Genomic DNA, 57,671 nt, shown 5'->3' with positions numbered 1-57,671 from the left:
CGGCAGCTACGGCGCGATGATCCACCCGGTCGCCGCCTGCGCCACGGCCGCGGTGTCGGTCGAGGAGGGTGTGGACAAGATCCGCCTCGGCAAGGCGCTGTTCGCGGTGGCCGGCGGATTCGACGACCTCGGCATCGAGGGCATCGTCGGATTCGGTGACATGTCCGCCACCGCGGAGTCGGCCAAGATGGCCGCCCGCGGGATCGACGAGCGCCGCTACTCGCGGGCCAACGACCGTCGGCGCGGAGGCTTCGTCGAGTCCCAGGGCGGCGGCACGATCCTGCTCGCCCGCGGTGACGTGGCCGCGCAGATGGGCCTGCCGGTCCTCGGTGTGGTCGCCTGGGCGCAGAGCTTCGGTGACGGTGTGCACACCTCGATTCCGGCCCCGGGCCTCGGTGCCCTGGGTGCGGCCCGCGGTGCCACCGACTCGCCGCTGGCCTGCGCGCTGAGCGCACTGGGTGTGGGCGCCGACGACGTGGCGGTGGTGTCCAAGCACGACACCTCCACCCGCGCCAACGATCCCAACGAGTCCGAGCTGCACGAGCGGCTGGCCGGTGCGATCGGTCGCGGTGACGGTGCCCCGCTGTTCGTGGTGTCGCAGAAGTCGCTGACCGGACACGCCAAGGGCGGTGCGGCGGCCTTCCAGCTGATCGGGCTGTGCCAGGTGCTGCGCGACGGCGTCATCCCGCCGAACCGCAGCCTGGACTGCGTCGACGAGAAGATGCGCGAGTACCCGCACCTGGTGTGGCCGCGCGAGACCCTGCGGATGGGGGAGCGGTTCCCGCTCAAGGCCGGTCTGCTGACCAGCCTCGGCTTCGGGCATGTGTCCGGGCTGATCGCGGTGGTCCATCCGGAGGCGTTCATCGCCAGCCTGCCCGAGGCCCAGCGCGAGGTCTACCGCACCGCGGCCGCCGAGCGTGAGCGCAACGGCAACCAGCGCCTGCTGGAGGCCATGTGCGGTGGCGAGGCCGCCTACCGTCGTCCGGCGAACCGCCGCTTCGACGAGGCCCTCGACGAGCACGACGCCGAGGCCGGCCTGCTGCTCGACCCGTCGGCACGGCTGTCGGCGACCGACGCCTACGCCACCCCGGGATACGCGGGCTGACCATGGCAGTGCTGGGAATCGGGATCGACATCGTGTCCGTCCCGGAGTTCGCCGAGCAACTCACCCAGCCGGGTACGACGTTCGCCGACCGTTTCACGGTCGGCGAGCGTCGGGACTCGGCGGCGGGCACCGGCGACGACGCGCGGCATCTGGCCGCGCGGTGGGCGGCCAAGGAAGCCGTGATCAAGGCGTGGTCGGTGAGCCGATTCGCGCGGACCCCGCTGTTGCCGTTGATCCGGCACAGCGACATCGAGGTGGTCACCGACAACTGGGGCCGACCGGCCGTCCGGCTGGCCGGCGAGATCGCCGAGCACCTCCGGGACACCCGCGTGCACGTCTCGCTGACGCATGACGGCCCCAGCGCCGCGGCCGTGGCGATCCTCGAGGAGTGATGCGGCCTGCGGGAGGCGTCCGCCGGTTCAGGCCGAGGCCTCCTCCAGGAGGAGATAGCCGGCGAGCATCCGCTTGAGTTCGGCGACGGTCTCGTCGTGGTCGTGGCCGTCCTGCACCGAGAAACTCAGCAACGAGTAGGCGGTGTGCACCAGGACCTGCGACATCATGTCGCGCCGGTCGCGCTGCGACGGGGTCAGCGGTGCGATCAGGCGTGAGACCTGTTGCGCCAGAACGAGTTCGTTCTCCGAAGCGGTGGCCCGGGTGGCTGGGGTGGACTGCACCGCCAGCCACACCGCGCGCCGTGACGGATCGTCTCGCCACAGGGCGGCGAGATGGTCGAGGAACTTCTCGAGCAGCGCCGGCCACTCCAGCGACGGCACCTCGGTGGCGAACTCGGTGAGCTCCTCGCGCACGGCGACGGTGTCCTGGCGGTCGAGCTCGCACACGATCACGTACTTGTTGGCGAAGTACTGGTAGAGCGTGCCGATCGGCACCTCGGCGCGTGCGGCGATCTCCTCACAGGTGAGGGATTCGAATCCGACGTCGATCAGCAGTTCCCGCGCCGACGACAACATCGCCGAGAACTTGCGTTTGCTGCGTTCCTGCGTCGGTCGTTTACGGGGGACCAGGGGCTGGGGGGTCATGTGACTGGCGGGCTCATCCGGTGGGAAGGGTGCGCGGTCGGGGATCAGACCGACAGGTCACGACGCAGTTTGGCGACGTGCCCGGTGGCGCGGACGTTGTACTGGGCCTCGGCGACGGTGCCGTCCTCGGCCACCAGGAACGTCGAGCGGATCACGCCGGTGACGACCTTGCCGTACAGCTTCTTCTCGCCGAACGCACCCCACTCGGTGAGCACCGTCTTCTCCGGGTCGCTCAGCAGCGGGAAGGTCAGGCCCTCCTTCTCGATGAACTTCTCGAGTTTGGCGGGTTTGTCCGGTGAGATCCCGACCACCGCGATCCCGGCGTCGTTCAGCTCGGCCAGGTTGTCGCGGAAGTCGCAGGCCTGCTTGGTGCATCCCGGGGTCGACGCGGCGGGATAGAAGTAGACGATCACCTTCTGTCCGGCGTAGTCGGACAGGGAGACCGGGTTGCCATGGGCGTCCGGCAGGGTGAACGCCGGGGCGCGGTCGCCCACCTCGAGACGCTGAGTACCTGACATGACGCTCAGGCTAGCCCATCGGAGACCACGTACGGTTGCGGCGATGGCGTAGCCTTGTGATGCATTTCGCTGTGCTGTGCCTCGAGCCGGGTGTCTTCGCCCGGCCCTTGGTGTGTCGGGCGGATGTGACAGGGCGTCTCGCCAACCTTTTCATCTCTCTGGGAGGACCACGTGGCCGGGGATACCGACCGTATCGAGCAGGACATCGCGAAGGCCCGCGAAGACCTGGCCAACACGCTCGACGAGCTGGCTGCGCGCGCCAATCCGCAGCGGCTGGCCGACGACGCCAAGGCCACCGCGCTGGCGACACTCAACAAGCCGCCGGTCAAGTACACCCTGGTCGGTGTCGGGGCGGTCGTCGCGCTCCTCGTCATCCGCAGGATCATGGCGTGATCCCCGCGCGGGGCCATCGTGCCCGAAACGCGCTCCTCCTACTCACCGTCGGCGCCGCTGTGACCGTTATGCCAGGTTGCACGGCGTCGTCGTCGTATCCGGACACGGTGGGTGACGTGCCGGCGCTGAGTTCTCTGGGGCAACCGACGATCGATGTGACCGGGTGGGGCAACCGTCCGGTCCGCGACGATGCGGTGGGTGTGATGCCCGGTGCGCCGCTGACGGTGACCGCTCACGAGGGCGGCCTGACGTCGGTGACCGTCACCGGGCCCGACGGTCCGGTCGCGGGCTCGATGTCGTCCGACGGCTCCACGTGGACCGCCACCGACGGACTCGACTTCGGCACGCACTACACGCTGACCGCCGCGGCCGACGGTGTGCAGGGGACCGGCGCACGCAAACTCGGGTTCTCCACGGCCTCGGCGGATTCGACGGCGAGTGCGACCAGCGTCACCGACGACGGCGAGACCGTCGGCGTCGGGCAGCCGGTGATGATCAACTTCGATCAGCCGATCACCGACAAGAAGAACGCGCAGCAGGCGATCACCGTCACCACCGATCCGCCGGTGCAGGGGGCGTTCTACTGGGTCAACGACTCGATGGTGCGGTGGCGTCCGGAACACTTCTGGAAGCCCGGCACCAAGGTGAGTGTGAAGGTGAACACAAAAGGCATCGACCTCGGTGACGGCGTGTACGGCGACAACACACTGAACACGCACTTCACGGTGGGTCGCAGCTTTGTCGCGGCCGCCGACGACAAGACCCACATGATCACCATCACAGTCAACGGCAAGGTGGTGAAGACCATGCCGACCTCGATGGGCAAGGACTCGACCCCCACCAACAACGGCACCTACATCGTGGCCGAGCGGGAGCCGAGTGTGATCATGGACTCATCGACCTATGGTGTCCCGGTGAATTCGGCCGGCGGCTATCGCGAGGTGGTCTATGACGCCACCCGGATCTCCTACAGCGGCATCTATGTGCACTCCGCGCCCTGGTCACTGGGTGATCAGGGGGTCGACGACGTCAGCAACGGCTGCCTCAACGTGAGCCCGGAGAACGCCGAATGGTTCCTCCAGCACGCCAAGCGTGGCGACATCGTCACCGTCGAGAACGCCGTCGGACCCACCTTGCCGGGGGATGACGGACTCGGTGACTGGAACGTCCCGTGGTCGGTCTGGTCGAAGGGCAACGCCTGAGCCAACACCGCGGATTGCGCCCAAAACCCGTCCTGACCAGGCGATTTCATATCTCGGCAAACTGTCATGTAATGTTCTCTTCGGCTCAAGGAGCGGAACGCGGAGCCAAGGCCAAGCGCCATTAGCTCAATTGGCAGAGCAGCTGACTCTTAATCAGCGGGTTCGGGGTTCGAGTCCCTGATGGCGCACCGACGGGAAACCCCCGCCACCGGAAATCACCGGCGGCGGGGGTTTTCTCGTACTCGGGTACCGGTGTCCGTCGGATCGGTGTCGGGTGACGGCATCGGGGTGACGGCAACGGAGTGGGGGAGCCGGGCGGCGCGACGGCTCCGGTGGATCGATCCTCGTCTCGGCCTTGCGAACTCGCCGGAGTTCTCGACCCGTGCGCGACGACGCCGCGCGGGACGGCTGAGACCCGGGCGGTCCCGCGTTCGGACCCGCACCGACCATCGAAGGGCGGCCGGTCCGACGTCGCCGCCTCCGGCGGCGGTACCGGGCAGACCGAAGCAGACAGACCGAAACGGGCATCACCGGCGCGCGCAGTGGCGTAAACGGTCGCGGCTGACAAGGATGGACAACCATGGGAGCTCTCGACAAGGCAGGGTCAACACCGCCACCACCGCCGCCGCCATCGTCGTCGCCGGCGAAGGTCCAGACCGGCTGGCCGTCGTGGGCCAAGAAGACGGTCTGGACGGTCATCCTCATCGCGGTGGTCGTCGCGGCCTACTTCATCCTGGCCGCGTTCCTGCCGCGATGGTGGGCGCAGCGGGTGGGCAACATGGCCGCCGAGAGCATGGGGCAGGGGATTCTCACCGGCCTCGGATTCGGTCTGGTGTGCACCCTGGTGACGCTGCTGTTCCTGTTCCTGGCGTTCGGTGCCCGACGCTGGTCGCGGCGCAAGTTCTTCGTCCCGGCGTTCCTGATCCTGGCCATCGTCGTGTCGATCCCCAACCTGCTGACCCTGGGGATCGTGCTCGGCGCGGGTAACGGGGCGCACGCCGGTGAACGGATTCTCGATGTCCAGGCGCCCGGATTCCGCGGGGCGACGCTGATCGGCGTGATCATCGGTGCGGTGGTCTTCGCGGCCATCACGCTCGTCGGATTCCAGATGCGTCGCCGGCCCGCGAAGGGGGCCGATGCGCCCGCCCCGGCCACCGGAGGCCCGACCGACACCCCGACGCCGCACTAGACATCGCCCGGTATGTCGGACTGGTTCTGCGAAATCTCCTGGTAGCATCGTCGGCAGGCATGGACGCCCCGCTGTGCACGGGGCGTTCATTCATGTCGGCTCACGTCATCTCATCCGCGCCGGACCCCCGGCGCGGACCCCGGATGTCATGCGGCCGACCGACTCGGGCATTCCCGAGTTCTCGTACACTCTGGGTGCGAGGCAGCAGGTCAGTTGTGGGCCAGACAGTGGTGGCCCCGTGAGGTTTTGGAGTGACATGGGGAGCAATCGGACTCGGCATCGGTCTCGGTCGATGGTGTTGGTCGTCGGGGTCTTGATGGCCGTCGTCGCCCTGGTCACCTCCTGCTCGCAGGAAGCCTCCTATTCCAGCGACGTCTCGAGCTCGGTGCTCTTCGACGATCTGCTCAAGCCGGGCCTGACCATCACCGAATGGGGCGAGAAGCCGCTCGTCGACGACGCCGTCGGCGTGCAGCCGGGCGCCCCGATCACGGTGAACGCCAGCGAGGGTGCGCTGACCAACGTCCGTATCAACAAGGCCGACGGATCGCAGCTGACCGGCACCATGTCCGACGACGGTGCCAGCTGGACCAGCGCCGAGGCGCTCGGTTACAACCGCTCCTACACCCTGACCGCCGACGCGGTCGGTGTCGGCGGCGCCAGCACCAAGAAGGTCAGCTTCACCACCCGAGCCCCCAACAGCCTCACCCAGGCCTACCTCACGCCCAGCAACGGTGAGACCGTCGGCGTCGGGCAGCCCGTGGCGGTGAAGTTCGACGAGTCGATCCCCGATCGCAAGGCCGCCCAGCAGGCCATCAAGATCACCACCAACCCGCCCACCGAGGGTGCCTTCTACTGGATCAGCGACTCCGAGGTGCGGTGGCGCCCCAAGGAGTACTGGAAGCCGGGCACCACCGTCAGCGTCGCGGTGAACACCTACGGCATCGACCTCGGTGACGGCCTGTTCGGACAGGAGAACGTCAAGTCGACGTTCAAGGTGGGTCGCTCGATGATCATCACCGCCGACGACAAGACCAAGCAGGTCTCGTTCGTGCAGAACGGCAAGACCATCCGCACCATGCCGACCTCGATGGGCAAGGACTCCACGCCCACCGACAACGGCGTGTACCTGGTGTCGGACAAGCACGACAACATCATCATGGACTCGTCCACCTACGGTGTTCCGGTCGGTTCGGCCGACGGATATCGCACCCCGGTCGACTATGCGACCCGCATGTCCTACAGCGGAATCTTCTTCCACTCGGCCCCGTGGTCGGTGTGGGCGCAGGGCAACACCAACACCAGCCACGGATGTCTGAACCTGAGCCCGGAGAACGCGTTGTGGGTCATGAACAACACGCTGCGCGGTGACCCGGTGGTCGTGAAGAACACCGTCGGCGGGGAACTGCCGGGCACCGACGGCCTCGGTGACTGGAACATCCCGTGGGAGAAGTGGTCCAAGGGCAACGCCTGATCACCGACGCCGCCGACACAGACGACGCAGGGGCGCGACCGGAGAATTCCGGTCGCGCCCCTGCGTCGTCTGTGTCGGGGTGGGAACGACTATTTCTTCTTCTTGGCGTCCTTGATGATCGCCGCCACCTCGTCGGCGTCGATCTTCTTCGCGACCAGCTTGCCGCTCTTGGCCTTACGGACCGAGTAGGTGTCTTTTTTCTTACCGGGGGCGACGTGGAGACCGACCTTCTCGGCGGCCTTGTTCAGTTCCTCGAGCATGGACCGAGAGAGTAGGTGACGAAGGTGAACACCGACGAATCGTCTGCGTGTCGTGGTGACCGGTCTCGCAGGATTGCGCTCGGGTGACCGGGGCGGGCACCCGCCGACAGGCGAGTCCGTGGTCTGTCCGCCACCACATCCCGGCACCGACACCGCACGGGGCGGACATAGCGCACGTCGCCGCCGACACCGGGAACCCGGTCAGGTGAGCGTCTGGGGGAGCAGCTCGCGGTAGGTGACGACGAGGGGTGCGTGGTCGGAGAGGCGTTCATCCGGTGCGGCCTCTTTGTCGACGGTGACGTCGACGGCCAGGCGTGCGAGACCGGGGGTGGCGAGCTGATGGTCGACGCGCCAACCCACGTCCTTGGTGAACGACTGTCCGGCCCAGCTCCACCACGTCAGGGGACCGGGGCGCTCGCCGTGGGTCTGCCGGACCACGTCGACGAGCCTGCGGCTGCCCAGCACGGTGTCGAACCACTCGCGGTGCTCGGGGAGGAATCCGTCCATCTTCTGTGCCGGCCGCCAGTTGGTGACGTCGTGCCGGGTGTGTGCGACGTTGAGGTCGCCGACCAGCAGGAACTCGCGGCCCGCCCGGGCCGCGGCGAGGCGATTGCGATTGACCTCCCGGGTGAAGGCATCCAGGAAGCGTCGTTTGCGTTCGTATCTGGCGCCCCCGTCGGGCGCCTCCCGCATCGATCCGGGCCGTTGCAGGTGCGCGGGTAGGCCGCCCTTCGGCAGATACAGGGAGGCCACCGTGAGCGGCCGGTCGGCCAGATCGGCCTCGATGTAGCGCCCGTGCGCGGCGAACTCGCCGAGGCCGCGGGCCCGAGGCGGATGACTCACCCAGGTGCGCACGGCGACCGGCGGCCGTCGCGTGAGCAGCGCCACGCCGTTGCGGCCGGGCACCGAGCCGACGTCCACCGCGGCCGAGTACCCGTCGAACTCGCCGACCTCGGTGGCCGGACACCGCAGTTCCTGCAGCGCCACCACGTCGGGGCCCCGCGTGGCCAGCCACTCGTCGAAGCCACGACGCCGCGCCGCCCGGATGCCGTTGACGTTGAACGACGCGACCGTGAACGAGCCGGTGCCGGATCGGTCTGGGGCAGTCATGTCCGATACTGTGCCGCATCGTCGCGCAGATGGTTCCAGGGGGCCGGAGCGCGCCCTGGAACGCTCTGGAACGCGCTCGAACGCCGCCGTATCGACTCGGGCGCCCGCGAACCCGGATACGTGTCCCGCGGCCGCTGACGGCCCGCTGAGCGGTCGGTGGTCGCGGGAGTGGGTCGCGGGGGGTGGGTCGCGGGGATGGGGCGGTGGCCCCGGCACACGGACTCGTGTCGCCGTGACTCGTCATCGGGTCTCGCCGGGCCGGATCGACGGCGATCCGGTGCGGGATGCGGGGGAAGTGATCGCCTCGGCGAACAGGTGCCGAAACCCGAAGTGGGAGGCCCCGTTCGGGGCCTCCCACTTGTTCGGGGTGAGTGACGGGACTCGAACCCGCGACAGCCAGGATCACAACCTGGTGCTCTACCAACTGAACTACACTCACCATCGGCATCTGGGGCCCGGGGTTTTCACCGGGTTCCAGAGCCAGGAACATACTCTAGCGAATGGATGACATAAAACGCCAATCGCCTCTCTACCAGCGGTTTCAGGCCGGTCCGAGGTCGGTGGTGATCTGGGTCAGCGCATCGGCGTCGGGTCCGGGGGCCGGGACGAACGCCGCGGCCCGGTAGTACTTGAGTTCCCGGATGGACTCCCGGATGTCGGCGAGCGCCCGGTGGGCGAGTCCCTTCTCCGGCTGTCCGAAGTAGATCTTGGGGTACCAGCGCCGGCACAGCTCCTTGATCGAGCTGACGTCGACCATGCGGTAGTGCAGGAAGGCGTCGAGCTCGGGCATGTCCCGGCTGATGAACCCGCGGTCGGTGGCGATGGAGTTGCCCGCCAACGGCACCGTCCCGGCACTCGGGATGTGCTTGCGCAGATAGTCCAGCACCAGCTTCTGCGCCTCGTCGAGGGTCACCGTGGAGCGTCGGACCTCCTCGGTGAGCCCGGAGTTCGCATGCATCTTCTGCACCACGTCGGGCATCGCGGCCAGCGCATCGTCGTCGGCATGGATGACGACGTCGACACCCTCGCCGAGGATGTTGAGCTCACTGTCGGTCACCAACGCCGCGATCTCGATCAATTTGTCCGACTCCAGGCGGAGTCCGGTCATCTCACAGTCGATCCACACCAGTTTGTCCTGCACCCGTCAACTCTAGCCAACCGCAGGTCCCACCCCCGGCGAAGTCGGGCGGCTATCGTGATCGGGTGCATTCGTGACCGGGCGGCGCCCGCCGGTCACATACCGGCCACCCCACCCGACGGAAGGAACCGCCGCAGTGACCGATCCCGCTCAGGCGGCCGCGACGATCGCGGCCGGTTATGCCTTCTCCTCGACCGCGCTCGAACTCGGCTCGGTGTCGGTGGACGGCCAGGTCAGTGCCGATGCGCGGGTGCGGATTCCGCTGTCGATGATGAACCGGCACGGGCTGGTCGCCGGGGCCACCGGCACCGGCAAGACCAAGACCCTGCAGCTGATCGCCGAACAGCTCTCCGCCAACGGCGTGCCGGTGATCATGGCCGACATCAAGGGCGATCTGTCCGGGCTGAGCAATCCCGGTGAGTCCAACGACAAGATCACCGAACGTGCCGGGCAGACCGGCGACGACTGGCAGCCCACCGCCCACCCGGTGGAGTTCGTCTCGCTCGGTGATTCCGGGATCGGCGTACCGATCCGCGCCACGATCACCTCGTTCGGGCCGATCCTGCTGGCAAAGGTGCTCGGACTCAACGAGACCCAGGAGTCGGTGCTCGGCCTGATCTTCCACTGGGCCGACCAGCGCGGTCTGCCGCTGCTCGACCTCAAGGACCTGCGGGCGGTGATCGCCTACCTGACCGGTGACGAGGGCAAACCCGAACTCAAGGCGATCGGCGGGGTCTCCACCCAGACCGCCGGGGTGATCCTGCGGGCGCTGACCAACCTGGCCGCCGACGGCGGTGACACCTTCTTCGGTGAGCCGGAGATCGAGCCGACCGATCTGCTGCGCCTCGCCGCCGACGGCCGCGGCGTGATCACCCTGTTCGAACTCGGCGCGCAGGCCACCCGCCCGGCCCTGTTCTCCACGTTCCTGATGTGGATCCTGGCCGACCTGTTCGAGTTCCTGCCCGAGGTCGGCGACCTCGACAAGCCCAAGCTGGTGTTCATCTTCGACGAGTCGCATCTGCTGTTCGCCGACGCGTCCAAGGCGTTCAAAGAGCAGGTGGTGCAGACCGTCAAGCTCATCCGGTCCAAGGGCGTCGGCGTGTTCTTCTGCTCACAGCTGCCCACCGACATCCCCAACGACGTGCTCTCCCAGCTGGGTTCACGGATTCAGCACGCATTGCGCGCCTTCACCCCCGACGACCAGAAGGCCCTGGCCAAGACGGTCAAGACCTATCCGGTCTCCGATGTGTACAAGCTCGACCAGACACTCACCGCGCTCGGTACCGGCGAGGCGGTGGTGACGGTGCTCTCGGAGAGGGGTGCGCCCACACCGGTGGCGTGGACGGTGATCCGCCCGCCGCGGTCGTCGATGCAGGCGGTCGGGGCCGAGGGCATCACCGCCGCGGCCACGGCGAGCCCGCTCTATGCCGAGTACGGCCAGTCGATCGACCGGGAATCGGCCTACGAGAAGCTCGCCGCCAAGACCCTTGCACCGGGGGAGTCGCCCGACGCACCGGCGCCCGTTCCGGCCCCGACCCCGGCCCCGACTCCGAAGTCTGCACCGGCCCCGAAGCCGGTGCCGGAGGAGCCGGGCATCCTGACCGAGGTGCTCACCAGCAAGCCGATGCAGAACTTCCTGAAGTCGGCGGCAACCGCCGCGGGCCGTGAGTTCAGCCGCGCGATCTTCGGTACCGGCCGGCGCCGGCGCTGAGGTGCCGACGCTGAGGCGTCGGCGCCCGCCGGGGCGGACAGCCCGGGCGGGCGGGTGCCCGGCTACTGCTCGCCGTCGCCGAGCTTGCGGTAGAAGGTGCCGACGATGGGGGCGACCACCGCGCGCGGACTGTAGCCGCCGGCCACCGACATCGCCTTCGACAACGTGCCTGGCACCACACGCATCTTGTTGTGCTCCAACGCATCCAGGCTCATCTCGGCGACCTTGTCGCTGGAGTGCCAGAGGAAGTCGGGGACGAGCTTGTCGACGATCGAGGCCTCCTCGGCCGACGGCGTGTGCGTGCGCACCGGCCCCGGCGCGAGCAGTGTGACGTGCACGCCCTGCCCCGACACCTCGCCGCGCAGTGACTCGCTGAAGGTGTTCACGAACGCCTTGCTCGCCGCGTAGGTGGCGTTGTTGGGGATCGGCATATTGCCCGCCGCCGATCCCACCATCAGGATGCCGCCGGCGCGCCGGGCCACCATCTGTGGCAGCACGGCCAGGGTGAGGTCGTGAACGGCGTTGACGTTCAACAGGACCTGGGCGCGCTCGTAGTCGGCGTCGAGCTCGGCGACCGGGCCGAAGGTGGCGATGCCGGCGTTGTTGGCCAGGATCGAGATCTCGCGTCCGGCGAGTTCGGCGGCGAGAACCGCCACCGCCGTCGGGTCCGCGAGGTCGGTGGGCCGTACCTCGACGACGACATGCAGCTCGGTGCGCAGCTCCTCGGCGAGTTCCTCGAGGATCTCGCCGCGGCGGGCGACCAGGATGAGGGAATGGCCGCGGCGGGCGAGGGTCCGGGCCAGGGCCATACCGATCCCGGAGGAGGCTCCGGTGACGACGGCGCGGGCGGAGGCGGACGGTGCGGGGACTGCCATGCCGCTCATCGTAATCAGCAGTCCCCGCCGGTGATCGATCCGCGTCCCGGTGTCACCGTCTCCGGTGCCACCGGGACGCCGTGGGATCAGGCGCCGTGGGATCAGACGCGGTGGGATCAGGCACCGTGGGGATCAGGCGCCGTGGGGATCAGATCCCCGCGGCGACCTCGGTGCCCTGCCGGATGGCGCGCTTGGCGTCGAGTTCGGCCGCGAGGTCGGCGCCGCCGATCACATGCGTGGTGATCCCGGCCAGGGTGAGCGGGTCGACGAGTTCACGGACCGACTCCTGTCCGGCGCACAGCACGACGTTGTCGACCTCGAGGATGCGGGTCTCGGTGACGGTGCCGTCGGCGTCGTGGAAGCTCAGATGCAGCCCCCGATCGTCGATCCGATCGTAGGTTGCGCCCGAGATCTGTTCCACGCCTTTCATCTTCATCTGTGCGCGGTGCACCCAGCCGGTGGTCTTGCCGAGTGTCTTACCCTGCTTCCCGGGCTTGCGCTGCACCAGATACACCTGCCGGATCGCCGGCAGCGGTCGTGGTCGGGTGACGAAGCCGGGTGTCTCCGGGTCCTCGGTGACACCCCATTCCTGTTCCCATTCCTTGAGATTGAGCGTCGGTGACTCGTCGGTGGTGAGGAACTCGCTGACGTCGAAGCCGATGCCGCCCGCGCCGATCACCGCGACCCGCTTGCCGATCTCGCGGCGGCCGAGCACGGCGTCGGCGTAGGACATCACCATCGGATGGTCCACCCCGGGGATGTTCGGGACGCGCGGGGTGACACCGGTGGCGACGACGACGTCGTCGAACTTCCCGGCGACAATGTCGTCGGCACTCACCCGGGTGTCGAGGTGGACGGTGACGCCGAGTACCTCGAGGCGGCGGGTGAAGTAGCGGATGGTCTCGGCGAACTCCTCTTTGCCCGGGATCCGGGAGGCGATCGAGAACTGGCCGCCGATGCTGCTGCCACCCTCGTAGAGGTCCACCCGGTGGCCGCGCTCGGCGGCCGAGACCGCCGCCGACAACCCGGCCGGTCCGGCGCCGATCACCGCGACCCGCTTGGCCCTGCGGGTGGGGCCGAGGATCAGTGTGGTCTCGCGTCCGGCACGCGGATTCACCAGGCACGACACGTGTTTGCCGACGAAGGCGTGATCGAGGCACGCCTGGTTGCATCCGATGCAGGTGTTGATCTCGTCCGCGCGACCCTCCTGCGCCTTGTTCGCCAGGTGCGGGTCGGCCAGGAACGGGCGGGCCATCTGGATCGCGTCGACCCGTCCGCGGTTGAGGATCTCCTCGGCGAGTTCGGGGGTGTTGATCCGGTTGGCCGCGATCAGGGGGATCGAGACCTCGTCGCGCAGGCGTTCGGTGAACTTCACGAAGGCCGCGCGCGGGACCGAGGTGACGATGGTCGGGACTTGCGCCTCATGCCATCCGATGTCGGTGTTGATCGCGTCGACGCCGAGCGCCTCGGCCTTGCGGGCCATCAGTGCGATCTCGTCCCACGTCTGGCCGTTGCGGACCAGATCGGCGATGGACTGGCGCAGGATCACCGGGAAGTCGCGTGGCACCTGCCGGCGGATCTCGGTGATCACCTCCACCAGGAAACGCTGCCGGTTCTCGGTGGAGCCGCCCCACTTGTCGGTGCGGTCGTTGGTGTGCGGGCACAGGAACTGGTTGATCAGGTAGCCCTCGCCACCCATGATCTCGATCGCGTCGTAGCCGGCCTCGCGGGCGAGCTTGGCGGACTGTCCGAACGAGGTGATCACGTGCCGGATGATCGGCTCGGTCATCCGCAGGTGTTTGAACGGGTGGATCGGTGACGGTTCCTTGCCCGGCGCCACCTTGAACGGCGTGTAGCCGTATCGGCCGGCGTGGATCAGCTGCATCGCGATCTTGCCGCCCTCCTTGTGGACGGCCTTGGTGATGCGCTTGTGGCGCATCATGTCGACGACGTTGGTCATCTTGCCGCCGAAGGCCATCAGCAGGCCGGTGCGGCTGGTGCCGAAGCCGCCGGTGATGATCAGGCCCGCACCGCCGCGGGCGCGTTCGGCGAAGTAGGCGGCGAGTTTGTCGGTGTCCCAGATCCGGTCCTCGAGTCCGGTGTGCATGGAGCCCATCACGATCCGGTTCCGGATGGTCATGCCACCGATGTCGAGGGGATCGAACAGATGGGGGTAGTAGGCGTTGCGCTCGGTCGACGGGGCTGTCATCGAGTCACCTCTCTGTGTGGAACGTCGCGTGCGGACGTCGGAATCTGTGGGAGTTCAGGAGTTCTCGTCGAGTTCTCGCTGGAGTGCGGTGAGCACCTCGTCGCACCAGTCGATGAATCCCTCCTCGATCCGGACGCCGCCACGCAGCACCAGGTACTGGTGCAGGCGTCGGCCGGTCAGCCGGTCGGGATCGGGATAGTCGTCCTTCTCGAATCCCCGGTACAGGTCGAGGCGGGCGACGTGGAGGTCGCGGTGGCGGTGCAGCTCGGTGATCACCTCGGGGAGGTCCTCGATCTGGGCGGCCCGGATCTTCAGGCCGAGATCGTCGCGCAGCTTCTGGATCGGGGTCGGGGTGGCGACCCAGTCCCGCAGCGCTTCCCGCCCGGCGTCGGACAGGGTGTAGACCTTCTTGTCCGGTCGGCCCTCCTGCACCACGGGCTCATAGCTGACGAGGCCGTCGGCGTGGAGTTTGCGCAGCGTCCGATAGATCTGCTGATGGGTCGCCGACCAGAAATGGCCGATCGACCGGTCGAATTGACGACCGAGTTCGTAGCCGGTGCCCGGTCGTTCGGACAACGACACCATGATCGCGTGTTCGAGTGCCACGCCTCAGACGCTAGCAGTGCAACAACGCACTATGCAATGGTGACACTATGCGCGTAGGTGCATAGGGCTGGGCTCGGCGGCGTCCTGCCCGATGATCGCGGGGGCGTCGAGGTCCTCCGGGAGGATCCACCGGGGCTGCTCCTGCAGGTGCCCGGCGTGGAGCTCGATGATGCGGTCGGCGATGTCGGCGACCCGCTGGTCGTGGGTGATCAGCAGCGTGGTGCGACCCGAGGCGATACGCCGCAGCGGTTCGAGGATGCGGGAGACGGTCCGGTCGTCGAGTCCCGAGGTGGGCTCGTCGAGGATGAGTACCGGCGTGTCGCGGATCATGGCACGCGCCATCGCGATCCGCTGACGCTGCCCGCCCGACAGGGTCAGGCCGCCGTCATGCAGTTCGGTGTCGTAGCCGTCGGGCAGTGCCCGGATGAACTCGTCGGCATCGGTGGCCTGGGCGGCACGGATGATGGCCGCGCGGTCGGCGTCGGGCCGGCCGTAGGCGATGTTGTCGGCGACGGTCGCGCCCTTGATCACCGGCGACTGGGGCAGCAGGGTGACCTGGTCGCGGATGGCATGACCGGTCAGGGTGTCGTAGTCGCGGTCGCCGAGGGTGATCGAGCCGGAATCGGGGTGCTCGAAGCGGCACAGCAGCGACGCCAGGCTCGTCTTGCCGGTACCGCTGGGCCCGACGAGGGCGGTGATCTGGCCGGGCGACAGTGTCAGGTCGACGTCGTCGAGGACGGGGAGGGCGTCGCGGCGCAGCGATACCGACCGCAGCACGACCGGTACCCCGTAGGTGGTGTCCGACGCCGCGGGGCCGACCGCGGGCGAAGCGGCGGCGCCGGCATCGGGTCGGGCGGTGGCATCAGGTCGGGTGGCGGCATCGAGTGCACGCGCCGCGTCGGAGTCGTGCTCGGTGGGTTGCAGGTCGAGTACCTCGGCCACGCGTTCGGCGCTGACCACCGCGGAGGCGACGGCGAGGCGGACGTCGGCGATCTCCTGCATCTTGGGGTACAGCATGCCGAGATAGCCGGTCAGGGAGAGTAGCTGGCCGATGCTGAGACTGCCCTGGCGGACCTGCCAGACACCGGCGACGGCGATCGCCAGGGTCACCACCACCTGGCCGAACCCCATCACGGCGCCGAATCCGGCCTCCACACGGGTCTGTGCCATCCGGGCATCGCGCCAGGCCGTGCCATGGCGGTGCAGCCGCGCGTGCTCGCGGGACTGCTGGTTGTAGGCGACGGCGGTCTCGTGGCCGACCAGTGCGGTCTCCACGGCGTCGGCGATGTCGCTGTTGGCGCCGCGCTCGTCGCGGGTGGCGGCCACCTGCCTGCGCGCGAAGATCGACGAGACCGACCACAACAGCGGTACCGCGGCCAGGGCGACCAGCGCCACCTGCCAGCTCATCAGGAGGGCGGCGATGACCAGCCCGACGGTGTTGAGGATGGCGATACTCAACTGCATCACCCCGGACCCGACGAGGTATTCGACGGCCTCGAGGTCGCTGGAGTGGCGGCTGACCAGGTTGCCCAGCCCCAGCCGACGGTGCAGGACCGGATGCAGCCGCTGGACGTGCGCGAACAGGCGGTCCCGGAGGCGGAGGACGACCCCCTCGGAGACCCCCACCGAGATGATCTGACCGTAGTAGTCGGCGACGGTGGAGACGGCGGTGATACCCAGCCAGATGCCCGCCAGCTGTGCGAAGGACGCGATGCTGTCGGAGTTGAGTGCCCCGTCGATGACGTCGGCGAGGACGAAGACCGCATAGATCTCACAGATCGCGGCGACGGCGAACAGGAATCCGGCGAAGGTGAAGCGCCGGCCCATCCCGTGCAGGGCGGGGGCGAAACGTCGGAGGGCGGTCATCGTCGTCATCGGGCAACTCCACGGGTGTGTTCAGAACGCGACCGGACCCGGTGCGACGAAGGGCGCCACACCGGGCCTGCCGGTCCGTACCCGGTCAGAGACGCACAGGGCGATGCGATGTGACCGGAGGAAAGAAGGGAATCTAACGGGTGTGGCTCACTGCCAGACCCAGATCCAGCGGAAGGTCCGCCAGTCCCACACGCGGACACGACGACGGCGACGCGGCTGCTGCTGATTCTGCGGGCGATTCTGCGGGCGCTGCTGCTGGGGCTGGCGCTGCGGTCCAGGCATTGTCTACTCCTTGTCGATGGACACGCCGGCATCGATGCCGACACGGAAGAAACTATGACCGTCACCTTCGGCTGAGCTGCTCCCTTCCTGTATGCCCCCTGTCAACCGAAAACTGATGAGTGCCTGTTTATTTCACGTGAGACAGGTGTCAGTCGGCGTGGTCTTTACACATGTGTGACCAGCGGCGTGCAACGGGGTTTGTGCGCGCCGGACCGGCCCGTCGCGCACACTGTTTCGCATGACAAACGGCGATGACCGCGGGTTGCGGATGCTGAGTTGGACCAAGGTGGACGACGGGGTGGTGATCGCACCGGGGGAGCGGCTCAGCTGGCCGCGCACCATCGGGATCGGCCTGCAGCATGTGGTCGCGATGTTCGGCGCCACCTTCCTGGTCCCGGTGCTCACCGGGTTCCCGCCGTCGACGACGCTGTTCTTCTCCGGTATCGGCACCGTCCTGTTCCTGCTGATCACCCGTAACCGGCTGCCGAGCTACCTCGGCTCGAGTTTCGCGATCATCGCCCCGGTGACCGCCGCGGTGGCCTCGCACGGACATTCGTCGGCACTCGGCGGCATCGTGGTGGTCGGCGCACTGCTCGTCGTCATCGGTGTGATCGTGAACTTCGTTGGTACACAGTGGATCGAGGTGACGATGCCGCCGATCGTCACCGGCACCATCGTCGCGCTGATCGGTCTCAACCTGGCGCCGGCGGCGAAGAACAACTTCGAGCAGGGCGCCGTCACCGCGACCGTCACCCTGGTGCTGCTGCTGGCCTCGATCGCATTCTTCCGGGGGCTGCTCGGACGTCTGGCGATCTTCCTCAGCGTGGTGCTCGGCTACCTGTTCGCCTTCGTCCGCGGTGAGGTCGACACCTCCGGGATCGAGTCGGCGGGCTGGATCGGGTTGCCGGACTTCACCACTCCCACCTTCTCGTTGTCGGTGATCCCCACCTTCCTGCCGGTGGTGCTCGTCCTGCTGGTCGAGAACATCGGGCACGTCAAGTCGGTGAGCATGATGACCGGCGCCGACTACGACAACCGGATCGGCCGTGCGCTGGCCGCCGACGGCCTGGCCACCGTGCTCGCCGGCAGCGGCGGCGGATCGGCGACGACCACCTACGCCGAGAACATCGGTGTGATGGCCGCGACCAAGGTGTACTCGACGGCCGCCTACTGGGTGGCCGGTGCCGCCGCGATCATCCTGGGTCTGTGCCCCAAGGTCGGTGCGGTGATCGCGGCGATCCCGGCCGGTGTGCTCGGCGGCGTGACCACCGCGCTCTACGGTCTGGTCGGCATCATCGGCATCCACATCTGGGTCACCAACCGGGTGGACTTCGGCAAACCCATCAACCAGTTCACCGCCGCCATCCCGCTGGTGCTCGGCATCGCCGATTTCACCTGGACGATCGGCGGACTCAGCTTCGGCGGTATCGCGATCGGTGCGATCGCCGCGCTGGTGATCTATCACAGCCTGCGGCTGATCGGCGGATGGCGCGGGACCGCCGGCGTCAGGGAGTGAACGGGACGTCCTCCGGTGAGGTCGGGTCACTGCCCGACCGTCCCGGTGGCCCGGGAATCAGCGGCCGGGGAATCAGCGGTTCGAGAATCGATCTCGGAGTCGGGAGTTCGGGTGTGGGGCGTTCCGGGATCGGCGGTGCCGGGTTGGGTGGGGTGTCGGGATGGTTGCCTCTGATGATCTCCACGGTGTTGCGGAACGGCGTCGACTCCGGGTCGTCCCAATAGGCGCCGTGTCCGTTCGGCCCGGTGATCGGTCGAGTGCCGTCGCCCCAGGTACCCATGTCCAGGTGCACCACGCCCGGCACCTCGTCGGGGTCGGCTCCGTGGGGTCCGAACGGGACGCCCTGGAGATACTCCATGAAGTCGCCGGGCGCGGTGAACGAGTAACGCCGGACGTTCTCGGCGGGGTTGTGCCACGGACCGTCGAGGACACCGGTGCCCGCCGACGACGCATAGATCACGTTGTCGGCGCGCAGCCCGAGTTGCTCGGCGGTCCCGAGTACCGAGCCGCCGTAGGAGTGCCCGATGTAGGTGGTGGTGGCGCCGGGGGCCACCGCGTCGAGTTCGGCGTCGAGGGCCTGCCCGAACGACTTCAGCCGCGGTGCCATGTCGGCGGCGAAATGCGGGTCGACCGCACTCTCGTCGACCGCGTCGGCGAGATGACCGGGCAGTCCGGCGATCCCAGGACCGAGCCCGGCGAACAGGCGGGGGATGCTCTGCAACGGTTCGGTGCGCACGATCTCCTGGGGCAGATCGCCGTCCAGATAGGTGAAGACCGGGCCGTCGGTGCGTTTGGCCAGGTTCCAGGCGACCGTCCGGTTGCTTCCGCCGACCGAGTCGAGGTTGGTGCCGGTGCCGGGTATGAACACCGCGGCATTGCGGGTACCGCGACCGAGCGGGCCGACCATCTCGATGGAACGGCCCAGGCGGGTGTTGTCGAAGGCGATGATCATGCGTTCGGCCTGCATGTCGTCGGGATCGGCCTGGCCGATCGGTGAGTCGTGCGCGGCGGCGGCGGTGGTGTTCTTCTGGCCCAACATGTCGCGAAGGGTGCGGGCCCGCGGGGAATCGTCGCCGTTGACGCGGATCTCGGCGGCGAGTGCATTGCGGACATTGATCTCGTTGGCGATGCCCCGCTGCTCGAACGGGACGCCGTCGAGGTTCCCGAGGACCCGCGGGTCGGCCTGGACGAGGCGGCGCATGTCGGTGGGGGACAGACGCTCGAGCAGTGTGCGGCGCTCCTCGATCGTCATCGCCTGCAGCCGCCGCACCGCCTCGTCGGCATCCACCGTCCCCATCCCCGGGATGGTCACCGGGGGTTGGCCGTCGATCATCGCCGCCAGATCCGCACGCAGGTCGTCGAGCCGGGCGCCGTAGGTCTCGTCGGTGTCGTCGATGAACGTCAGCGCACGGTCGATGGCCGCCGCGATCGTCGCGGCCTCCCGGGCCCGTGAGGCGGAACGATGTGAGACCTGGCCGGTGTCGGTCACGGTGAAACCGGCACCGATCGCGGCATCGACCTCGCGGAGCGCCACCGCCCGGGCATGACTCAGGTCCGTGCCGGCGTCCTTGGCCTCGTCGGCGACCTGTTGCAGCACATTGCGGACCTCCTCGACGTGGTCGGTCTCCTGCCGGACACGGTAGGACGCGGCATCCTTGGTCATCCCGTGCCAGTGCGACGGGATCTGGGTGGCGACGGCGACGGTCGTCGCCGCGAGATCGAGGACACCGGCACCCTGCTGGGCCGACTCGCCGGCCCCGGTGATGCCGTCCGGATTCCACGACCGCAGTTGGGAGATGGTCGGCCGCATCAGCGATCGGTCATCAGGTCGAAGACATGGGCCACCGAGGCGTCCTGCGTCTCACTGGTGGCACTGAACGCCTCGAGCGCCACCGCCATCGAGATGAGCCGGTCGGAGATCGACTCGGTGGCCGCGAGTGCGGGTTTGCCGGTGGCACGCAATGCGGTGATCACCCGGCTGCCCTCGCCGTCGACGGTCAGGGCGTCGAATCCGATCCCGCCGACGGCGTTCCCCTGCGACCGCCAGGTGTCCGACAGTGCGGAGATCTGGTCTGGATCCACCCCGAACCGGTTCGAGTCCGATCCGAACAGCCGGGACAGCGGGTTGAACAGCGATGACGGCGGGGTGGGGGACACGGCGGACTCCTCGGTCGCAGGGATGCTACGAAGGATTGGACGCAGCGGACCCCGCCGCGGTTCCATCCGATCCGGTTTCTTGTAGATAGGGGTTCCGCCCGGGGACGTTTCCCGCCCGGTTACGGTTGCGCCCGACCGGGTCCGCCCAGGCGGGGGTTCCTGACGCTCGATCTCCACCGACACGAGATTCCACGCCTTCGTGACTCCACCTGGACGGCCCCACCGGGCCGGCCGTAGGACCTACTTGGCCGTCGGCATGACGTACTCGGCGAGTGCGGAGCCCGCCTGGGGCCACCGGACGGTGGCGGTCTTGTAGCGGGTGTAGAAACGGACACCTTCGTGGCCGTGGATGTGGTGGTCGCCGAACAGGGAGCGCTTCCAGCCGCCGAAGGAATGGAACGCCATCGGGACCGGGATCGGCACGTTGACGCCGACCATCCCGGCGCGGACCTCGGAGACGAAGGTCTGGGCGGCGCGGCCGTCGGAGGTGAACAGCGCCGCGCCGTTGCCGAACTCGTGGGAGTTGACCAGATCCAGTGCCTCGGCGAAGGTGTCGGCCCGGACCATGCTCAGGACCGGTCCGAAGATCTCCTCCCGATAGATCCGCATGTCGGGTGTCACGTGATCGAACAGCGACGCGCCCAGGAAGAACCCGGTCGACGACTTCCCGTGTCGTCCGTCCACCACGAGTTCGGCGCCCTCGGCGACCCCGGTGTCGATGTAGCCGATCACCCGGTCGCGGTGCGCGTCGGTGACCAGCGGACCCATCTCGATGCCGGGTTCGGTGCCCGGACCCACGCGCAGTTCGGCGATCCGCTCGGTCAGGCGGTCGCGGATCGCCTGCGCCACCTGGTCGCCCACGGGCACCACCACCGAGATCGCCATGCAGCGTTCACCGGCCGAGCCGTAGGCCGAACCCATCAGTGCACTCACCACGTTGTCGATGTCGGCGTCGGGCAGCACCACCAGGTGGTTCTTCGCCCCGCCGAGCGCCTGGACGCGTTTGCCCGCCTCGGTCGCGGTGCGGTGGACGTGCTCGGCGACCGGCGTGGACCCGACGAAGCTGACCGCCTCGACACGCGGGTCGGTGATCAGGGTGTCCACCACCTCGCCGCCACCGTGGACGACGTTGAACGCGCCGTCGGGCAGACCGGACTCGGAGAGCATCGCGGCCATCTCCATCGCCAGGGTCGGCACCTTCTCCGACGGCTTGAGTACAAAGGTGTTCCCGCAGGCCAGTGCGATCGGTGCCATCCACAGCGGGACCATGGCCGGGAAATTGAAGGGCACGATACCCACCACCACGCCCAGCGGCTTGCGCATCGACATGCCGTCGACGCCGGTGCCGATGCTCTCGGTGACCTCTCCCTTCAGCAGATCGGCTATGCCGCAGGAGAACTCGATCACCTCGATCCCGCGCTGCAGCTCACCCTTAGCATCGTCGATCACCTTGCCGTGCTCGTCGCAGATGATGGCGGCCAACCGGTCGATGTCGGCGAGCATCTTGTCGCGGAAGGCGAACATGACCCGCGCGCGGATGTGTGCCGGGGTCGCCGACCAGGTGGGGAATGCCGCGGCGGCACTGGCGAGGGCGGCCTCGGCGTCGGTGCGGGAACCGGCCGGAACGCGCTTGGTGACCTCGCCGGTGGCCGGGCAGTAGACATCGGTGGTCGGGGTGTCGGGGGTGGCGGTGACCGGACCGCCGTTGATCCAGTGGTCGACGGTGGCGGTCAGTACGGACGATGACATGGGGTTTCGGCCCTTCTGCTTGATCTGCGGATGTTGTGTCGGAATGAGGGTGGTGTTTGCGGGGTGGGTTGCGGAGGTCACCGCTCGACCATCAGGTTCTGACTGCGGCGAGGCACTTTTCACGGTGGTCGAGCCGACGAGGAGCGTAGCGACGAGGCGTGTCGAGGCCTTCGCACCCGGATTCGGCGACGTGAGCACTGTTTGTCCTGTGGAGGTGGTGCTGTTCTCTGGGTAGGTGGCGGAGGTCTCGACTCGGGTCCTCGCGATGCTCGGTCCCGGCTCGACCATCAAGTTCTGGGCTTGGTGATCGAGGCCTTCGCACCCGGATTCGGCGACGTGAGCACGGGGTTTGGTCTGTGGGTGGGTTGCGGAGGTCTCGACCATCAAACCGTGTGTGCGATGAGAAGTGTTGTGCTGCAGCTGTTTATGCTGGTCGAGCCGATGAGGAGCGTAGCGACGAGGCGTGTCGAGGCCTCCGCACCCGAATTCGGCGACGTGACCACGGGATTCGACGCCCCCGCAGGCCGAGGGGAGTTCCCGTCGGCCGGTGGCGAGGCGCCGACCTCAGAAGATGCTGCGGTAGATCGCGGCGATCTCGTCGGCGGTGGGTACCACGGGATTGTTCTGCGGCGAGCCCGAGGCGAGGGCCTGTTCGGCCATCGTCGGCAGGAGTCCTGCCCACTGGTCGGGGTCGATCGACAGGTCGTGCGGCGCGGGCACCTCGAGGTCGTGGTTGAGCTGACGAAGCTCCGCGACGAACAGCGCTGCGGCGGCCTCGTCGGAATGAGCGTCGTCGGCCACACCGTAGGCGCGGGCGCAATCGGCGTACCGGGCGGTGGCCGCGCCGACAGAGAACTCGGTGACCGCCGGGAAGAGCATGGCATTGGACATGCCGTGACTGATGTGGAAATGCGCGCCGAGCGGTCGGCTCATGCCATGCACCAGTGCCACACTGGAATTGGAGAATGCGATACCGGCCTGGGTGGCCGCGAGCATCATGTGCTCTCGGGCCTGGTCGTCCGCGCCGTCGGCGAAGGCGCGCCGCAGGTACCGGCCGATCGTCGAGATCGCGGTGAGCGCAAAGGAATCGCTGAACGGATTGGCCTTGCGGCTGACGTAGGCCTCCACCGCGTGGGTCAGGGCGTCGATACCGGTGTCGGCGGTCAGCCGCGGTGGCATGGACGAGGTCAACGTGTGGTCGACGATGGCCGCGGTGGGCAGGAACGCTATACCCGGGCACAGCATCTTCTCGCCGGTCTCCGAATCGGTGATGACGGTGAAACGCGTCGCCTCCGAACCGCTGCCCGCGGTGGTCGGGATGGCGATGATCGGCAGCAGCGGCTCGTCGGTGAGCGTGGGCGCCTTGAACTCGCGCATCGGGCGGTCGGTGGTCGCCAGCAGGGCCACCGCCTTGGCCGTGTCCATGGAACTTCCCCCGCCGAAGCCGATCACGGCGTCGCACCCCTCGGTCCGGACCAGGTCTGCGGCCGGCTTCAGCGAATCGGTGGTGGGATCGGGGACCACGTCACCGAACACCGCGAACTCGATCCCGGCCGCGCGGAGTCCCTCACCGATCCGGGTGACCGCACCGGTGGAGACGAGGTAGTCGTCGGTGACGATCAGCGGGCGTCGACACCCCATGTCGGCGAGGACGGCGGGGAGGTCGGCGAGGGCGTCGGCGCCGATCCGCAGGATTCGGGGCAGGGCGATGAGAGTGGACATCTGGTGGGCCTTTGTTCGGATGTCGTTGCCGGATATCCCTGTTCGGTCATCCGGTTCGGAAGGTGGGTCGGTATCGACTCTGCGTCACCGTCCGGTGTCCGGCAATGCCCAGATGCACACAGTCGTGTGCACGGCTGCACGGCCGGCGGTGCAGGGCATAGCGGGTTCGGCAGCGGGTGGCAGGAGGTGGGCGACGGTGGGGCCGACCAGCCGACCGCGGGCCCGGCGCTAGACGATGATCCCGTACTCCTTGATGTGGTGGTACAGCGTGCTGCGACTGATGCCCAGATAGTCCGCGGCGTGAGCCTTGTTGCCGTGGGAGATCTCCATCGCCCGCATGATCGCATCGCAGCTGGCCTGCTGCCACGGTGTCAGCGTCTTGACCGTCGACTTCATCCGCAGCTCGATGGGCAGATCGGCCACGTCGATCACCGTGCCGCGAGACCGCGACAGTGCGCGCAACACCGACGCCAACTCCCGGTGATTGCCCGGCCACGAATACGATTCGAGTACCCGTGTGGCCTGCGGGGTGAAGCGATATCGCACGCCCGGTCCGGCCAGCTCGTCCAGGGTGGCGAGCAGTTCCGAGCGTTGATCGCGCAGCGCCGGCAGGTCCAGCCGATTCTCGAACAGGTGCAGGAGCCGGGTGGCGCAGGCATCCTCGGGATCGGGAATCCCGGTGCCGGCCAGGACGCGGTGACGCCCCGAGACCAGGATCTCCTCGACGATGCCCAGCGGGCCCGTCGGCAGCCGGTCGAGATCGTCGATGGTGAGGAGCTGATCGCCGGGCTGCTCGGCGAAGGCCCGTAGCCTGCGTTCGGCCTCGTCCTCGTCCAGGGTGCGGCCGTCGATCGCGCAGCGCGTGAGCTCGCCGGCGGCGTCGGCGAGCGCGGTGGTGCGGCCACTGCCGGATTCGCCGACGATCACCCCCGACCCCGAGCCGCCGGGAAAGTCCTCGATCCACTGCCGCACCCGGCTCCAGCTGCGCAAACGTTCGGCGGTGCGGGGGACCATCGGCCGTTGCCGGGTGTGCACCCGCGCGAGCACACCGTCGGAGTTCTCCACCGGCCCCAGCTCCACCCGTGCCGGATGTCCGCTGCCCAGCGTGACCTCGACGGTCGTCGACGTCCGCAGGTTGTCGGCGAGCTGCTGCAACAACGCGACATCGGTGGACGACAGCAGCCGCGCGGCGGCCGAGCTCTGCAACACCACCGAACGCGAGATCGCCACCACGATCGCGGCCGGATGCCGGGCCGCCTCCTCGAAGGCCCGGATCACCGAGCGGGTGCGGTTGCCGACGCTCTGACGGATGTTGCGTTCGATCTCGATGATCGCCGAGTCGACGAACGGTCGCATCAACGCCGACTCGGCGCCGGCATCGCTCATGATGTCGAGCACGCCCAGAAGGCGTTTGGTGACCGGATCGAAGATCGGCCGCCCGTAACAGCTGTAGTCGTGCAGACCCTCCACGTAGTGGTCGCGGCCGCGGACGAACAGCGGTTTGCGGGTCTCGAACGGGGTGGCCAGGGCATTGGTGCCGGTGGTGTCCTCCCGCCACACCGCACCCGGGGTGGCACCGATGCGCTCCACCACCGTGTCGATCGGCCGACATCCGTTGACGGTGGTCAGCATCTCGGCCTGCGCGCCGACGAGCATCACCGAGTACCGCTCGCCGTCGATCTCGTCGCGCACCCGATCCAGGACCGGTGCGGCCGCACGGAAGAGGCGGCTCTCGGTGTCCACCCCGCCTGCGGTGGGTGGATCCATCGGTTTGGACGGGTCCAGACCCGCTTGCCGGGAGCGAGTCCAGGAGGCCTGCAGGACACGGCTCGACCGGCTCGCGGACATCATCGCGACCGTCGCTGTGAAGTTGTCGATCATCGTCACGGACCTCTCGTCATCACTTGCCGCGGGCGATCTCTCGACGGACGCGAGATGCGTCGCACGAACCTCCCCGAATGTGCTCGAAGCCACCCGCGGTGCGAACCACCGTAGCCGACGCGGCGCGACGTTCGCCCCCGATCGGCGGGTGTCCAGATCTCGAACAGATAGCTGTGACGCAGATCGCAAGACTGAAATCCGTCGATCCCCCCGGCCCGCAACGCAGTCGATCGGAGCCCGCGGCTCGACATCACACCCGACCTTTCCCAGTGCCGTCGGCACTCGCTTCGAGAGGAACTCGATGACCTCACTTCTCACCCCGACTCCCCGGTTGGGATTCGACCCGGCGACCAAGCGGTTCGGCCAGTTGATCGAGGGCCGGCTGGTCGACGGCGCGACCCGGGTCGCGGTGGTGGATCCCGGTACCGCCGAACAGATCGCCGAGGCTCCCGCCGCCTCGTCCGAGCAGCTCGACCTCGCCGTCGCCGCGGCCCGCCGCGCCCTGCCGGCCTGGTCGGCACTCGACGTCGGCGAGCGCGGCAGGGTGCTGCACGCGGTGGCCGACGTCCTCGCCGCGCACCACGAGGAACTCGCCCAGCTCACCACCCTGGAACAGGGCAAGCCGATCACCCAGGCACGCGACGACGTGAGCTGGTCGATCGACTTCACCCGGTACTTCGCCGACTACCGCCTGGAGACCGAGGTGCTGCGCGACGACGACGCCAACCGCGTCGAACTGCGCCGCCGGCCGGTCGGTGTGGTGGGTGCGATCACGCCGTGGAACTTCCCGCTCTTCCAGGCCCTCTACAAGCTCGCACCGGCACTGGTCGTCGGCAACACCATGGTGCTCAAGCCGTCGCCCACCACGCCGCTGGCGACCCTGTACTTCGGTGAGCTGATCCGCGACGTGATCCCGGCCGGGGTGTTCAACATCGTCGGTGACGGCGGCGATCTGGGGCGCCGACTCACCGCACATCCGGGCGTCGACAAGGTCTCGTTCACCGGGTCCACGGTCACCGGACGTCACGTGATGGCGGCCTGTGCGCCCACCCTCAAGCGTCTGACGCTGGAACTCGGCGGCAACGACGCGGCCGTGGTGCTCGCCGACGCCGACGTCGAGAAGACCGCAGAAGGACTGTGCACCTGGGCCTATTCGAATGCGGGCCAGGTCTGCGTGTCGATCAAGCGGATCTACGTCCCGTCGTCGATGCACGAGGCCATGGTCGAGGCGCTGTCCCGGCGGATCGCGGCGCTGACCGTCGGACACGGGTTGGACGAACAGACCCAGGTGGGACCGGTGCAGAACAAGGTCCAGTACGACAAGGCGCGCGAGCACCTGACCGTGGCCCGCCGGGACGGCCGGATCGTCGCCGGTGGTGATGCGCTCGACCGTCCGGGCTACTACATCGCCCCGACGCTGGTCTGCGACATCGACGAGAGCAGCCCGCTGGTCGCCGAGGAGACCTTCGCCCCGATCCGCTCGGTGCTGCGCTACGACGACCTCGACGACGCGATCGCCCGCGCCAACGCGACCCCGTACGGGCTCGGTGCATCGGTGTGGGGCACCGACATCGAGAACGCGATGGACGTGGCCGGCCGCCTCGAGGCCGGCACCACCTGGATCAACCACCACTTCCAGCTGACCCCCGACGTCCCGTTCGGCGGGATCAAGCAGTCGGGGCTGGGCGCGGAGTTCGGCCGCACCGGCGTCGAGGAGTTCACCGACGTCCACGTGGTCAACCTCAAGCACACCTGATGTGGCCGGCCGGTCACCGACAGCGCACGTGTCGGTGAAATGACCGGTGGCGCAGCAGAGTTCATCGTTCGAACCATCTCATTCACCCCCGATATCCGCCGTCCGGCGGAATCGAGAACACCGGAGGAAACCGCAATGAAGACCCAAGCAGCAGTCGTCGTCGAACCGGGCAAGCCGATCGAGATCGAGGAACTCACCCTCGACAAGCCCGGTCCCAACGAGGTTCTCATCCAGTACCTCTACGGCGGGCTGTGCCATTCCGACGTCCACATCTCCATCGGCGACACCATCGCGCGACTGCCGATGGTCCTCGGCCACGAGGGTGCGGGCATCATCCAGGAGGTCGGCCCGGGCGTGACGCGCGTCAAGCCCGGCGATCACGTCATCTGTTCGTTCACGCCCACATGTGGGCGCTGCAAGTACTGTGCCACCGGCCGCCAGTCGGTGTGCGACATGAACGCCGCGATGCTCGAAGGGCACCTGGCGGGCCCGCGATGGCCGATCAGCGGACCGCGCGGGCAGTACGGCGCGATGTGCACGCTGGGCACCTTCAGCCAGTACAACGTGATCAACGAGTACTCCGTCGTGGTGGTCGACGACGACATCCCGCTCGACAAGGCGGTCCTGGTCGGCTGTGGTGTGCCCACCGGATGGGGATCGGCGGTGTATGCCGCCGACACCAAGCCCGGTGACATGGTGGTCATCTTCGGTATCGGCGGCATCGGCATCAACGCGGTGCAGGGCGCCAAGCACGCCGGCGCCGAGCACATCATCGTGATCGATCCGCTGCAGAACAAGCGGGACAAGGCGATCGAGCTCGGCGCGACTCTGGCGTTCGACAATGCCGCCGAGGCCAAGGCCGCGATCGACGACCTCACCAACGGGCAGGGGGCCGACTCGGCGATCATCACCACCGACCTGATCACCGCCGAGCAGGTCAGTGACGGCTTCTCGATGATCGGCCGCGGCGGGATCATGGTGCTGACCGCGCTGAACCGGATCGACGAGATCACCGTCAAACTGCCGAGCACCGAGATGAGCTACTTCCGCAAGACCATCAAGGGCTCGCTGTTCGGCGACTGCAATCCGACCTATGACATTCCCAACCTGGTCCGGATGTATGCCGACGGCAAGCTCAAGCTCGACGAGCTGATCACCAGGGAATACAGCCTCGAACAGGTCAACGAGGGATACGACGACCTGTTGGCCGGCAAGAACATTCGCGGTGTGATCAAGCACCAGCACTGATCCACCCCCGCTCGACATCTACTGCGCGGCGGCGACAACCCGGTGGTTCCGGGACTTGTCGTCGCCGCGTATCCCATTCTTTCCCAACCGAATACGACGCAAAGGACTTTCCATGACGCTCACCGTGAGCGAGTTGGTCGGCGCCGCCGGTGGTGGCGCACTGGGGGCGGCGCTGGGTGCGCTCGCCGCGTTCTCCCTGATGGGGGTGATCGTCGTGGTCGCCACCGGGTTGGCCACCGTCGGCCCCGACACCCCGCTGGTGGGGGGCCTGGCCTTCGGGCCGGTGTTCGGCCCGCATGTGCTGTTCGCCGGCGGTGCGGCCGCCGCGGCGTATGCCGCCTACATCCGTGCCCACGACTCCGGCCGCGACATCGCCCAGCCGCTGATCTCCTACAACCGCATGTCCATCCTCGCGGTGGGCGCGGCATTCGGTGTCCTCGGCCAGATCCTGGCGCGTGCGCTCGCCGAGATCCCGAAGGTGCACACCGCCGTCGGCGCCGAGGTCCAGGTGATCGACGCGCTCGCGATCAGCGTCGTCCTCACCGCGCTGGTGGCCGCCGCGCTCTGGGCGCGGACGCCGAACTCCGAACGCATGCCGTGGGTTCCGTGGCAGCACGATGCCACCGCCGTGATCACCATCGGGCTGATGGGCGGTGCGGTCGCCGGATCGGTGTACCTGGCGTTCCCGGCGGATGCACGGGCGATGGCGCCACTGTTCCTCTACGGCATGTCGGCGGTGACCCTGCTGGCCCTGGTGTTCGGCAAGGCGGTGCCGGTGACCCACCACATCACCCTGCCCGCCGGTCTGGCCGCCGGGATCATCGCCGCCCACACCGACCATGCGATCTGGATTCTGGTGGCCGCGGTCGTGGCGGGGCTGGTGTCGGCGGTCGTCGCCGAGGGCTGGGCCCGGCTGGTGCTGGAACGCTGCCGGATGCATCTGGATCCGCCGGCGGTGGCGATTGCGATCATGGCGCCGCTGCTGGCGCTGGTCCAGCTCGGGGCCGGCTGATGAGCCCCGACCGGCCGCTGCACGCCACGGTGAGCGCCGACGACCTGCTGATCCTGCTGGCGGTGGCCCGCAGCGGCACCGTCACCGGTGCGGCGTCGCGGCTGGGCGTCGACCACTCCACGGTCAGCAGACATGTGGCCCGCATGGAGAAACGGGTCGGCCGGCGGCTGTTCGACCGGTCCATGAGCGGTTGGCAGCTCACCGAGACCGGACGCCGGCTCCGACGGATCGGGGAGCGAATCCAACACGATCTCGACGAGGCCGAACGCGCCGTCGCCCGGGACGACGAGGACAGCATCCGCGGTCCGGTCCGGCTGCTCACCCCGGACGCATTCGGCACCTACCTGGCGCCGCGGGCCCTCGCCCCGGCCCTCGCCCGGCACCGGTCCCTGCGTATCGAGTTGCTGACCTCCACGCGACATGTGGACCTGCGTGCCGGCGAGTACGACATCGCGGTGTCGCTGGAACCCCCACCGTCACGGGCCGTCGTCGCCACCCGGCTGTGCACCTACTCGCTGGCGCTGTTCGCCTCGGCCGACTACCTCGCCGATCACGCCCCGATCACATCCGTCGACGACCTGCGCGATCACCCGGTGGTCTACTACCTCGACGAATGCCTCGACATCGCCCCGCTACGGGTGCTCGACGACCTGATTCCCGGGGTGTGTGCCTCGGTGCAGTCCAACAGTGTGGGCGCGCAGATCCAGGCAGTGCTCGCCGGTCACGGCGTCGGTCTGCTGCCCGCCTATGCCACCGCCTTCCACGACGGCCTGGTCCCGGTACTGCCAGCCGAGGTGGACGTGGGCGGCCGGTACTGGGTGGTGGTGCCGTCGGCCGTGCGGCGCGCCCCACACATCAGGGCCGTCGTCGATGCGTTGACGAGCCGGCTCGCCGGTCACCTCGAACCCACAACCGTCTGTAACCCCGCCCCGACAACCCAAGGAAGCCCGAGAACCGATGTCCTCCTCTGACACCCTCACCCTGACCGTCGACGACGACGGCGTGGCCCAGCTGACCCTGAACCGGCCGGCCGCACTCAACGCCCTGAACACGACGATGATGACCGAGTTCTCCGCAGCGCTGCGTCAGGTCACCGACAGCGGTGCCCGGGTACTGGTCCTCACCGGTGCCGGCCGCGCCTTTGCCGCCGGCGCCGACATCGCCGAGATGCGCGACCGCACCTTCGGCGACATGACGGACTCGAATCATCTTGCGGCGTGGGAAGAACTGGCCGACCTGCGTATCCCCACCATCGGTGCGGTCAACGGGTTCGCGCTCGGCGGCGGATGCGAGATCGCGATGATGTGCGACATCCTGATCGCCGGTGCGGGCGCGTCCTTCGGCCAGCCGGAGATCGGTCTGGGAATCATCCCGGGTATCGGTGGCACGCAACGGCTCACGCGACTGGTCGGCAAGGCCCAGGCGATGGACCTGATCCTGACCGGCCGCCGGGTGGATGCCGCCGAGGCACTCCGCATCGGTCTGGTCAGCCGCGTCGTCCCCGACGACGACGTGCTCGAGGAGGCGCTCGTGGTGGCCCGGCAGATCGCCGGCTTCTCCGGACGCGCGGCCCGTGCGGCCAAGGAGTGCGTCCTGCGGGCCGACCAGACGACCCTGTCCGAGGGGCTGCTCTTCGAACGACGGTGGTTCCATTCGCTGTTCGCCTTCGACGACCAGACCGAGGGTATGACCGCATTCCTGGACAAGCGGCCGGCGAGGTTCACCGATGGCTGAGCGCACGCAGACACCGGGGCCCGCGCAGGCCCCGACCGACACCCATGCGGCCGCCGCGGCCGCCGCCGAGGCCGATCCGGGCCGGTTCTGGCTCGACGCCGCGCGTGCCGTCACGTGGATCGACCCGCCGCGGTCGGCCCACGCCGACACCGGCAACGGTCTGGTGGACTGGTTTCCCGGGGCCACCCTGAACACCGCCCACAATGCCCTCGACCGGCATGTGGGTGCGGGACTGGGGGAGCAGGCCGCACTGCTGTACGTGTCGGCGACGACCGGTCGGGAGCACGCCTACAGCTACCGGGAACTCCTCGACCAGGTGCGCCGGGCCGCAGGCGCGTTACGCGATCTCGGTGTGGGACGCGGGGATCGCGTGCTGATCTATCTGCCGATGATCCCGGAGGCGGTGGTGAGCATGCTCGCCTGCGCCCGCCTGGGTGCGGTGCATGCGGTGGTGTTCGGCGGCTTCGGCGCGGCCGAGCTCGCCGCGCGGATCGACGACGCGCAGCCGTCGGTGGTCGTGACCGCCACCGGGGGACTCGAACCCGGCCGGACGGTGCCCTACCTTCCGCTGCTCGATGCCGCTCTGGCAGAAGCGGACTGGCGGCCCCGGCATGTGGTCGTCGTCGACCGTCCCGAGGTCTGCGAACCGGCCGGTCGCACGGTCGGGTGGCCCGAACACCGATGGGCCGAGCTGCTCGCCGATGCCGAGCCCGCCGACTGCGTACCGGTGCCGGCCACCGATCCGCTCTACATCCTCTACACCTCCGGGACCACCGGTGCCCCGAAGGGCATCGTCCGTGACAACGGCGGACATGCGGTGGCGATGTCGTGGTGCATGCCGCATGTGTACGGCATCGGCGCCGGCGACGTGGTCTTCGCGGCCAGCGACATCGGCTGGGTGGTGGGGCACTCGTTCATCGTCTACGGGCCGCTGCTCGCCGGCGCGACCGCCGTGCTGTTCGAGGGCAAACCCGTGGGAACCCCTGATGCGGGGGCGTTCTGGGACGTCGTCGAACGGCACCGGGTGAGCGTGCTGCTCACCGCGCCCACCGCGATGCGGGCCATCCGCCGCGAGGATCCGCGGGCGGAGCTGCTCGCCGGGTACGACCTGAGCTCGTTGCGCGGGATCTTCCTGGCCGGTGAGCGTCTCGACCCGGACACCCAGCAATGGCTGTGCGACGTCCAGCCCGCTCCCGTGGTGAACAACTGGTGGCAGACCGAGACGGGCTGGCCGGTCATCTCGAACTTCCTCGGCCTGACGTATTTCCCGCCGCGGCCAGGCTCCTCGACGAAGCCGGTCCCGGGATTCACCGTGGCGATCCTCGGTCACGACGGGAAACCCGTCGCGCCGGGACAGGAGGGAGATGTCTGTCTGCGGTTGCCGTTGCCGCCCGGAACACTGACCAGCGTCTGGGGTGACGAGGATCGATTGGCACGCTCGTACCTGACCGAGCATCCCGGTTACTACTGTTCCGGCGACGGCGGTCACGTCGATGACGACGGCTATGTCTACATCCTCGGCCGCACCGACGACGTGATGAACGTCGCCGGCCACCGGATGTCGTCGGGACAGATCGAGACGGCCATCGCCGAGCATCCCGGGGTCTCCGAATGCGCCGTCGTCGGGGCACGCGACGAACTCAAAGGTCAACGGCCCTATGCGATCGTCGTGCCCGAGGTCGCCTACGCCGAGCGTGTGGCCGAGCTGGCCACGGAGGTCGGCGATCTCGTGCGCCGACGGGTCGGGCCGATCGCCGCGCTCGGTGGCGTGAGCGTGGTCCCGGCATTGCCCAAGACCCGCTCGGGCAAGATCGTGCGCCGCTGTCTGCGCCAGATCCTCGACGGTGACGATCCCGATGTGCCCCCGACCATCGAGAACCCCGCGGTCGTCACCGACCTGACCATCAGGCTGGCCGCGGACTCGCCGACGCGATCCCCGTCCTGAACACACCCGTCCTGACCGCACCGGTCCTGACCACACCCGTCCTGAACGCAACCGACCCAAGGAGCAAGTACCGCATGACCACCTACCGTTCACTCACCGCCGTCCGTCACGACGACGAGATCCGGCCCGAGGTGATCGAGCGTGAACGAGTTGCGCTCGGCGCCGGCGAGCTGCGCATCTGGGTGACCCATTCGAGCGTCAACTTCAAGGACGCACTGGCCTTCACCCCCGGCGGCGGCGTGGTCCGCGACTATCCGATCGTGCCCGGTATCGACGTCGCGGGGACCGTGATCGAATCTGCGTCACCGGATTTCGCGGTCGGCGCCGAGGTGATCGCCCACGGCTACGAGATCGGCACCGCCCGCGACGGCGGGTACGCCCAGGAAGCGGTGGTGCCGGCCGACTGGACCGTCGCCCTCGAGGGCCTCACCCCGCGCGAGGCGGCCACCATCGGCACCGCGGGGTTCACCGCGGCGATGAGCGTCGCGGCGATCCTCGACTGGGGGGTGACCCCCGAGTCGGGGCCGATCATCGTGACCGGTGCCACCGGCGGTGTCGGCTCGGCGGCCATCGATCTGCTGGCGGCCAAGGGATTCGAGGTGGTGGCCTCGTCGGGCAAACCGGCCGCGACCGACCGTCTGCACGGCCTCGGTGCCGCCGAGGTGATCGGCCGGCTGCCGCTCGACCCCGATGCCAGGCCGCGTGCCCTGGGGCGCGCCCGCTGGGCGGGTGCCGTCGACTGTGTCGGCGGCGCCGCGCTGGCCGACATCCTGAGCACCACCCGGTACGGCGGGGTGGTGACCGCCAGCGGTCTGACCGGCGGCAGCGGCCTGGCGACCACCGTCATGCCGTTCATCCTGCGCGGGGTGGGACTGCTCGGGATCGATTCCGTGCAGATGCCGATCGAGGCCCGACGCGCGTTGTGGAAGCGGATCGAGGACGACCTGCGGCCCCGGAAGCTGGATCAGATCGGTGTCGACCTCCCGGTCGGCGAGATCCCCACCGTCGTCGATGCGTTGCGCCGCGGCGAGTTCACCGGACGTGCGGTGATCGACCTGGGCGAAGGCTGGTCATGACGGTGTCGATCGGTGCCGAGCGGCCGGTCGGTGTCGAGCGGCCGGTCGGGGCCACCGGGCAGACCCCGGCGCGTCGACGGATCCGGGTGCGAGCGGCCCGGCCCGGTGAACGACTCGGCGGAACCGGTCCGCTGGCCTGGCATGTCGGCCAGGACGACGGGGTGGAGCTGGTGCACCGGTTCACCACCGCCGACATCTGCGACGACGTACTCGTGGGTGCGTTGACGTCGCTGATCGACATCGGTGTGCTGAGCGGGCGGGACGATTTCGAGACGGTCGCGGTGCGGATCGTCGAAACCTGCGCCGTGACGGTCGATCGAGCCTGGAGTGCGTTCTACGACAACACCCTTCGCTCCCTCGAGGACGGCGGCTCGGCGTTCGCGCCGATCCACCGCCGGGCGCGTGCCCTGATCGAGGGACGCTCGGTGCTCGAGGTGGGCAGCTGCTTCGGGTTCCTTGCCCTCCAACTGGCGCACGAGGGCAAGGAGGTCTCGGCGTGCGACGTGGATCCGGGTGCGGTGGCCATGCTCCGCCGGGCCGCGGCTCGACGCAGGGTGCATGTGCGGGCCGACCTCGGAGATGCCACCGACCTCGGGTATGCCGACGACTCGGTCGACACCGTCACCCTGGTCCACCTCCTGGAGCATCTGACGGCCGACCAGGCGCTGACGGCGATCGAGGAGGCGTTACGCGTGGCCCGACGCCGGGTGATCGTGGCGGTGCCGTTCGAGGAGCAGCCCAGCGAGCACTTCGGGCACGTGCAGGCACTCACCGCCGATGACCTGCGTTCATGGGCCGGTCGGGTCCGGCATGGGGGAGCGAGGGTGTTCGTCGACCACGGCGGCTGGCTGGTGTTGCGTCCTCGGATGATGGGTACGCATCCGTAGCCGACACGGGCGCACGCACCCGCTCGGCATCCGGCTCCGCCCGTCTCACGCGGGCGGAGCCGCCGGGGTCGAACTCTCGCTGCGGATACCGGTTTTCGCGATGGCGGTGGTCACCGTGTGATCACATCGTCGAGCCGGCGTCCACTGCATTGCCGGCCTCACGCTCGCCGCCCTCGTGTCGACGTACGGTGGGCCCGAAATCCTCTATCGGCACGGCCGCGACCGCGGAGAAGGCCGCGTGTACGCACCGCCGGCACATCGGGATGCCGTGGGCGTCACGCGCTTCTCCGTCCCGCCCAGGGGGATCCACATCAGGCGGTCGATGTGTCGGACCCCACGTAAGATCGACATATGGGACACCCCGGCTCATCGAGGCACCGGTGCTGGTGATCCGCGATCTCGGTGAGATCGTCGTCGAGCGAGGCACCGACCGTTGTGACCCCGGCGGCGCGAAGCCTCGCACGATCCTCGCGCTGTTGTGTGCGCACGCCGGGCATCCGGTGCCGGCCGCCGCGCTCATCACCGAGGTGTGGGGACCGGATGCGCCGGAGCGGACCCAACGCGCCCTGGAATCGCAGATCTGGCGACTACGCAAGGTGCTGTCGCCGCAGGGTGAGGCATCGGTCATCACCACCGACCGGGCCGGATACCGCCTCGACCTCACCGCGGTGACGGTCGACTCGACCGAATTCGAATCCGCTGCTTCTGCGGTGCTCGACCGGTCCCGGACACACACCGTCGACGACCTCGAGGACGTGCTGAGCCGGTGGCGTGGCGAACCGTTCACCACCGCGTCGTCCACCCCGACCCTCGATCAGGCACGACGCCGATTGCATGCCGTCCGCGCCGCGCTGCTGACCCGTCGCGCCGACCTCCTCCTCGCTCGTGGTGACGTCGACCGTGCCCTCGACGAGGCGCAGGCACTGATCGCCCGCGATCCGCTCGACGAACATGCATGGTCGGTCAAGATCTCGGCGCTGGCGGCTGGTGGCCAGCGGGCCGAGGCGCTCACCGCCTATCGTGACATCCGGGAACTTCTCGCCACCAAACTCGGTGTTGACCCGGGTGCTGAAGTCCTTGCCGCACAACGAGTTGTTCTCCACGAGCACAGCCGTGCGGTACGTCGCGTCCGGCTGCCGTCGCAGCACACGTCGTTCGTGGGCCGCGACAGCGAACTCGACGAGGTCATCCGGCTCCTCACTGCGGTGCGCGCCGTCGCCATCGTCGGCATCCCCGGCGTCGGCAAGACCCGCCTGGCCATCGAGGCCGCACGGCGCGCAGCGGATTTCGTCGACGACGTAGTGTGGTACATCGTGCGCCGCGACGGCACCGACCTCGCCACGACGATCCTGGAGACAATGCGGATTCAGCCGTCGGCCGATACGACCACCGCCATCGACCAGGTGTGCAGTCATCTGTCGACCATGTCGGCACTCCTCGTTCTCGACGGCCGACACGTCGTATCGGCCGTCGAGAACGAGGAGTGCCGATACGACGTGTCGGATCAACCAAATCCCGAGGACCACAACGCTATCGACACCATCCTGGAGAGGTGTGCTGCGGTGACGGTACTGGCCGTCGGCGCGCCGAGTGGGGTCGACGGCGAACAGGTGATGAGTCTGCATCCCCTGTCGATCGAGGGGCCGGCCGACGCGCTGCCACCTGCGCAACGGCTGCTCGTCGATCGAATCCGCAGCGCGACCGGACAATTCGACGTCAGTCCGGACGACCGCGCCGACCTCGACCGCATCTGTCGCGCCATGGGTGGCCTGCCGCTGGGAGTGGAGCTGGCCGCCGCTCGCTGCGCCACCTACGCACTCGCGGAGGTGGCCGATCAGCTCGGCACCGAGGTGCCCGAACCCGTGACACGGGCATTCGAGCTGGCCGTCGCGGCGATGGATGACGAACTGTTCGATCGTTTCCTGCGACTCACCGCGCTGCGCAATCCGTTCACCCCGGCCATCGCCCGCGCGGTCTGCGGTCCGTCGATCGCCGACGACCTCGAGGAGTTCACCCGTCGTTCGCTGTTGTGGCCGATTCGGGGAAACCGGTACCGCCCTAAGCGTTTCACCATCTTGAGGACCGTTGCCGATCACGCGCACGCCGGCCACCCGGGTCGCGCCGAGGCCGGACTGGCCGCGCGCGACGCCGCGATCATCGAGTTGCTGACCGCGACTCCGATGGCCGTGACGGCGCACTCGGCACGCGACCTCGCCCGCGTCGACGACGACCACAGCACCGTCATGGCGTTCCTGGAATCGATCGTGACCGACCCCGCCCTGCTCGATTCGCACATCGACCTCCTCGAACGGCTCGGCGCGTACTGGTATTTCCGGCAACGGCTGGCCGACGGAATCCGGGTCCTGCGGATGGCGTCGGCCGCCGTCGCCGGCGGGGCATGCGGTCCGCGCACTGCGGCCATGGTCGAACTGGCCCTGGGCTCGGCACTCGCCTTCAGTCAACTCACCGACGACGCGCACCGGCACCTGACGTCGCACCCCCGAGGAACTCGAGGCGCTCATCGTTCCCGGCGACCGGGACCCGAACACGCATGCCGTCCGCCTCGCCCTGGCGTCGCTGGCGGCGTGGACCGGTGACAACCACGCTGTCGCAACCGATTTTGCCGAGCAGGCGGCCGCGACCATCGCGGGCCGCGACGACGACATCGCGGCAACGGTCTTCGCTGCACAGGCATTGTGTGCGGTGATCGCCGGGCAGTTCGCGTCGGCACTCGACCACGCGCACACCGCGCTCGCGCTCGGCACCGAACGCGGCGACCCGCTCGCCACCCATCTCGCCGCCGTGATGCTGGGCATCGCGGCGCCCTTCGAGGGCGACTCCAGGATGGGTCTGCGCTGGAACGATCAGGCGTTCCGCGCCTATCTGGACTGCGGCGGCATCCAGATCTGCGACACGGTCGAGCAGCGTGGAAACCATCTGTCTGCGGCCGGCGAGATCGGGCGGGCGGGCCGGGCATTCGCGGTGTGCAGTTCGGCCGAACCCTGGCCGCAGCGGCCGTCGGCGCCGCCGATCTCGGCGAGGCGTACACGACGGCCCGCGAGATCGGCGGCAGGTACAACCCGCAACGGTGGTACAAGCGGTGGTCGGCCCGCGCCGAGTCGGTGCGTGACGCCGCGGAACAGGCACATGTCGCAGGACACCTGGTGACCGCCCACCAGTGCTACCTGCGGGCCTCGGAGCACTACCGGCAGGCCTACTTCTACCTCCGCACCGACCTGGACGACGAGCGGCTCCGCGACTCCTACCAGGCTCACTGCCAGACCTTCGCGCGGGCGATGGACCTGTTGGGCCACACGGCCAGTCCGATCGTCGCCACCGAGGTGGCCATCCCCTTCACCACATCCGACCGGCGCATCGACATCCACGGCTGGCTGTTCCGGCCGGCCGCCGACGATCGTCCGCGGCCCACCGTCGTCATGCCGTGTGGATACGATTCGACCGCCGAATCGGGGTGGGGCTTCGCGCAGGGCGCATTGGCCCGCGGTTACAACGTCCTGTCCGTCGAGGGCCCCGGACAGGGCTCGACCCTCATCGTCGACCACGTGTACTTCCGCTCCGACTACGAGACCGTGCTGTCGCAGATCCTCGATTGGCTCGTCACCGTGCCGGGCGTCGACAACCGGCGACTCGTCGCCGTGGGACGATCGTTCGCCGGCTACCTGGTTCCGCGGGGCGTCGCCGGGGAATCCCGCATCGCCGCAATGATCTGCGATCCCGCCCAGCCCGACATGGGCGCCAAGATCCCCGCCGGCTGGAAGGGACGTATCGCGGCCCCGCTGATGACCGCGCTGAGCCGGGTCAGCCGCGAACGCGCCGACTTCTTCGGCTCTCGCATGGCCTGCCACGGGGTGCGCACCATCGCCGAGTACTTCCGCGAGCTCACATCGTTCACCATGATCGATCGGGCAAGCGAAATTCGCTGTCCCACGATGATCGTCGAGTCCTCCGGTGACCCGGTCGGCGGGCAGGGTGAGGCACTGTTCGCCGCTCTCACCGTCGAGAACAAGCGACTCTTCGCCCCCGACCCGAGCACGGGCATCTCCGGGCACTGCGGTGGCCTGGGCCAGCGGGTCTGGGATGACGTCGTCTACGACTGGCTCGACGGAGTCCTCGCCGACCGCATCGGAATCCCGGCATCGGGGCTCTTCACCGATCCGATCGGTGGCCGTCGGTGAGCACCGCAACAGGTGCGGTGCAACGCACCGCACAGCTCGCCGGCAACCGCTGGCTGACGCTGTTCGCGATGACCGGCGCACTGTCGATGATCATGCTCGACCAGACAGTCGTCACGGTGGCGTTGCCGTCGATGACCCGCGATCTCGGGCTGTCGCCGTCGGGCCAGCAATGGGTGGTCAACGCCTATGTTCTCGCGATGGCCGCCTGCGTCGCGCTCGGCGGCAAACTCGGCGACCGACTGGGGCGGGTGACGTGCTTCTGCCTGGGCGTCATCACGTTCTTTGTCGCCTCCGTGTTCTGCGGGATCGCACCGGCCGGTGGCGGTGAGATCTGGATTCTGGCCGCACGCGCTGCGCAGGGAGTCGGCGCTGCACTGATGATGCCGGTGTCGGCGAGGATCGTGATGGATGCCTTTGCGATCAGCGGACGCGGTCGGGCCATGGCCGTCTATGCCGGTGTCTCGCAGATCTTTCTGGCGATAGGCCCCCTGATCGGCGGGGCGCTCACCGAGTGGATCAGCTGGCGTGCGGTGTTCTGGCTGAACGTTCCGGTCGGTGTCCTCGCGCTCGTTCTCGTCGCGGTCGCCCGGCCGGCCAACGGACGCGACCGCGATGCACACGTCAGTCTCGGTGCCGCCGTCACGCTCGTCTCGGGGCTGCTGCTCACCGTGTTGGCCATCCAGCAGGGCAGTACCTGGCATTGGAGTTCACCGGCCACACTGGTACCGCTGATCAGCGGACTGACCATCATCGGGGCATTCGTTGTCTCTCAATGGCGCTCGGCCACACCACTGGTCGCGGTCCGGTTGTTCGCGCGCCGCGCATTCGTGGCGAATCTCATCACCCTCGGTCTCGTCCAGTTCTCGTTGCTCGCCGCGATCTTGTTCTCCACGTTGTGTCTGCAGGATCTGCTGCACATGAGCCCGATGAAGGCCGGCGTCGCCGCGCTGCCGTTGATCCTGCCGATCACCGTCGCCGCGCAACTCGGCGGCCGCTGGTACGACCGCCGCGGCAACCGCCCACCGGTGATCACGGGCCCTCGCGACAGCGACCATCGGCATGGCCTGCTGGGCCGCATCACTTCCGCATCTCGACTACGCGCTGCAGGTGCCGGGCATGGTCATCACCGGCTTCGGACTCGGACTGTTGTTCTCGCCGACAAACACTGACGCGCTCTCGCGCGTGAGCGCAGCCGAACGGAGTCAGGCATCGGGCATCGTGCAGACCATCCGTCAGCTGGGCGGCACCCTGGGCGTCGCGGTGATCGGGTCGATCGTGATGGGTGTCGATCACCAGGTGACGCACAGTCCGCTCCCGCAGCATGCGGCCGACGCGATCACCGTCGGCTTCTGGGTCGCCACCGCGGTCTTCGGGCTCGCGCTCGTCTGCGCCGTTGCGCTGCTGTCGAAGGATCGGATCACCGCGGCCGCCGACGGCGGTGCAGAACCCGCCGTGTGACCGACGGAGAACGCCTTCTCACCCGGACACGGACTCCGCGTGGAGATCTCCTCGAGCAGCTTTCCTCGGTGCGCGCAATCTGAAACACCAGGTCAGGCAGATCGATCGGCCGCGCGTCGGTCGCCCGAGCCCGCTGGTGTGATCATCCGGTCCGTACGACGAGGACGGCCGTCCGGCTGTGAGAACTACCGAAAAAACGTTCAGGAACTCGTCCTCGGGATTCTCGGCTCTGTGCGCTGGGGGCCATGACGGGTCGTCGGCGAGGACACGGCCGGACCCGGAGGTCGGCAGGGATGTGACGGTGCGCCCTCCGGGATGCCACTCGAACTCAGTGGGCGCACTCCGGCCGGAGGCCGGCAAGGATGTGACGGTGCCCCCGGCTGGACTCGAACCAGCAACCACCGGATTAGAAGGCCGATGCTCTATCCATTGAGCTACGGAGGCGCGCCGAGACCTGGTGTGGTGCTCGGCCTCGCGAGTATATCCGCCGACAGGTGGCGGGTTGTCACGGGATCGGTGACCGTCCCCTCAGCGGCACCGATCCCGCGCCCACCCAGCATGGACCACCGTCGGTCCGATGTGACGACGTGAACGAGATCTGTGGACAACCTCGGCGTCAGTTGTCCGGGTCGTGTCGGGCGGCCGGGATCAGCATGGCGTGCCGCCCGATGAGTGTGGCCAGCAGCGTGGTCCGGAAGGTGAACGCCCGCAACGACATCCGGTCCGATCGGCTCACCTCGACGCCGAGTAGCTCGCATGCGCGGGGATGCAAGAGGGCGCGTACTGCGCCCGACGGAACCCTGGCCGGATACCAGGTGTTCGGGTTGAGGGCACGCTCGCGCAGGCTGTCGCTGTCGGGGGAGGTGCGGAGTCGGGTGGCGCAGTAGTCGTCGAACCACTCGACGAACTCGTGGTATGTGGTGGGCATGATGCGTGCGGAGATGTCGTACTTGGCATACCAGCGGCAGCAGTCGCGGTAGAGCAGGTCGCGCTCGTCGGCGTCGAGCCGGTGATCGAAGGTCTCCACCGCGGTGAACAGGGTGTCGACGTAGGTCGCGTGCTGAAAGAAGAACAGGTCCGGGTCGAGGGCGTGGTACCGGTCGCCGAAGCCGTCGACGCCCTTCACGTGGGCGTGCGCGGTTCGGATGACCGACGTCAGGTCCCGGTTGCTGTAGGCGATGTAGATCATCTCCGACACCGCACGCTGCTTGTGGGTCCAGAGTCCGCGCGGCACATGGGCGACGAGGCCTGCGGCGTTACCCGGGTGCAGGATCTGCAGGGTGAGTGCCCGGGGGAGTGCGTAGGCGAACCGGCGGTCGCCGAGGTACCGGTAGACCAGCGGCATGTCGACGTGCCGCGTCGGCAACCGTGTGACGTCCTGACTCATCGCACCAACCCCCGATTCTGGATACATCCGTAATCAGATTAGCTGCCGGGGGTGGACAGGTCACGCGAGATGGCCGTGGGGTACGGCGTGCGATGCACCGCAGACGAGTGTGGCCCCGGCTGGTCGAGCCGGGGCCACACTCAGATGTCGTACGGGCAGAGGGTCGCTCAGCGCAGGACGGCGGTGGTGACGGCGAATCCGGCGATGTACTCGCGGATCGGCCGGTAGAACTCGTAGGTGACGTCGTACTCGCCGCAGGCGCTCAGTGCCGAGTAGGCGGCCACCCAGGTGCGCACCTCGTGGGAGGAGTGCCCGGCGGTGGCGTCCATGTCGTCGGCGGTGTAGGCGTCGAAGCCCTCCACCTTGCCCGACGAGCACACCTTCAGGAACGCCCGGTCCCAGTCGGGGTTGAGGTCGATGATGTCGGCCTCGCCCGCGGCGAACTTGCGTGCGGTCTCGATGGTGTTGGCCTGACGCTGGGCGCGGAACTCGGCCGACGGATGCCTTCCGGCGGTGAGGAACTCACGCTGGGCGTCGTTGGCGGTGGCGAACTGCGGTACCGGCGGGTCGTGGGAGAGGCCGCCGGAGCCGAGGAACAGCACGCGCTTGTCCTGACCCGCGAAGAACTCGCCGACGGCCTGACCGAACTTGCGCACCCGGGACACGGGCACGAAGGGCCGGGCGACGGAGTTGACGAAGATCGGCAGCACCGGCCGCGCGGCGGCGTTGCCGTCGTGCAGGATCTCCATCGGCTGCACCGCACCGTGGTCGACCTCCATGCGGCGCGAGATCGCCAGATCGATCTCACGGTCGATCACGAACTGTGCGAGTTCCTCGGCGAGCTGCTCGGGGACGTCGAGGTCACCGGCGAAGGAGTCGTAGTCCCCGGTTCCGTGGGCGCGGTAGCCCACACAGAACGGCGGCATCAGGTCGTAGAAGAACCCGTTGTAGTGATCGGGCCCGAAGTTGACGACCAGTTCGGGATCGAAGTCGCGCACAAAGGTGCGTGCCTGCTCGAACGATGCCTGCACCGCGTCGACGACCTCGGCCGGCGGGTCGGCGTGTTCGAGCAACGGGCTGTGCGACATACACAACAGTGCCTGGGTCATGACGAGTCTCCTTCGACTCAGCGGTTGCCGGCGTGCCGCGCGAGGTAGCTGCCGACGACCTGATTGAACTCCGCGGACCGCTCGACCTGCGACCAGTGACCGCACTGACTGAAGATGTGCGCGTCGGCGTGGGGGATCACGTTGAGCAGTTCCCAGGTCCGCGACACCGGGATCACGACATCCTGCATGCCGTGGATCAACAGAACCGGGATATCCAGGCGCGCAAGCACATCGAAGTCCAGCGGCAGATCGTAGCGGTCACGGTCACGGGCGGCGACGACGTCGGCGAGCCGATCGGAGGCGGTGTCGTTGAGTGCCGACTGGTAGCGCAGCGAGACCAGCTGGTCGGTCACCAGGCTCTTGTCGACGACGAACATCTCCAGCGTGTTGCGGATGCCCTCTTCGGTGAGCGTGGGGTTGGAGTGGCCCTTGAGTGCACCGGTCAGCTTGGCGCCGCCGGTACCCATCGAGATGACGCCGAGCAGACGCTCGGGGAAGTCGATGGCGAACTGGAAGGCCAGCCAGCCGCCGAGGGAGTTGCCGACGATCCAGGTCTTCTCGATGCCCAGGGCGTCGAGGACGCGCACCGCGTGACGCACCCATTCCTTGATGCCGTAGGCGGTGCCGTCGGCGACGACCGACTGGCCGTAGCCGATCGAGTCGATCGCGATGCAGCGGCCGTGGGCGCTCAGCTCGGGCAGGTTGAGCCACCAGTTCGCGGCCGCGGTGACACCGGTGCCGGAGCCGTGCAGGAACAGGATCGGGGTGCCCTCACCGAGCTCGTGGTAGTGGGTCAACTCGCCGTCGGCGGTCTGCAGCCACTTGTCCTCGAGACCGAAGAACGCATCGGTCGTGTACTCGGGGATGGGGGTGGTGATGGAGGTGGACATGAGAAATCTCCTTCAGTGGACGAGGGCGGGCGCGGCGGGGGCGGTCGCGGACCGGCCGGTGAACGACATCGCCCGGAGGATCGCGTCCAGGGTGGCCGGACCGTGCTGGTTCAGGCAGGCACCGGCGACGAAGCGGTCGGGACGCAGGAAGATCATCGGCGTGGGCCGGTCGTCGAACCACTTCTTGACCTGGCCGGTGTGATCACCGAGCACCAGCACGCCGTCGGTCATGTGCTGCTGGGCCCACTCCCGCTGGGTCTCCGGGACGATCGACACGAGGCGGGCGCCGAGGGCGGAGAGCTTGTCGAGCGAGGCCTGCGGCAGCACGTCGGTGGGGTCGTTGCCCCAGACGACCACCGACCACCAGTTGCCGATCGCGTCGTCGAGCAGCACGTTCTCGGCGGCGGGGGTGTTGACCCGCGGCTGCGGGAACTGCACGCCGACCGGGGAGACGGTGGTGTTGGCGGTGCGCACCGGGATGATCCGGCGGGTGATCGACGCCGCGGCACTGCCGGACACCTGCGTGGAGGGGTCGGCCAGCACGCCGCGGGTATAGCGCGGCATCGGCTTGAAACGCATATCCGCGAAGTAGCTCTTGACCTGCGGGAACAGGTTGAGCACCGACGACGCCGCGTCGCGGGCCGCCGCGGCGAGCGGATTGGTCACCTTGATGAACCGACCGAAGGTGAGCGACAGGTCGACCATCGCCTTCGAGTGTTCCTTGCGCTCGTCGGTGTAGGTGTCGAGCAGGGCGTCACCGGCCTGACCCGACAGCACCGCGGCGAGCTTCCAGCCGAGGTTGGTGGCATCGCGCATTCCGGAGTTCCAGCCCTGGCCCATCCACACCGGCATCAGGTGCGCGGCGTCGCCGGCGACGATCTGACGGCCCTTGCGGAAGCTCGAGGCCACCCGACCGTGGTGGGTGAACACGCGGCGACGGATGAACTCCAGGTTGGCGGGGTCCGGAACATGTTCGGCGAGAAGCTTGTTGACGAATACCGGATCGGTGACCTGTTCCTCGGTCTCGTCGTCGTGGAGCATGAACTCCCAGCGGCGCACCGCGTGCGGCAGGCCGATGGAGACGTAGGGGCGCTTCGGGTCGGCGCCGAGGAAGACGTTGGGGGTACCCAGCGGGTCGTTGTTGACGTCGACGACCAGCCAGCGGGTCGACGGGGACTCACCCTCGAACGACACACCCAGGCGCTTGCGGGTGGGGGACTTGCCGCCCTCGCAGCCGACCAGGTAGCGGGCGCGGAAGCGCTCCTCGGTGATCTGTCCGTCGGCGCCGGTGACCAATGCGACGGCGGTCACCGAGTCGGCGTCCTCCACCACGTCCTCGACGCGGTGACCGAACAGCACGCGGACATTCTCGTAGCGGGCGAGACCGTCGAACAGTGCGCGGTCGACCTCGGGCTGGATGAAGCCGTGCTTGCGCTCCCAGCCGAACTCGAGGGTCTGCGGGTTGTTGACCAGGATGACCTTCCCGGCACCGTTGACGAGCCGCATGATGTGCTGCGGATTCGTATGGGGGCGAACGGTTTCCACCAGACCGACGGTCTGGATGGTGCGGAAGGACTCGTCGTCGAGCCCCACGCCGCGCGGGTAGTCGATGAGCTCATCGAGCGCCTCGAGCAGGGTGACCGAATGGCCGTACATGCCGAGGATGTTCGCCAGCATCAGGCCGACCGGGCCTGCGCCGACGATGATGACGTCGCTGTCGTGGGTGGTGCTCATGGGTTCCTTACTCCTGAAACCGAACGTGCGAGTCCGTCGACCGCCCCGTGGCCGTACGAACTCGGTGGTCCCTTCCGTCGCTGTTCACATAGTGAGCTGTTGTGATCGGTAGTTGCACTTATACCACTACTATGTGAACACGAACACACCCCCTCCTGTCAAGCTCGCCGGGGTGATCCGGCGACGGCACAACCGCGCGCGAACGCCCGCGACCCGCACGGCCTTCGGAGGCGGTGCGGGTCGCGGGTGGGGTGATGTGTGGTGGTGTCGCGCCGGATCGACGCAGGTCGGGCCCGGATCGGGCCGGATGGTCAGCGAGTGTGGCTGCTCAGTTGGGCTGCGGTCGCCAGGGTTGCGTCGATGCAGGTGTCGATCAGTTCACGCGAGGCGCTGATGATCGTCAGGCAGGCCGGCGGTTCGTTCTCGGCATGGGCCAGCGGCACACCGAGCCCCCAATATCCCTGCATCACCTCGCCGTAGCTCACCACGTATCCGGTACGTCGGCCCTCGGTGACCCGTGGATCCTCACCGGGACGGGGTGGCAGGGCTGTGAGCAGCGCATATCCCGCCGCGCCGTGGTCGAGCGGATGGCGCCCGCCCTCGCGGAACGAGACGCGGACGGCCGAGTTCGACGGCTCGGCGACCATCACCGCGACCGCGTCGTCGGTCTCGGCGACGAACAGGGCGACGCTCGCGTCGAGGCGATCGGCGAGCTCCTGCATCGGGCCCGCGGCCACTTCGCGCAGGCTCGAATACACCGTGCGGGCCAAGGCTGCGAGTCCTCCGCCGGCCCGGAATCGGCCGTCGGGACCGCGGTTGATCAGGCGGAAGTCGGCGATCGTCGCCAGTAGTCGGGTGGCGATGCTGCGGTGCACTCCGAGGCGCTCGGCCACGTCCTGAATGGTCAGTCCACCAGGGGAATTCGCCACCAGCTCCAACGCGGTGAGGCCGCGTGCGAGCGTCTGGGTGCCGGCTGCCCGCGCGGGTGTCGCGGAGGTCGGTGGGGTCGGATCGCCCGACGTCGTTTCGATGGAGGCCACGGCCACAGCTTAAGGTGACATTGTGCACATTGTGCACATGGCGTGTGATCGGCTGTGTCGCGCGGTGAGCCGGGAGGCTGTTGACATATTCCGTGAGCGCTGTCACCCTTGTGCATCACGAGCGCATCGAAGCCCCGTCGGCGCCTCGACTCTCACTTCGTCCACCTCTGACTTCCGGAGTTCACGCCCGGTCGTGACGGTGACGATCCCGTTCATGCGTGACCCACCTCATGCACCCCTGCGATATCCGTTCGCTGCGACCGGACATGCGGGCAGGAGTGTGCCCTCGTCGAGGGAGTCGGGGAGCGCGTGCTGTGAAAGGCAACCCCCTCATGGATATTCGCGAAGCCATTCGCACCCAGCCGATGCGCCGGTATCAGATCCAGACCATCGTCATCTGCTTCTTGCTGTGCATGGTCGACGGATTCGAGATCCTCATCATGGCGTTCGTGGCACCCCACCTCAGTGACGACTGGAACCTGTCGTCGGTGGAGGTCGGCTATCTGCTCAGCGCCGGACTGATCGGTACGGCGGTGGGCGCCTTCGCGCTCTCGCCGCTGGCCGACCGGTACGGTCGCCGGCCGATGACCATCGCCTGTCTCGTCGTGATCACCATCGGCATGGCGCTGTCGACGATCGCCGCCGACCCCGGTCAGCTGATCGCGTTCCGCGCCTTCGCCGGCCTGGGTATCGGTGGTCTCGTCGCCAACCTCAACATCCTGGTGTCGGAGAACAGCAGTGACCGCCGGCGCGGCCTGGCGCTCGGACTCTACGGTGCCGGCCTGCCCGGCGGTGTGGCCCTCGGTGGCGCCATCTCGGGCGTGCTGATCTCGCAGTTCGGGTGGCGTTCGGCCTTCCTGTTCGGAACCATCGTCACCGCCATGCTGCTCGTCGTCGTCATCCGGGCGATGCCCGAATCGATCGAGTTCCTCGTCGACAAGCGCCCGAAGAATGCGCTGGCAAAGTACAACGCCATCGCGGAGAAGCTCGGATACGAACCGGCGCAAGAGCTTCCGGAGCCGGTTGCGGCCAAGCACGTGCGTGGTGTGAAGGGCGGTCTGTTCGCCGGCATCATGGGGCGCCGCACCATCATGCTGTGGATCGGCTACTCCTGCCTGATGGCGTCGTTCTACTTCGCCAACACCTGGACCCCCAAGCTGCTGACCGATGCCACCGGCGACTCGGGCATGGGTACCACCGCGGGTGTGCTGATCAACGTGGGCGGCGTGATCGGCGCGCTGATCTTCGCCTCGCTCACGCTGATCCTGCGCCCGCGCATCGTCAACACCCTGCTGCTGCTCGGCGGCGCGATCGTCTTCGTCGCCTACGCCAACGGATTCGAGATCGTCGCGCTGGGCATGGTGCTCGCGGTGTTCGTCGGACTGACCGCCAACGGCGGTGTCGCCGGGTTCTATGCGATCAGCCCGTCGGTCTACCCTGCGGCCGTCCGCGGCACCGGGGTGGGTCTGATGATCGGTATCGGACGACTCGTGTCGATCGTCGCCCCGATCGTCACCGGCTACCTCCTCGGTGCCGGCTGGACCCCGCAGGGCCTCTATGTCCTGTTCGGTGCGGTGCTCGTCGTCGCGGCGGTCTTCATGTTCGGACTCGACCGCAGCTACCGCGGACGCAGCGAGAACCCGGAGACCCCCGACGCCCCGGCCACAGCGGTGATCGAGACGCCGGTGTCGACGCCGTCGCCGGCCACCGAGCGGGTCACGAAAGGTGCGATCGCCGCGGGGGAGAGCACCTCGGCCTGACACGCCACCCCGGGTGTGACACCCGCTGACACCTCCGACGCAGGGGTCCGGCCATGATGGCCGGGCCCCTGCTCGTCGTATCGGTGCGCCTGCTGTTCGGGTGCTCGCCGCCGGGGTGGTCGGCGGGGTGCTCGGCGGGGGCATTCCCGACATGCGGGGCCAGGGCGGTCCTCGCCAGGAGTGGCCGGGGCACTAGGCTGGATGGTCGAACGTTCACGAGCCGTGCCCCGGAGCCGACGGGGCCGCCCGCGAACCGCCTACGAATCACGTCCGCTGCAGGTCAGGAGTGCAAACATGGCCGAATTCATCTACACCATGAAGAAGGTGCGCAAGGCGCACGGCGACAAGGTCATCCTCGACGACGTCACCATGTCCTTCTTCCCGGGCGCCAAGATCGGCGTGGTGGGCCCCAACGGCGCCGGTAAGTCCTCGATCCTGAAGATCATGGCGGGTCTGGACCAGCCGTCCAACGGTGAGGCCTTCCTCGACCCCGAGGCCACCGTCGGCATCCTGCTGCAGGAGCCGCCGCTCAACGAGGAGAAGACGGTCAAGCAGAACGTCGAGGAGGGCCTCGGCGAGATCAAGGTCAAGCTCGACCGGTTCAACGAGATCGCCGAACTGATGGCCACCGACTACTCCGACGAGCTGATGGAGGAGATGGGCAAGCTCCAGGAGGAGCTCGACCACGCCGACGCCTGGGACCTCGACAGCCAGCTCGAGCAGGCGATGGACGCGCTGCGTTGCCCGCCGGCCGACTCCCCGGTGACCCACCTGTCCGGTGGTGAGCGCCGCCGCGTCGCACTGTGCAAGCTGCTGCTCAGCAAGCCCGACCTGCTGCTCCTCGACGAGCCCACCAACCACCTCGACGCCGAGAGCGTGCTCTGGCTCGAGCAGTTCCTCGCGAGCTACCCGGGCGCCGTCCTGGCCGTCACCCACGACCGGTACTTCCTCGACCACGTCGCCGAGTGGATCTGTGAGGTCGACCGCGGCAAGCTGCACCCGTACGAGGGCAACTACTCCACCTACCTGGAGAAGAAGGCCGAGCGCCTCGAGGTGCAGGGCAAGAAGGACCAGAAGCTGCAGAAGCGCCTCAAGGAGGAGCTCGCCTGGGTCCGTTCCGGTGCCAAGGCCCGCCAGACCAAGAACAAGGCACGTCTGGCGCGGTACGAGGAGATGGCGATCGAGGCGGAGAAGGCCCGCAAGCTCGACTTCGAGGAGATCCAGATCCCGACGCCGCCGCGTCTGGGCGACATCGTGGTGGAGGTCTCGCACCTCGACAAGGGCTTCGAGGGTCGCGTCCTGATCAAGGACCTGTCGTTCACGCTGCCGCGCAACGGCATCGTCGGCGTGATCGGCCCGAACGGTGTCGGTAAGACCACACTGTTCAAGACCATCGTCGGACTCGAGCAGCCCGACTCCGGGTCGGTCAAGGTCGGCGAGACGGTCAAGCTGAGCTACGTCGACCAGAGCCGCGCCAACATCGACCCCAAGAAGACGGTGTGGGAGGTCGTCTCCGACGGACTCGACTACATCGAGGTCGGCCAGAACGAGATGCCCTCACGTGCCTACGTGTCGGCCTTCGGGTTCAAGGGCCCGGACCAGCAGAAGCGGTCGGAGGTGCTCTCCGGTGGTGAGCGCAACCGCCTCAACCTGGCGCTCACCCTCAAGGAGGGCGGCAACCTGATCCTGCTCGACGAGCCGACCAACGACCTCGACGTCGAGACCCTCGGCTCGCTGGAGAACGCGCTGGAGAAGTTCCCCGGTTGCGCCGTCGTGATCTCCCACGACCGCTGGTTCCTCGACCGCACCTGTACCCACATCCTGGCGTGGGAGGGCAATGTCGAAGAAGGACAGTGGTTCTGGTTCGAGGGCAACTTCGAGGCCTACGAGGCCAACAAGGTCGAGCGCCTGGGCGCCGATGCGGCCCGCCCGCACCGGGTGACCCACCGCAAGCTCACCCGCGACTGACCTCACGAGTCGTAACCGACGGCCCCGGCGCACAGATGTGCGCCGGGGCCGTCGGCGTCCTGCGGCAGACCCGCACTCGCCGACCCGTGTCGCCCCCGCACGCGACCGGCGCGCACGGCCCGTCGGATATGTCCGCCGATACCCGTTGAGTTCCGGCCGCGAGGCCGCGAAAAGGCTAGGCTCGCGAGTGAGGCCGCAGGTTCCGGTCGCGGCGCCACCGGTTGCCCGTGAGGGGATGATTTTTCGTTGTCTGACGTTATTTCGCTTCTGCCACAGGTCATTCCGAACTATCTTGCCGCGTCGGTCGGTGCGGTCGGCGACACCGGCCACCACGGTCGGGACACGATCGACCCGGATACGCTCGACACCGACGCGGTGGAGCGGATCCGTCGCCATCTCGAGATCGCCGGCGTTCGGGCGCCCGGGCAGTCGATCGTCGACGTCACCACCGCGTCGTCCGGCGGCACCGAGGTCGTGGTGGTCAACGACGACATGCCGCTGCTGGTCGAGGCGGTGCTGGCGACCCTGGAAGGCCACGGGCTCAGCGCGGTGCGGATCGATCACCCGATCCTGTCGGTGACCCGCGATGCGGGCGGGGTGCTCACCGATGTGTCCGGGGTCCGCAGCGGAACCCTCGAGTCGTGGATCTCGGTGTCGGCGCTGACCACCCACGGCCGGATCGACGACGCCCGGCTGCGCACCGACCTGCTCGACGTGATCGGCCGGGTCGCCGATGTCGACGAGGACGCCGCATCGATGCGGACCGCACTCGGTGCGTGCGCATCGGCCTGCGCCGCCGACCGGCCCGCCGACGTCGCCGGTCTCACCGCCGACGAGCGCGGGGAGTACGCCCGGCTGCTCGAATGGTTCGCGGGCAACCACTTCGTGCCCCTCGGCAGTGCACGGATCGATGCGTCCGGCCATGCCGATGCCCGGTTGGGCATCTACCGGCCCGGGGGTGTGGAGCCGGAGTTCCCGTTGGTCACCGAGATGCCGATGGCCCCGCGGATCACCCGGGTCCACCTCGAGACCGGAATCCAGCGCTCCGACTTCCCGATCCTGCTCCAGGTGCCCACCTTCGACACTGCCGGCACCCACACCGGTGAGTATCGCTTCCTGGGTACGTTCACCCCGTCCGGCCTGCACCAGACCGTCCAGGACGTACCGGTCCTGCGACGCAAGGTCGACGAGGTGATCGCCTACGCCGGCGTCGACGACGACTCGTTCGCCGGACAGTCGATGATCGAACTGCTGCAGAACTATCCGCTGGTGGAGATGTTCGAGTCCAGTGCCGCGCAGCTGCACCGCCGACTCGAGGAGATGCTCGACGCGGTGGCCACCCGGTCGCTGCGTGTCTTCCTGCGGATCAACCCCGACGGTGAGGCGGCCACCGCACTCATCTATCTGCCGCGCGACCGCTACAACACCGTCGTGCGGCTCGCCCTGCAGAACGCCGTGACCGACGCCCTGCACGGATCGGCGCTGGAGTACTCCGCGCGGGTCAGCGAGATGCCCCTGGCGCAGTTGCAGGTCATGGTGCGCATCGACCCGGAACTGGCGCGGTCGCGGGGCCCGGGCGACATCGGCACACCACTGCACCGGCAACTGCAGGCGAGTCTGTCCGAGGCGATCCGCAGCTGGGACGAGCGTGTCCGTGAGCTGATCGGCACCGCCGGTGACGGGATGGTCACCATGCCGCGCGGCGGGGCCGACGCGATGCTGCGGCTGATCGGATCGCTGCCGACGGACTACAAGGACCAGCGTGACCCGGCCGCCGCCGTCGGCGATCTGGCCCAGGTCGCCGGGCTCCGGCCGGGGGATCTGGCGGTGGCCCTGCGACAGCCGGGCGACGGCCGCGCCGAGGATGCGGGTGCCTGGGACTTCGCGCTCTACCTCTGCGGCGAGACCGCCACCCTGACCGACGTGTTGCCGGTGCTGCACAGCCTCGGCCTCGACGTCATCGACGAGCATCCCTACACGCTCGTGCGTCCGGACGGACAGTCCTGCCACGTCTACGAGTTCGCCGTCACCCTGGCCGCGGGGATGTCGGTGTACGCCCCCGACGGGCACGATGATCTACCGCAACGCTTCACCCAGGCGTTCAGTCAGGTGTGGCGCGGACGGGCGGAGGTGGACCGCTACAACGAACTGGTCATGCGGTGCGGGCTGGACTGGCGGTCGGCGGCGATGCTGCGTGCCTACGGCGGCTACCTACGGCAATGCGGATTCCCGTACAGCACAGACCATGTGGCCTCCACTCTGGGACGCCATGTGGACGTGACCCGCGGACTCGTCGCCCTGTTCGACGCATCGTTCAGCCCGGTCCTGGCCGACGTCGCGCGGCGCGAATGGGTACTGGCCCGGCTGCGGACCGACGTCGGCGCGGTGATCAGCCTGGACGCCGATCGCATCGTGTCGGCGTTCACCGCCCTGGTCATCGCCACCGACCGCACCAACTTCTTCGTCACCGACAGCGGTGACGCGGGACCGGCGATCTGCGGTGACGACGGAGACGGGCATCGCCCGGTGATGTCGTTCAAGCTGCGGCCGCGCGACATCCCGCAGGCGCCGGAACCCCGTCCGCTGCACGAGATCTACGTGTACTCGCCGCGTGTGCAGGGGGTGCACCTCCGATTCGGTGACGTGGCCCGCGGTGGCCTGCGATGGTCGGACCGCCGGGAGGACTTCCGCACCGAGATCCTCGGTCTGGTCAAGGCACAGGCGGTCAAGAACGCGGTGATCGTGCCGGTCGGGGCGAAAGGCGGATTCGTGCTGACCCACCCGCCGGCCCCCACCGGGGACACCACCACCGACCGGGAGGCGTTGCGGGCCGAGGGAATCGAGTGCTATCGGATGTTCATCTCCGGACTGCTCGACGTCACCGACAACATCGACCGGGCCACCGGCATGATCGTCCCGGCACGGTCGGTGATCCGCCGCGACGCCGACGACCCGTATCTCGTCGTCGCAGCCGACAAGGGCACGGCGTCGTTCTCCGACATCGCCAACGATGTCGCCGCGCACTACGGCTTCTGGCTGGGTGATGCGTTCGCGTCGGGTGGATCGGCGGGTTACGACCACAAGGAGATGGGCATCACCGCCCGCGGCGCATGGGAATCGGTCAAGCGGCATTTCCGCGAGATCGGTGTGGACACCCAGACCCAGGACTTCACCGTCGTCGGGATCGGCGACATGAGCGGTGACGTCTTCGGCAACGGCATGCTGCTCAGCCGCCACATCCGGCTCGTCGCCGCCTTCGACCATCGCCACGTCTTCATCGACCCGACCCCGGATGCGGCCCTGTCCTACACCGAACGGGCACGGCTGTTCGCCCTGCCGCGGTCGTCGTGGGCCGACTACGATCCGGCGCTGATCAGTGCCGGCGGCGGGGTGTGGTCACGCGAGCTCAAGTCCATCCCGATCGGTGAACAGATCCGCGCCGCACTGGGTCTGGCCGACGACGTCACCGAACTGTCACCGCCGGAACTGATCCGGGCGGTCCTGCTGGCGCCGGTCGACCTGCTGTGGAACGGCGGCATCGGCACCTATGTGCGGGCGAGTGCCGAGTCCGATGCGGAGGTCGGCGACAAGGCCAACGACGCGATCCGGGTGACCGGTGACCAACTGCGGGTCACGGTGATCGGCGAAGGCGGCAACCTCGGGGTGACCGAGCGCGGTCGGATCGAGTTCGACCTCGCCGGCGGCCGGGTGAACACCGATGCGATGGACAACTCCGCCGGGGTCGACTGCTCCGACCACGAGGTGAACATCAAGATCCTGCTCGACGCCGCGGTGTCGGCGGGAACGCTGGCGGCGGCCGACCGGAATCCGCTGCTGGAGTCGATGACCGACGAGGTCGCCGGGCTGGTGCTGGCCGACAACATCTCACAGAACTCCGAACTCGGCTTCTGCCGTGCCTTCTCGGGGGTGCGGGTGGACGTGCACTGCCGGATGCTCGATGCGCTGGCCCGCCGCGGCGTCGACCTTCATCTGGAGGCGCTGCCGGATTCGACGCAGTTGCGCAAGCGGATCGGCTCCGAGGTGGCCCGGGGCCTGACCAGCCCGGAACTCGCCACCCTGATGGCGCACGTCAAGCTGGCGACGAAATCCGATCTGCTGGCCACCGACCTGCCCGACAACGACGCCTTCGACGACCGGCTGCACGGGTATTTCCCGGTGCCGCTGCGGGATCGGTTCACCGGTGCCATCCACGCCCACCGTCTGCGCCGCGAGATCGTGACCACGGTTCTGGTCAACGACGTCGTCGACCGTGCCGGGATCACCCACCTGTTCCGGCTCGCGGAGGCCACCGGGGCGTCCACCGACGAGGCGGTGCGTGCCTTCGTCGTCGCCGAGCGCGTGTTCGGGATGCCCGATCTGCTGGAGCGGGTGCAGTCGTCGTCGGCGTCGATCGAGGCGGTCGACGAGATGATGCTGTATGCGCGGCGCCTGGTCTTCCGGGCGTCGCGGTGGCTGCTGGCGTTCCGGCCGCAGCCGCTGGCGCTGAACGCAGAGGTCACGCGCTACGGCGAATACGTCGGCTCGCTGACGGCATTGCTGGACAGCTGGTTCGGGACGGGTTCGGCCCACGACGTCGACACCCGGGTCGCGCACTACCAGTCACTGGGTGTGCCACCGGATCTCGCGCACGACGTGGCGATCAGCCTGCACCGCTTCTGCCTGCTCGACATCATCGACACCGCCGAGATCTCCGACCGTGACCCGGTGGAGGCCGGTGAGCTGTACTTCGCGGTGATGGAGCATTTCGGTCTCGAGGAACTGCTCACCGCGGTGTCCGAACTCGAACACGGTGACCGGTGGCATGCGTTGGCGCGGTTGGCACTTCGCGACGACATGCACGGCGCGCTGCGGGCCCTGACCTTGGCGATCCTGGCGCACAGCGAGCCCGACGAGCCGGTGTCGGAGAAGATCGCCGAGTGGGAGGCGTCCAACTCCGGACGGCTCGCCCGCGTGCGCGCGATGCTCGCCGAGATCGAGGATTCGGGGAACCTCGACCTCGCCACCCTGTCGGTGGCCGCGCGGCAACTCCGTAGTGTTATTCGTTGACCGGGCTCGACCCGGCGCCGGGTGACCGGACGGACGCGACGAAGGGAACGGTGTGCTCTACGAGGACGAGGGAACGACGACCGAGCGCGGATATGTCGTCAAGGTGCCGGTCCGCTGGTCGGATATGGATGTGTTCGCCCACATCAACCACGCTCGGATGGTGACCCTCCTGGAGGAGGCCCGGATCCCGTGGCTGTTCTACGACGACCGTCCGACCGCCGATCTGCGGCACGGCTGCGTCGTCTCCGATCTGCACGTCCGGTATCAGCAGCAGGTCCGTCACGACGAGGGGCCGATCTCGGTCACGATGTTCGTCGAGAAGGTGCGAGCGGTGGACTTCACCGTCGGTTACGAGGTGCGGCCCGACGGTGCCGCCCCCGATGCCAAGCCCGCGGTGGTGGCCACGACCCAGCTCGTCGCCTTTGACGTGGATGCGCAGCGGCTGCGTCGGCTGACTCCCGCGGAACGCGGCTACCTCGAACGATTCGTTCGGCCATGACCGGTCCGGAGCGGTTCATCACGGTCGGCGGCGACGGCGATCGTGCCGATGCCCTGGCCTTTCTGGCGCGGGTGTCGGCACTCGACGACGCCGCGGTGATCCGGCTGGCGCAGCGCCCCGATGGTTTGATCGGGCTGTGGTCCAACACCGGTTTCGACGTGCTCGCCACCCGCGCCGTGTTCGGCCGGATGGCGCCGCAGGACCTGGTGTGCGACGCGGCGATGCTGCGTTCGGCCCTGTCCGCAACCGATCCCGGTGGTGTCGTCGACCCGGGCATGCCCTTCGACTCCGCCTGGCGCGGGGCGCTGCCCCTGCTGACCGGGTTCCAGCAGGTCGACGACGTGCCGGCACGTGCGGTGGTGGGTCTGGCCCGCGACGGCGCCCGGCTGGCGCGTGAGGAGGGGAGTGCCCACGGTCCGGCGACCGGCGTCCTCGACCAGGAGGTCCTCGAGGTGACCTCCGACGACGGTCGTCTGCGCGCCGGAGTGATCATGCGATCGTTGTTCGCCCTCACCGCCATGGGTTTCATCCGTGACCGTGACGGTCATGCGATCACCGCCGATGCCGACGCCGACACCATCGATGCCGACGAGCCGGTACGAATCCGGATGTCAGCAGCCTGGATTCGCATCGACGCCCGATTCGGCACGGTCTATCAGCGACGTCACCGGGACCTGAGCGTGTCGGTGCTGCCGTCATCATGAGCGTGAATTCGGTGGTTGAGCTAGGGTCGGAGCTGAAACACATCCACTCGTCGTTGGCTCGACCATCCATGGTGACAACTGAATTCGGTGGTTGAGCCGGGACCGAGCATCGCGAGGACCCGTGTCGAAACCTTGGTGGGTTGCTTCGGGTGGTGACCACCTCGAACGTGGTGGTTGCGTTCTGAGTTCGGCTGG

Annotated in this window: 45 protein-coding genes and 3 tRNA genes (1 of these 48 running past the window's edge); 26 read left to right on the top strand and 22 right to left on the bottom strand. The window is 68.3% G+C overall.

What is annotated here, in order from left to right; all coding sequences use genetic code 11:
- Positions 1 to 1,105, top strand: partial view of a type I polyketide synthase gene (locus GD1_RS01580; RefSeq protein WP_059035207.1) — the 3' end only. The gene continues 8,123 nt to the left of window position 1, outside the view; only the last 1,105 of its 9,228 coding nucleotides appear in the window; its start codon lies beyond the left edge, outside the window; its stop codon occupies positions 1,103 to 1,105.
- Positions 1,106 to 1,107: 2 nt separating this feature from the next.
- On the top strand, positions 1,108 to 1,497 hold the full coding sequence (gene acpS, locus GD1_RS01575; RefSeq protein ID WP_059035205.1) for a holo-ACP synthase AcpS: 390 nt from the start codon (positions 1,108 to 1,110) through the stop codon (positions 1,495 to 1,497).
- A gap of 27 nt (positions 1,498 to 1,524) precedes the next feature.
- Here the strand turns inward: acpS and GD1_RS01570 are convergent, their stop codons facing one another.
- Together GD1_RS01570 and bcp are read right to left on the bottom strand one after the other, a co-directional pair.
- A complete protein-coding gene (locus GD1_RS01570) occupies positions 1,525 to 2,142 on the bottom strand; it encodes a TetR/AcrR family transcriptional regulator (RefSeq protein WP_020793435.1) in 618 nt (205 codons plus the stop codon).
- A gap of 44 nt (positions 2,143 to 2,186) precedes the next feature.
- Positions 2,187 to 2,660, bottom strand: a complete 474-nt coding sequence (gene bcp / locus GD1_RS01565; RefSeq protein ID WP_053776119.1) for a thioredoxin-dependent thiol peroxidase — start codon at positions 2,658 to 2,660, stop codon at positions 2,187 to 2,189.
- Between the two features lie 171 nt (positions 2,661 to 2,831).
- Here bcp and GD1_RS01560 point away from each other — a divergent pair, with 171 nt between their 5' ends.
- The 5 genes from GD1_RS01560 (at position 2,832) to GD1_RS01540 (ending at position 6,915) form a co-directional block, all read left to right on the top strand.
- Positions 2,832 to 3,053: a DUF3618 domain-containing protein gene (locus GD1_RS01560; protein ID WP_020793436.1), complete on the top strand. Its 222-nt coding sequence runs from the start codon at positions 2,832 to 2,834 to the stop codon at positions 3,051 to 3,053.
- Complete coding sequence (locus GD1_RS01555) at positions 3,050 to 4,255, top strand: L,D-transpeptidase (protein ID WP_059035204.1); 1,206 nt, start codon at positions 3,050 to 3,052, stop codon at positions 4,253 to 4,255. The genes GD1_RS01560 and GD1_RS01555 overlap by 4 nt, the downstream gene beginning before the upstream one ends.
- 115 nt (positions 4,256 to 4,370) lie before the next feature.
- Positions 4,371 to 4,443: transfer RNA gene (locus GD1_RS01550), tRNA-Lys, on the top strand.
- A 392-nt stretch (positions 4,444 to 4,835) separates the two neighbouring features.
- Positions 4,836 to 5,444, top strand: a complete 609-nt coding sequence (locus GD1_RS01545; RefSeq protein WP_083533780.1) for a hypothetical protein — start codon at positions 4,836 to 4,838, stop codon at positions 5,442 to 5,444.
- 256 nt (positions 5,445 to 5,700) lie between these two features.
- Entirely contained in the window at positions 5,701 to 6,915 is a 1,215-nt protein-coding gene (locus GD1_RS01540; protein ID WP_059035202.1) for a L,D-transpeptidase, read from the top strand.
- Positions 6,916 to 7,004: 89 nt separating this feature from the next.
- Here GD1_RS01540 and GD1_RS24925 read toward each other — a convergent pair whose 3' ends face one another.
- The 4 genes from GD1_RS24925 to orn form a co-directional block, all read right to left on the bottom strand.
- Positions 7,005 to 7,175, bottom strand: a complete 171-nt coding sequence (locus tag GD1_RS24925; protein WP_020793727.1) for a hypothetical protein — start codon at positions 7,173 to 7,175, stop codon at positions 7,005 to 7,007.
- Between the two features lie 201 nt (positions 7,176 to 7,376).
- Positions 7,377 to 8,285, bottom strand: a complete 909-nt coding sequence (locus tag GD1_RS01535; RefSeq protein WP_059035200.1) for an exodeoxyribonuclease III — start codon at positions 8,283 to 8,285, stop codon at positions 7,377 to 7,379.
- Between the two features lie 366 nt (positions 8,286 to 8,651).
- A tRNA-His gene (locus GD1_RS01530) sits at positions 8,652 to 8,724 on the bottom strand.
- Positions 8,725 to 8,826: 102 nt separating this feature from the next.
- A complete protein-coding gene (orn, locus tag GD1_RS01525; RefSeq protein ID WP_020790063.1) occupies positions 8,827 to 9,426 on the bottom strand; it encodes an oligoribonuclease in 600 nt (199 codons plus the stop codon).
- A 133-nt stretch (positions 9,427 to 9,559) separates the two neighbouring features.
- On the opposite strand from orn, the gene GD1_RS01520 reads away from it, so the two are divergent.
- Positions 9,560 to 11,134: a helicase HerA-like domain-containing protein gene (locus GD1_RS01520; RefSeq protein WP_059035198.1), complete on the top strand. Its 1,575-nt coding sequence runs from the start codon at positions 9,560 to 9,562 to the stop codon at positions 11,132 to 11,134.
- 62 nt (positions 11,135 to 11,196) lie between these two features.
- Here GD1_RS01520 and cmrA read toward each other — a convergent pair whose 3' ends face one another.
- From cmrA to GD1_RS25610, 5 genes are all read right to left on the bottom strand, one after another.
- The gene (gene cmrA, locus GD1_RS01515; RefSeq protein ID WP_059035196.1) at positions 11,197 to 12,009 is read right to left on the bottom strand and encodes a mycolate reductase; all 813 of its coding nucleotides are present in this window, start codon (positions 12,007 to 12,009) and stop codon (positions 11,197 to 11,199) included.
- 148 nt (positions 12,010 to 12,157) lie between these two features.
- Positions 12,158 to 14,218: an NADPH-dependent 2,4-dienoyl-CoA reductase gene (locus GD1_RS01510; protein ID WP_059035194.1), complete on the bottom strand. Its 2,061-nt coding sequence runs from the start codon at positions 14,216 to 14,218 to the stop codon at positions 12,158 to 12,160.
- 54 nt (positions 14,219 to 14,272) lie between these two features.
- Positions 14,273 to 14,824 (bottom strand): PadR family transcriptional regulator, encoded by a 552-nt coding sequence (locus GD1_RS01505; protein WP_020790019.1) that lies wholly within the window; start codon positions 14,822 to 14,824, stop codon positions 14,273 to 14,275.
- 45 nt (positions 14,825 to 14,869) lie between these two features.
- On the bottom strand, positions 14,870 to 16,699 hold the full coding sequence (locus tag GD1_RS01500) for an ABC transporter ATP-binding protein (RefSeq protein WP_059035191.1): 1,830 nt from the start codon (positions 16,697 to 16,699) through the stop codon (positions 14,870 to 14,872).
- A 147-nt stretch (positions 16,700 to 16,846) separates the two neighbouring features.
- Positions 16,847 to 16,981, bottom strand: a complete 135-nt coding sequence (locus tag GD1_RS25610) for a hypothetical protein (RefSeq protein WP_274381532.1) — start codon at positions 16,979 to 16,981, stop codon at positions 16,847 to 16,849.
- Between the two features lie 238 nt (positions 16,982 to 17,219).
- On the opposite strand from GD1_RS25610, the gene GD1_RS01495 reads away from it, so the two are divergent.
- The gene (locus GD1_RS01495; RefSeq protein WP_020792342.1) at positions 17,220 to 18,497 is read left to right on the top strand and encodes a uracil-xanthine permease family protein; all 1,278 of its coding nucleotides are present in this window, start codon (positions 17,220 to 17,222) and stop codon (positions 18,495 to 18,497) included.
- Here the strand turns inward: GD1_RS01495 and GD1_RS01490 are convergent.
- The 5 genes from GD1_RS01490 to GD1_RS01470 all read right to left on the bottom strand — a co-directional run bounded on the left by GD1_RS01490 (position 18,487) and on the right by GD1_RS01470 (position 26,006).
- Entirely contained in the window at positions 18,487 to 20,307 is a 1,821-nt protein-coding gene (locus tag GD1_RS01490; protein WP_059035189.1) for an alpha/beta hydrolase, read from the bottom strand. The genes GD1_RS01495 and GD1_RS01490 overlap by 11 nt on opposite strands.
- Positions 20,307 to 20,654: a hypothetical protein gene (locus tag GD1_RS01485; RefSeq protein ID WP_059035187.1), complete on the bottom strand. Its 348-nt coding sequence runs from the start codon at positions 20,652 to 20,654 to the stop codon at positions 20,307 to 20,309. Before GD1_RS01485 ends, GD1_RS01490 begins: the two co-directional genes overlap by 1 nt.
- A 240-nt stretch (positions 20,655 to 20,894) precedes the next feature.
- Positions 20,895 to 22,403: a CoA-acylating methylmalonate-semialdehyde dehydrogenase gene (locus tag GD1_RS01480; RefSeq protein ID WP_083533784.1), complete on the bottom strand. Its 1,509-nt coding sequence runs from the start codon at positions 22,401 to 22,403 to the stop codon at positions 20,895 to 20,897.
- A 564-nt stretch (positions 22,404 to 22,967) separates the two neighbouring features.
- A complete protein-coding gene (locus GD1_RS01475) occupies positions 22,968 to 24,125 on the bottom strand; it encodes an iron-containing alcohol dehydrogenase (RefSeq protein ID WP_059035185.1) in 1,158 nt (385 codons plus the stop codon).
- A gap of 228 nt (positions 24,126 to 24,353) precedes the next feature.
- On the bottom strand, positions 24,354 to 26,006 hold the full coding sequence (locus tag GD1_RS01470; RefSeq protein WP_059035268.1) for a helix-turn-helix domain-containing protein: 1,653 nt from the start codon (positions 26,004 to 26,006) through the stop codon (positions 24,354 to 24,356).
- Positions 26,007 to 26,307: 301 nt separating this feature from the next.
- On the opposite strand from GD1_RS01470, the gene GD1_RS01465 reads away from it, so the two are divergent.
- From GD1_RS01465 to GD1_RS01410, 12 genes are all read left to right on the top strand, one after another.
- Positions 26,308 to 27,762 carry an aldehyde dehydrogenase family protein gene (locus GD1_RS01465; RefSeq protein ID WP_059035183.1) on the top strand — a complete coding sequence of 485 codons (1,455 nt, stop codon included), beginning with the start codon at positions 26,308 to 26,310 and terminating at the stop codon, positions 27,760 to 27,762.
- A gap of 135 nt (positions 27,763 to 27,897) precedes the next feature.
- Positions 27,898 to 29,010, top strand: coding sequence for an NDMA-dependent alcohol dehydrogenase (locus tag GD1_RS01460; RefSeq protein WP_020792962.1), 1,113 nt, complete (start codon positions 27,898 to 27,900; stop codon positions 29,008 to 29,010).
- Between the two features lie 112 nt (positions 29,011 to 29,122).
- Positions 29,123 to 30,022, top strand: a complete 900-nt coding sequence (locus GD1_RS01455; protein ID WP_059035181.1) for a DUF7973 family transport facilitator — start codon at positions 29,123 to 29,125, stop codon at positions 30,020 to 30,022.
- Positions 30,022 to 30,993 (top strand): LysR family transcriptional regulator, encoded by a 972-nt coding sequence (locus GD1_RS01450; RefSeq protein WP_059035179.1) that lies wholly within the window; start codon positions 30,022 to 30,024, stop codon positions 30,991 to 30,993. The genes GD1_RS01455 and GD1_RS01450 overlap by 1 nt, the downstream gene beginning before the upstream one ends.
- A complete protein-coding gene (locus GD1_RS01445) occupies positions 30,980 to 31,756 on the top strand; it encodes an enoyl-CoA hydratase-related protein (RefSeq protein WP_059035177.1) in 777 nt (258 codons plus the stop codon). Before GD1_RS01450 ends, GD1_RS01445 begins: the two co-directional genes overlap by 14 nt.
- Positions 31,749 to 33,701, top strand: coding sequence for an AMP-binding protein (locus GD1_RS01440; protein WP_059035175.1), 1,953 nt, complete (start codon positions 31,749 to 31,751; stop codon positions 33,699 to 33,701). Before GD1_RS01445 ends, GD1_RS01440 begins: the two co-directional genes overlap by 8 nt.
- 74 nt (positions 33,702 to 33,775) lie before the next feature.
- The gene (locus GD1_RS01435) at positions 33,776 to 34,777 is read left to right on the top strand and encodes an acrylyl-CoA reductase family protein (protein WP_059035173.1); all 1,002 of its coding nucleotides are present in this window, start codon (positions 33,776 to 33,778) and stop codon (positions 34,775 to 34,777) included.
- Positions 34,774 to 35,664, top strand: coding sequence for a mycofactocin oligosaccharide methyltransferase MftM (gene mftM / locus GD1_RS01430; protein WP_083533779.1), 891 nt, complete (start codon positions 34,774 to 34,776; stop codon positions 35,662 to 35,664). Before GD1_RS01435 ends, mftM begins: the two co-directional genes overlap by 4 nt.
- 380 nt (positions 35,665 to 36,044) lie before the next feature.
- Positions 36,045 to 38,261: an AfsR/SARP family transcriptional regulator gene (locus GD1_RS01425; protein ID WP_059035170.1), complete on the top strand. Its 2,217-nt coding sequence runs from the start codon at positions 36,045 to 36,047 to the stop codon at positions 38,259 to 38,261.
- 387 nt (positions 38,262 to 38,648) lie between these two features.
- Complete coding sequence (locus GD1_RS01420) at positions 38,649 to 39,860, top strand: alpha/beta hydrolase family protein (protein WP_244882445.1); 1,212 nt, start codon at positions 38,649 to 38,651, stop codon at positions 39,858 to 39,860.
- On the top strand, positions 39,857 to 41,029 hold the full coding sequence (locus GD1_RS01415) for an MFS transporter (protein WP_059035167.1): 1,173 nt from the start codon (positions 39,857 to 39,859) through the stop codon (positions 41,027 to 41,029). Before GD1_RS01420 ends, GD1_RS01415 begins: the two co-directional genes overlap by 4 nt.
- 13 nt (positions 41,030 to 41,042) lie before the next feature.
- On the top strand, positions 41,043 to 41,318 hold the full coding sequence (locus tag GD1_RS01410) for a hypothetical protein (protein WP_059035165.1): 276 nt from the start codon (positions 41,043 to 41,045) through the stop codon (positions 41,316 to 41,318).
- A gap of 371 nt (positions 41,319 to 41,689) precedes the next feature.
- Here GD1_RS01410 and GD1_RS01405 read toward each other — a convergent pair.
- From GD1_RS01405 to GD1_RS01380, 6 genes are all read right to left on the bottom strand, one after another.
- Positions 41,690 to 41,762, bottom strand: a tRNA-Arg gene (locus tag GD1_RS01405).
- 172 nt (positions 41,763 to 41,934) lie between these two features.
- Complete coding sequence (locus GD1_RS01400; RefSeq protein ID WP_083533778.1) at positions 41,935 to 42,705, bottom strand: oxygenase MpaB family protein; 771 nt, start codon at positions 42,703 to 42,705, stop codon at positions 41,935 to 41,937.
- Between the two features lie 167 nt (positions 42,706 to 42,872).
- Positions 42,873 to 43,814, bottom strand: coding sequence for a 3-carboxyethylcatechol 2,3-dioxygenase (locus tag GD1_RS01395; RefSeq protein ID WP_059035163.1), 942 nt, complete (start codon positions 43,812 to 43,814; stop codon positions 42,873 to 42,875).
- Between the two features lie 17 nt (positions 43,815 to 43,831).
- Positions 43,832 to 44,704, bottom strand: a complete 873-nt coding sequence (locus GD1_RS01390) for an alpha/beta fold hydrolase (protein ID WP_059035161.1) — start codon at positions 44,702 to 44,704, stop codon at positions 43,832 to 43,834.
- Between the two features lie 12 nt (positions 44,705 to 44,716).
- Entirely contained in the window at positions 44,717 to 46,438 is a 1,722-nt protein-coding gene (mhpA, locus tag GD1_RS01385; protein WP_059035159.1) for a bifunctional 3-(3-hydroxy-phenyl)propionate/3-hydroxycinnamic acid hydroxylase MhpA, read from the bottom strand.
- Between the two features lie 311 nt (positions 46,439 to 46,749).
- Positions 46,750 to 47,478 carry an IclR family transcriptional regulator gene (locus tag GD1_RS01380; RefSeq protein WP_244882444.1) on the bottom strand — a complete coding sequence of 243 codons (729 nt, stop codon included), beginning with the start codon at positions 47,476 to 47,478 and terminating at the stop codon, positions 46,750 to 46,752.
- A 332-nt stretch (positions 47,479 to 47,810) separates the two neighbouring features.
- On the opposite strand from GD1_RS01380, the gene GD1_RS01375 reads away from it, so the two are divergent.
- The 5 genes from GD1_RS01375 (at position 47,811) to GD1_RS01355 (ending at position 57,476) form a co-directional block, all read left to right on the top strand.
- Positions 47,811 to 49,238, top strand: a complete 1,428-nt coding sequence (locus tag GD1_RS01375) for an MFS transporter (protein WP_162128771.1) — start codon at positions 47,811 to 47,813, stop codon at positions 49,236 to 49,238.
- A 294-nt stretch (positions 49,239 to 49,532) separates the two neighbouring features.
- Positions 49,533 to 51,206, top strand: a complete 1,674-nt coding sequence (gene ettA, locus GD1_RS01370; protein WP_059035154.1) for an energy-dependent translational throttle protein EttA — start codon at positions 49,533 to 49,535, stop codon at positions 51,204 to 51,206.
- 246 nt (positions 51,207 to 51,452) lie between these two features.
- Positions 51,453 to 56,273: an NAD-glutamate dehydrogenase gene (locus GD1_RS01365; protein ID WP_059035153.1), complete on the top strand. Its 4,821-nt coding sequence runs from the start codon at positions 51,453 to 51,455 to the stop codon at positions 56,271 to 56,273.
- A 52-nt stretch (positions 56,274 to 56,325) separates the two neighbouring features.
- On the top strand, positions 56,326 to 56,772 hold the full coding sequence (locus tag GD1_RS01360) for an acyl-CoA thioesterase (protein ID WP_059035150.1): 447 nt from the start codon (positions 56,326 to 56,328) through the stop codon (positions 56,770 to 56,772).
- The gene (locus GD1_RS01355) at positions 56,769 to 57,476 is read left to right on the top strand and encodes a DUF8010 domain-containing protein (protein ID WP_059035148.1); all 708 of its coding nucleotides are present in this window, start codon (positions 56,769 to 56,771) and stop codon (positions 57,474 to 57,476) included. Before GD1_RS01360 ends, GD1_RS01355 begins: the two co-directional genes overlap by 4 nt.
- Positions 57,477 to 57,671 lie beyond the last annotated feature (195 nt).

The sequence above is a fragment of the Gordonia desulfuricans NBRC 100010 genome, assembly GCF_001485495.1.
GTDB classification, from domain to species: domain Bacteria; phylum Actinomycetota; class Actinomycetes; order Mycobacteriales; family Mycobacteriaceae; genus Gordonia; species Gordonia desulfuricans.
The sequence above is the reverse complement of the archived record's forward strand: the minus strand, read 5'-3'. Positions and strand labels throughout refer to the sequence as shown.

Coding starts and splice junctions, on each gene's coding strand:
- acpS (WP_059035205.1), top strand. CDS start 1,108: ATGGCAGTGCTGGGAATCGGGATCGACATCGTGTCCGTCCCGGAGTTC.
- GD1_RS01570 (WP_020793435.1), bottom strand. CDS start 2,142: ATGACCCCCCAGCCCCTGGTCCCCCGTAAACGACCGACGCAGGAACGC.
- bcp (WP_053776119.1), bottom strand. CDS start 2,660: ATGTCAGGTACTCAGCGTCTCGAGGTGGGCGACCGCGCCCCGGCGTTC.
- GD1_RS01545 (WP_083533780.1), top strand. CDS start 4,836: ATGGGAGCTCTCGACAAGGCAGGGTCAACACCGCCACCACCGCCGCCG.
- GD1_RS01540 (WP_059035202.1), top strand. CDS start 5,701: ATGGGGAGCAATCGGACTCGGCATCGGTCTCGGTCGATGGTGTTGGTC.
- GD1_RS24925 (WP_020793727.1), bottom strand. CDS start 7,175: ATGCTCGAGGAACTGAACAAGGCCGCCGAGAAGGTCGGTCTCCACGTC.
- GD1_RS01535 (WP_059035200.1), bottom strand. CDS start 8,285: ATGACTGCCCCAGACCGATCCGGCACCGGCTCGTTCACGGTCGCGTCG.
- cmrA (WP_059035196.1), bottom strand. CDS start 12,009: ATGGCAGTCCCCGCACCGTCCGCCTCCGCCCGCGCCGTCGTCACCGGA.
- GD1_RS01510 (WP_059035194.1), bottom strand. CDS start 14,218: ATGACAGCCCCGTCGACCGAGCGCAACGCCTACTACCCCCATCTGTTC.
- GD1_RS01500 (WP_059035191.1), bottom strand. CDS start 16,699: ATGACGACGATGACCGCCCTCCGACGTTTCGCCCCCGCCCTGCACGGG.
- GD1_RS25610 (WP_274381532.1), bottom strand. CDS start 16,981: ATGCCTGGACCGCAGCGCCAGCCCCAGCAGCAGCGCCCGCAGAATCGC.
- GD1_RS01495 (WP_020792342.1), top strand. CDS start 17,220: ATGACAAACGGCGATGACCGCGGGTTGCGGATGCTGAGTTGGACCAAG.
- GD1_RS01490 (WP_059035189.1), bottom strand. CDS start 20,307: ATGCGGCCGACCATCTCCCAACTGCGGTCGTGGAATCCGGACGGCATC.
- GD1_RS01480 (WP_083533784.1), bottom strand. CDS start 22,403: ATGTCATCGTCCGTACTGACCGCCACCGTCGACCACTGGATCAACGGC.
- GD1_RS01475 (WP_059035185.1), bottom strand. CDS start 24,125: ATGTCCACTCTCATCGCCCTGCCCCGAATCCTGCGGATCGGCGCCGAC.
- GD1_RS01470 (WP_059035268.1), bottom strand. CDS start 26,006: ATGATCGACAACTTCACAGCGACGGTCGCGATGATGTCCGCGAGCCGG.
- GD1_RS01465 (WP_059035183.1), top strand. CDS start 26,308: ATGACCTCACTTCTCACCCCGACTCCCCGGTTGGGATTCGACCCGGCG.
- GD1_RS01460 (WP_020792962.1), top strand. CDS start 27,898: ATGAAGACCCAAGCAGCAGTCGTCGTCGAACCGGGCAAGCCGATCGAG.
- GD1_RS01455 (WP_059035181.1), top strand. CDS start 29,123: ATGACGCTCACCGTGAGCGAGTTGGTCGGCGCCGCCGGTGGTGGCGCA.
- GD1_RS01450 (WP_059035179.1), top strand. CDS start 30,022: ATGAGCCCCGACCGGCCGCTGCACGCCACGGTGAGCGCCGACGACCTG.
- GD1_RS01445 (WP_059035177.1), top strand. CDS start 30,980: ATGTCCTCCTCTGACACCCTCACCCTGACCGTCGACGACGACGGCGTG.
- GD1_RS01440 (WP_059035175.1), top strand. CDS start 31,749: ATGGCTGAGCGCACGCAGACACCGGGGCCCGCGCAGGCCCCGACCGAC.
- GD1_RS01435 (WP_059035173.1), top strand. CDS start 33,776: ATGACCACCTACCGTTCACTCACCGCCGTCCGTCACGACGACGAGATC.
- mftM (WP_083533779.1), top strand. CDS start 34,774: ATGACGGTGTCGATCGGTGCCGAGCGGCCGGTCGGTGTCGAGCGGCCG.
- GD1_RS01400 (WP_083533778.1), bottom strand. CDS start 42,705: ATGAGTCAGGACGTCACACGGTTGCCGACGCGGCACGTCGACATGCCG.
- GD1_RS01395 (WP_059035163.1), bottom strand. CDS start 43,814: ATGACCCAGGCACTGTTGTGTATGTCGCACAGCCCGTTGCTCGAACAC.
- GD1_RS01390 (WP_059035161.1), bottom strand. CDS start 44,704: ATGTCCACCTCCATCACCACCCCCATCCCCGAGTACACGACCGATGCG.
- mhpA (WP_059035159.1), bottom strand. CDS start 46,438: ATGAGCACCACCCACGACAGCGACGTCATCATCGTCGGCGCAGGCCCG.
- GD1_RS01375 (WP_162128771.1), top strand. CDS start 47,811: ATGGATATTCGCGAAGCCATTCGCACCCAGCCGATGCGCCGGTATCAG.
- ettA (WP_059035154.1), top strand. CDS start 49,533: ATGGCCGAATTCATCTACACCATGAAGAAGGTGCGCAAGGCGCACGGC.
- GD1_RS01355 (WP_059035148.1), top strand. CDS start 56,769: ATGACCGGTCCGGAGCGGTTCATCACGGTCGGCGGCGACGGCGATCGT.